The organism is Kitasatospora sp. NPDC059160, assembly GCF_042755465.1.
Lineage (GTDB): Bacteria > Actinomycetota > Actinomycetes > Streptomycetales > Streptomycetaceae > Kitasatospora.
In genome coordinates, this window is sequence record NZ_JBHZCN010000049.1 from 1 (window position 1) to 55,011 (window position 55,011).

General features: G+C 74.0%; 49 protein-coding genes. 22 read left to right on the top strand and 27 right to left on the bottom strand.

Annotated elements, in window-relative coordinates:
- Positions 1–127: 127 nt before the first annotated feature.
- On the top strand, positions 128–1,942 hold the full coding sequence (locus ACFXOZ_RS21595) for an NHL domain-containing thioredoxin family protein (RefSeq protein WP_380592094.1): 1,815 nt from the start codon (positions 128–130) through the stop codon (positions 1,940–1,942).
- Positions 1,943–2,001: 59 nt separating this feature from the next.
- On the opposite strand, the gene ACFXOZ_RS21600 is transcribed toward ACFXOZ_RS21595, so the two are convergent.
- Positions 2,002–3,315 carry a M18 family aminopeptidase gene (locus ACFXOZ_RS21600; RefSeq protein WP_375896757.1) on the bottom strand — a complete coding sequence of 438 codons (1,314 nt, stop codon included), beginning with the start codon at positions 3,313–3,315 and terminating at the stop codon, positions 2,002–2,004.
- A gap of 310 nt (positions 3,316–3,625) precedes the next feature.
- On the opposite strand from ACFXOZ_RS21600, the gene ACFXOZ_RS21605 reads away from it, so the two are divergent.
- The 3 genes from ACFXOZ_RS21605 to ACFXOZ_RS21615 all read left to right on the top strand — a co-directional run bounded on the left by ACFXOZ_RS21605 (position 3,626) and on the right by ACFXOZ_RS21615 (position 7,130).
- A complete protein-coding gene (locus tag ACFXOZ_RS21605) occupies positions 3,626–4,633 on the top strand; it encodes a peptidoglycan-binding protein (RefSeq protein WP_380592096.1) in 1,008 nt (335 codons plus the stop codon).
- Between the two features lie 538 nt (positions 4,634–5,171).
- Positions 5,172–5,882: an ABC transporter ATP-binding protein gene (locus ACFXOZ_RS21610; protein WP_380592098.1), complete on the top strand. Its 711-nt coding sequence runs from the start codon at positions 5,172–5,174 to the stop codon at positions 5,880–5,882.
- A complete protein-coding gene (locus ACFXOZ_RS21615; protein ID WP_380592100.1) occupies positions 5,883–7,130 on the top strand; it encodes an ABC transporter permease in 1,248 nt (415 codons plus the stop codon).
- Between the two features lie 116 nt (positions 7,131–7,246).
- Here the strand turns inward: ACFXOZ_RS21615 and ACFXOZ_RS21620 are convergent, their stop codons facing one another.
- On the bottom strand, positions 7,247–9,076 hold the full coding sequence (locus tag ACFXOZ_RS21620; protein WP_380530894.1) for an acyl-CoA dehydrogenase: 1,830 nt from the start codon (positions 9,074–9,076) through the stop codon (positions 7,247–7,249).
- Positions 9,077–9,291: 215 nt separating this feature from the next.
- Between ACFXOZ_RS21620 and ACFXOZ_RS21625 the strand changes: the two genes are divergently transcribed.
- The 3 genes from ACFXOZ_RS21625 to ACFXOZ_RS21635 all read left to right on the top strand — a co-directional run bounded on the left by ACFXOZ_RS21625 (position 9,292) and on the right by ACFXOZ_RS21635 (position 11,478).
- Positions 9,292–9,795, top strand: a complete 504-nt coding sequence (locus ACFXOZ_RS21625; protein ID WP_375896745.1) for an SseB family protein — start codon at positions 9,292–9,294, stop codon at positions 9,793–9,795.
- 134 nt (positions 9,796–9,929) lie between these two features.
- Positions 9,930–10,889, top strand: coding sequence for a pirin family protein (locus ACFXOZ_RS21630; RefSeq protein ID WP_375896743.1), 960 nt, complete (start codon positions 9,930–9,932; stop codon positions 10,887–10,889).
- A 211-nt stretch (positions 10,890–11,100) separates the two neighbouring features.
- Positions 11,101–11,478, top strand: a complete 378-nt coding sequence (locus ACFXOZ_RS21635; RefSeq protein ID WP_375896740.1) for a hypothetical protein — start codon at positions 11,101–11,103, stop codon at positions 11,476–11,478.
- An 86-nt stretch (positions 11,479–11,564) separates the two neighbouring features.
- Here the strand turns inward: ACFXOZ_RS21635 and ACFXOZ_RS21640 are convergent, their stop codons facing one another.
- From ACFXOZ_RS21640 to ACFXOZ_RS21650, 3 genes are all read right to left on the bottom strand, one after another.
- Positions 11,565–12,386 carry an integrase gene (locus ACFXOZ_RS21640; protein WP_375896737.1) on the bottom strand — a complete coding sequence of 274 codons (822 nt, stop codon included), beginning with the start codon at positions 12,384–12,386 and terminating at the stop codon, positions 11,565–11,567.
- Positions 12,387–12,724: 338 nt separating this feature from the next.
- Positions 12,725–13,333, bottom strand: coding sequence for a TIGR03086 family metal-binding protein (locus ACFXOZ_RS21645; protein ID WP_380592102.1), 609 nt, complete (start codon positions 13,331–13,333; stop codon positions 12,725–12,727).
- Positions 13,330–14,196 (bottom strand): alpha/beta hydrolase, encoded by an 867-nt coding sequence (locus ACFXOZ_RS21650; RefSeq protein WP_380530903.1) that lies wholly within the window; start codon positions 14,194–14,196, stop codon positions 13,330–13,332. Before ACFXOZ_RS21650 ends, ACFXOZ_RS21645 begins: the two co-directional genes overlap by 4 nt.
- Positions 14,197–14,369: 173 nt before the next feature.
- Between ACFXOZ_RS21650 and ACFXOZ_RS21655 the strand changes: the two genes are divergently transcribed.
- Entirely contained in the window at positions 14,370–15,011 is a 642-nt protein-coding gene (locus tag ACFXOZ_RS21655) for a TetR/AcrR family transcriptional regulator (protein ID WP_380530905.1), read from the top strand.
- A 38-nt stretch (positions 15,012–15,049) separates the two neighbouring features.
- Here ACFXOZ_RS21655 and ACFXOZ_RS21660 read toward each other — a convergent pair whose 3' ends face one another.
- On the bottom strand, positions 15,050–16,369 hold the full coding sequence (locus ACFXOZ_RS21660) for an amidase (RefSeq protein ID WP_380592104.1): 1,320 nt from the start codon (positions 16,367–16,369) through the stop codon (positions 15,050–15,052).
- A gap of 25 nt (positions 16,370–16,394) precedes the next feature.
- On the bottom strand, positions 16,395–16,625 hold the full coding sequence (locus tag ACFXOZ_RS21665; RefSeq protein ID WP_375896724.1) for a hypothetical protein: 231 nt from the start codon (positions 16,623–16,625) through the stop codon (positions 16,395–16,397).
- A gap of 182 nt (positions 16,626–16,807) precedes the next feature.
- Here ACFXOZ_RS21665 and ACFXOZ_RS21670 point away from each other — a divergent pair, with 182 nt between their 5' ends.
- Together ACFXOZ_RS21670 and ACFXOZ_RS21675 are read left to right on the top strand one after the other, a co-directional pair.
- Positions 16,808–17,752, top strand: coding sequence for an LAETG motif-containing sortase-dependent surface protein (locus ACFXOZ_RS21670; RefSeq protein ID WP_380530911.1), 945 nt, complete (start codon positions 16,808–16,810; stop codon positions 17,750–17,752).
- Between the two features lie 97 nt (positions 17,753–17,849).
- On the top strand, positions 17,850–18,602 hold the full coding sequence (locus tag ACFXOZ_RS21675) for a hypothetical protein (protein WP_380592106.1): 753 nt from the start codon (positions 17,850–17,852) through the stop codon (positions 18,600–18,602).
- 21 nt (positions 18,603–18,623) lie between these two features.
- Here the strand turns inward: ACFXOZ_RS21675 and ACFXOZ_RS21680 are convergent, their stop codons facing one another.
- Complete coding sequence (locus ACFXOZ_RS21680) at positions 18,624–19,247, bottom strand: ATP-binding protein (RefSeq protein WP_380592108.1); 624 nt, start codon at positions 19,245–19,247, stop codon at positions 18,624–18,626.
- Positions 19,248–19,476: 229 nt separating this feature from the next.
- Here ACFXOZ_RS21680 and ACFXOZ_RS21685 point away from each other — a divergent pair, with 229 nt between their 5' ends.
- The 11 genes from ACFXOZ_RS21685 to ACFXOZ_RS21735 all read left to right on the top strand — a co-directional run bounded on the left by ACFXOZ_RS21685 (position 19,477) and on the right by ACFXOZ_RS21735 (position 31,805).
- On the top strand, positions 19,477–20,295 hold the full coding sequence (locus tag ACFXOZ_RS21685) for a hypothetical protein (RefSeq protein ID WP_380528380.1): 819 nt from the start codon (positions 19,477–19,479) through the stop codon (positions 20,293–20,295).
- A 181-nt stretch (positions 20,296–20,476) separates the two neighbouring features.
- Positions 20,477–21,232, top strand: a complete 756-nt coding sequence (locus tag ACFXOZ_RS21690) for a YcnI family protein (protein WP_375895249.1) — start codon at positions 20,477–20,479, stop codon at positions 21,230–21,232.
- Between the two features lie 73 nt (positions 21,233–21,305).
- A complete protein-coding gene (locus ACFXOZ_RS21695) occupies positions 21,306–21,977 on the top strand; it encodes an SCO family protein (RefSeq protein WP_380528382.1) in 672 nt (223 codons plus the stop codon).
- Positions 21,977–22,474, top strand: coding sequence for a copper chaperone PCu(A)C (locus ACFXOZ_RS21700; protein ID WP_380592110.1), 498 nt, complete (start codon positions 21,977–21,979; stop codon positions 22,472–22,474). The genes ACFXOZ_RS21695 and ACFXOZ_RS21700 overlap by 1 nt, the downstream gene beginning before the upstream one ends.
- Before the next feature lie 13 nt (positions 22,475–22,487).
- Complete coding sequence (locus tag ACFXOZ_RS21705; RefSeq protein ID WP_380592112.1) at positions 22,488–24,548, top strand: FixH family protein; 2,061 nt, start codon at positions 22,488–22,490, stop codon at positions 24,546–24,548.
- The gene (gene efeB, locus ACFXOZ_RS21710; protein WP_380528386.1) at positions 24,545–25,825 is read left to right on the top strand and encodes an iron uptake transporter deferrochelatase/peroxidase subunit; all 1,281 of its coding nucleotides are present in this window, start codon (positions 24,545–24,547) and stop codon (positions 25,823–25,825) included. The genes ACFXOZ_RS21705 and efeB overlap by 4 nt, the downstream gene beginning before the upstream one ends.
- Before the next feature lie 139 nt (positions 25,826–25,964).
- A complete protein-coding gene (pheA, locus tag ACFXOZ_RS21715; protein WP_375895263.1) occupies positions 25,965–26,900 on the top strand; it encodes a prephenate dehydratase in 936 nt (311 codons plus the stop codon).
- A gap of 550 nt (positions 26,901–27,450) precedes the next feature.
- Positions 27,451–28,725: a serine--tRNA ligase gene (gene serS / locus ACFXOZ_RS21720; RefSeq protein WP_375895266.1), complete on the top strand. Its 1,275-nt coding sequence runs from the start codon at positions 27,451–27,453 to the stop codon at positions 28,723–28,725.
- The gene (locus ACFXOZ_RS21725; protein ID WP_375895269.1) at positions 28,722–29,555 is read left to right on the top strand and encodes an HAD family hydrolase; all 834 of its coding nucleotides are present in this window, start codon (positions 28,722–28,724) and stop codon (positions 29,553–29,555) included. Before serS ends, ACFXOZ_RS21725 begins: the two co-directional genes overlap by 4 nt.
- A gap of 112 nt (positions 29,556–29,667) precedes the next feature.
- Positions 29,668–30,399 (top strand): FadR/GntR family transcriptional regulator, encoded by a 732-nt coding sequence (locus ACFXOZ_RS21730; protein WP_375895271.1) that lies wholly within the window; start codon positions 29,668–29,670, stop codon positions 30,397–30,399.
- A gap of 140 nt (positions 30,400–30,539) precedes the next feature.
- Entirely contained in the window at positions 30,540–31,805 is a 1,266-nt protein-coding gene (locus ACFXOZ_RS21735) for a CynX/NimT family MFS transporter (RefSeq protein WP_380592115.1), read from the top strand.
- A 68-nt stretch (positions 31,806–31,873) separates the two neighbouring features.
- Here ACFXOZ_RS21735 and ACFXOZ_RS21740 read toward each other — a convergent pair whose 3' ends face one another.
- The 7 genes from ACFXOZ_RS21740 to ACFXOZ_RS21770 all read right to left on the bottom strand — a co-directional run bounded on the left by ACFXOZ_RS21740 (position 31,874) and on the right by ACFXOZ_RS21770 (position 37,477).
- Entirely contained in the window at positions 31,874–32,590 is a 717-nt protein-coding gene (locus ACFXOZ_RS21740) for an ABC transporter permease (RefSeq protein WP_375895275.1), read from the bottom strand.
- A gap of 52 nt (positions 32,591–32,642) precedes the next feature.
- Entirely contained in the window at positions 32,643–33,560 is a 918-nt protein-coding gene (locus ACFXOZ_RS21745) for an ABC transporter ATP-binding protein (RefSeq protein WP_375895278.1), read from the bottom strand.
- A 9-nt stretch (positions 33,561–33,569) separates the two neighbouring features.
- Positions 33,570–34,469 carry an ABC transporter permease gene (locus tag ACFXOZ_RS21750; RefSeq protein WP_375895281.1) on the bottom strand — a complete coding sequence of 300 codons (900 nt, stop codon included), beginning with the start codon at positions 34,467–34,469 and terminating at the stop codon, positions 33,570–33,572.
- Positions 34,453–35,502, bottom strand: coding sequence for an ABC transporter ATP-binding protein (locus tag ACFXOZ_RS21755; RefSeq protein WP_375895284.1), 1,050 nt, complete (start codon positions 35,500–35,502; stop codon positions 34,453–34,455). Before ACFXOZ_RS21755 ends, ACFXOZ_RS21750 begins: the two co-directional genes overlap by 17 nt.
- 152 nt (positions 35,503–35,654) lie before the next feature.
- A complete protein-coding gene (locus ACFXOZ_RS21760) occupies positions 35,655–36,236 on the bottom strand; it encodes a hypothetical protein (protein ID WP_380528396.1) in 582 nt (193 codons plus the stop codon).
- Positions 36,237–36,345: 109 nt separating this feature from the next.
- Positions 36,346–37,233 carry an LLM class flavin-dependent oxidoreductase gene (locus tag ACFXOZ_RS21765; protein WP_380592117.1) on the bottom strand — a complete coding sequence of 296 codons (888 nt, stop codon included), beginning with the start codon at positions 37,231–37,233 and terminating at the stop codon, positions 36,346–36,348.
- 55 nt (positions 37,234–37,288) lie between these two features.
- Positions 37,289–37,477, bottom strand: a complete 189-nt coding sequence (locus tag ACFXOZ_RS21770; protein ID WP_375895290.1) for a hypothetical protein — start codon at positions 37,475–37,477, stop codon at positions 37,289–37,291.
- A gap of 198 nt (positions 37,478–37,675) precedes the next feature.
- Here ACFXOZ_RS21770 and ACFXOZ_RS21775 point away from each other — a divergent pair, with 198 nt between their 5' ends.
- Positions 37,676–38,530, top strand: a complete 855-nt coding sequence (locus ACFXOZ_RS21775) for an HAD family hydrolase (RefSeq protein WP_375895292.1) — start codon at positions 37,676–37,678, stop codon at positions 38,528–38,530.
- A 5-nt stretch (positions 38,531–38,535) separates the two neighbouring features.
- Here the strand turns inward: ACFXOZ_RS21775 and ACFXOZ_RS21780 are convergent, their stop codons facing one another.
- From ACFXOZ_RS21780 to ACFXOZ_RS21835, 12 genes are all read right to left on the bottom strand, one after another.
- Positions 38,536–39,312 (bottom strand): phosphate ABC transporter ATP-binding protein, encoded by a 777-nt coding sequence (locus ACFXOZ_RS21780; protein WP_380592133.1) that lies wholly within the window; start codon positions 39,310–39,312, stop codon positions 38,536–38,538.
- Positions 39,313–39,466: 154 nt separating this feature from the next.
- Positions 39,467–40,363 (bottom strand): sortase, encoded by an 897-nt coding sequence (locus tag ACFXOZ_RS21785; RefSeq protein ID WP_375895294.1) that lies wholly within the window; start codon positions 40,361–40,363, stop codon positions 39,467–39,469.
- Complete coding sequence (locus ACFXOZ_RS21790) at positions 40,360–42,132, bottom strand: substrate-binding domain-containing protein (protein ID WP_380528401.1); 1,773 nt, start codon at positions 42,130–42,132, stop codon at positions 40,360–40,362. The genes ACFXOZ_RS21785 and ACFXOZ_RS21790 overlap by 4 nt, the downstream gene beginning before the upstream one ends.
- Positions 42,133–42,197: 65 nt before the next feature.
- A complete protein-coding gene (pstA, locus tag ACFXOZ_RS21795; RefSeq protein WP_375895298.1) occupies positions 42,198–43,472 on the bottom strand; it encodes a phosphate ABC transporter permease PstA in 1,275 nt (424 codons plus the stop codon).
- Between the two features lie 127 nt (positions 43,473–43,599).
- Positions 43,600–44,643 (bottom strand): phosphate ABC transporter permease subunit PstC, encoded by a 1,044-nt coding sequence (pstC, locus tag ACFXOZ_RS21800; RefSeq protein ID WP_380592119.1) that lies wholly within the window; start codon positions 44,641–44,643, stop codon positions 43,600–43,602.
- A 403-nt stretch (positions 44,644–45,046) separates the two neighbouring features.
- Positions 45,047–47,554, bottom strand: coding sequence for a hypothetical protein (locus ACFXOZ_RS21805; RefSeq protein ID WP_380592121.1), 2,508 nt, complete (start codon positions 47,552–47,554; stop codon positions 45,047–45,049).
- A 330-nt stretch (positions 47,555–47,884) separates the two neighbouring features.
- The gene (locus tag ACFXOZ_RS21810) at positions 47,885–48,481 is read right to left on the bottom strand and encodes a hypothetical protein (protein ID WP_380528411.1); all 597 of its coding nucleotides are present in this window, start codon (positions 48,479–48,481) and stop codon (positions 47,885–47,887) included.
- A gap of 46 nt (positions 48,482–48,527) precedes the next feature.
- Complete coding sequence (locus ACFXOZ_RS21815) at positions 48,528–49,574, bottom strand: substrate-binding domain-containing protein (protein WP_380592122.1); 1,047 nt, start codon at positions 49,572–49,574, stop codon at positions 48,528–48,530.
- An 85-nt stretch (positions 49,575–49,659) separates the two neighbouring features.
- On the bottom strand, positions 49,660–50,694 hold the full coding sequence (locus ACFXOZ_RS21820; RefSeq protein ID WP_375895311.1) for a PstS family phosphate ABC transporter substrate-binding protein: 1,035 nt from the start codon (positions 50,692–50,694) through the stop codon (positions 49,660–49,662).
- A gap of 383 nt (positions 50,695–51,077) precedes the next feature.
- Positions 51,078–51,482, bottom strand: coding sequence for a hypothetical protein (locus ACFXOZ_RS21825; RefSeq protein ID WP_375895314.1), 405 nt, complete (start codon positions 51,480–51,482; stop codon positions 51,078–51,080).
- Positions 51,472–52,059: a DUF1508 domain-containing protein gene (locus ACFXOZ_RS21830; RefSeq protein WP_380528415.1), complete on the bottom strand. Its 588-nt coding sequence runs from the start codon at positions 52,057–52,059 to the stop codon at positions 51,472–51,474. Before ACFXOZ_RS21830 ends, ACFXOZ_RS21825 begins: the two co-directional genes overlap by 11 nt.
- A 91-nt stretch (positions 52,060–52,150) precedes the next feature.
- Positions 52,151–54,004, bottom strand: coding sequence for a GAF domain-containing protein (locus ACFXOZ_RS21835; protein ID WP_380592124.1), 1,854 nt, complete (start codon positions 54,002–54,004; stop codon positions 52,151–52,153).
- Between the last annotated feature and the right edge of the window lie 1,007 nt (positions 54,005–55,011).

Sequence of the window (55,011 nt, forward strand, 5' to 3'; positions counted from 1 at the left end):
CACCCACCCCCGGAACCGCCCCCGGACCCACCCACCCTCCCGAAAGCCCACCCCCACACCCCAGCCCCGCGCAGCGGCCCCCTCACCCCCGGAATGCCCCCCACCCCTCATGGGGTTGGATACACCCATGGCATCTCGTGCACGCGTACGCGCCCCCGAACTGGTCGGAGCAGGCGGCTGGCTGAACACCGGCGGCAAGGACCTCACCCTCGCCGACTTCCGGGGCAAGATCACCGTCCTGGACTTCTGGACCTTCTGCTGCATCAACTGTCTGCACGTCCTGGACGAGCTCCGCGAGCTGGAGGAGCGGCACCGCGACACCGTGGTGATCGTCGGGGTGCACTCGCCCAAGTTCGTGCACGAGGCCGACCACCAGGCCGTGGTGGACGCCGTCGCCCGGTACGAGGTGCACCACCCGGTGCTGGACGACCCGGAGCTGGCGACCTGGAAGCAGTACGCCGTCCGCGCCTGGCCGACGCTCGTGGTGATCGACCCCGAGGGCTACGTGGTGGCCCAGCACGCCGGTGAGGGCCACGCGCACGCGATCGCCCGGCTGGTGGCCGAGCTGGAGGCGGAGCACGGGGCCAAGGGCACGCTGCGCCGCGGCGACGGCCCGTACGTGCCGCCGGAGCCGAGCAGCGAGGACCTCAAGTTCCCCGGCAAGGCGGTGCGGCTGCCGAACGGCCACTTCCTGGTGGCCGACTCCGGCCACCACTCGCTGGTCGAGCTGGCCGAGGACGGCGAGACGGTGGTGCGCCGGATCGGTGACGGGCAGCGCGGCCTGGTGGACGGCGCCGACCCCCGGTTCAGCGAACCGCAGGGCCTGGCGCTGCTGCCGGAGGGCCACGACTACGACGTGGTCGTCGCGGACACCGTGAACCACGCGCTGCGCGGGGTGCGGCTGGCCGACGGCAGCGTGACCACCCTGGCGGGCACCGGCCGCCAGTGGTGGCAGGGCACGCCGACCGAGGGCCCGGCCCGCGAGGTGGACCTCTCCTCGCCGTGGGACGTCGCCTGGTTCGACGGCAAGGTGTGGATCGCGATGGCGGGCGTGCACCAGCTGTGGGCGTACGACCTGGCGGCCGGCACGGTCGCCGTGGCGGCCGGCACCACCAACGAGGGCCTGGTGGACGGCCCGGTCGCGGAGGCCTGGTTCGCCCAGCCGTCCGGCCTCGCGGTCTCCGCGGACGGCGAGCGGCTCTGGGTCGCCGACTCGGAGACCTCCGCGCTGCGCTTCGTTTCACGTGAAACGGGGACGGTCGAAACGGCCGTCGGGACCGGGCTGTTCGACTTCGGCCACCGGGACGGCGCCGCCGACCAGGCCCTGTTCCAGCACCCGCTGGGCGTCACCGTGCTGCCGGACGGCTCGGTGGCCGTCAGCGACACCTACAACCACGCGCTGCGCCGCTTCGACCCGGCGAGCGGCGAGGTCACCACGCTGGCCACCGACCTGCGCGAGCCCTCCGGGGCGGTGCTGGTCGACGGCGACATCGTGGTCATCGAGTCGGCCCGGCACCGGCTGACCCGGCTGCGGCTGCCGGAGGAGGCGGTGCGGGTGGAGTCGGTGGCGCACCGCACCCAGCGCGCGGCCACCGAGGTCGCCCCGGGCGCCCTGCGGCTGGACGTGGTGTTCGAGGCCCCGAGCGGCCAGAAGCTGGACGAGCGCTACGGCCCGTCCACCCGGCTGCTGGTCAGCTCGACCCCGCCCGAGCTGCTGGTCTCCGGTGCGGGCGCGGACTCCGCCCTCTCCCGCGAGCTGGTGCTCTCCGCCGAGGTGACCGAGGGCGTGCTGCACGTCTCGGCGATGGCCGCCTCCTGCGACGACGACCCGGAGATCGAGTACCCGGCCTGCCACGTGCACCAGCAGGACTGGGGCGTGCCGGTGAAGCTGGTCGCCGACGGCGTGCGCCGCCTCCCGCTGGTCCTGGCGGGCATGGAGTAACCGGGCAAGCTGCGAAGGGGCCCGCCGGCGGACCGGCGGGCCCCTTCGCGGCTACGTGCTCAGCCCTCCAGGAAGGCCTTGATCGCGCTGGCCAGCAGGTACGGGTCCTCGGCCCCGCACAGCTCGCGCGCGGAGTGCATGGACAGCGCCGCGATGCCGCAGTCCACCGTCTTGATGCCCAGCCGCGCCGCGGTGATCGGACCGATCGTCGTCCCGCAGGGCATCGCGTTGTTGGACACGAAGCTCTGCCACGGCACGCCGGCCTTCTCGCAGGCGGCCGCGAACACCGCCCGGCCGACCCCGTCGGTCGCGTAGCGGTTGTTGACGTTGACCTTGAGGATCGGCCCGTTGTTCGGCAGCGGGTGGTGGCCCGGCTCGTGCCGCTCGGAGTAGTTCGGGTGGACGGCGTGGCCCATGTCCGAGGACAGGCAGACGGTGCCGGCCAGCGCCCGGGCGCGGTCCTCCGGGGAGCCGCCGCGGGCGTACACCGTCCGGTCCAGCACGTTGCCGAGCAGCGGGCTCTGCGCGCCGGTGTCCGACTCGCTGCCGGTCTCCTCGTGGTCGAAGGCGGCCAGCACCGGGATGTACGGCAGCTCCACCTCGCCCCCGGCGGCGGCGACGGCCACGGCGGCCAGCGCGGCGGTGGCCGCGTGCACCGAGAGCAGGTTGTCCAGCCGCGGGCCGGCCAGCAGCTCGCGGTCACGGCCCAGGTACGAGGCGGGCTGGACGTCGTGGGTCATCAGGTCCCAGCCGGCCACCTCCTCGGCGGCCAGTCCGGCCCGCTCGGCGACGTAGCCGATCAGCGAGCCCTCGTCGACCGGGCCGAGGCCCCAGATCGGGGTGACGTGCCGCTGCCGGTCCAGCTTCATGCCGTCGTTGACCTGGCGGTCCAGGTGGATGGCGAGCTGGGGCACGCGCAGCAGCGGCTCGTCCAGCTGGACGAGCCGCGCGCTGCCGTCCTTCAACGCGAGTCTGCCGGACAGGCCGAGGTCACGGTCCAGCCAGGTGTTCAGCGGCACCCCGCCGTAGATCTCCACCGCGACCTGCCGCCACCCGGCGGAGCCGGTGTCGGGGACCGGCTTCACGCGCAGGTTGGGCGAGTCGGTGTGGGTGCCGACGATCCGGAACGGCGTCTCCGGCCCCGCCCCCTCCGGCAGGTACCAGGCGATCAGCGCACCACCGCGGATCAGGTAGCGCCCGCCGGCCGCCGCGTCCCAGGCGTCCGCTTCCGCGACCTGACGGAACCCCGCCTTCTCCAGGCGCTCGGCGGCGCTCGCGACCGCGTGGTACGGGGACGGCGAGGTGCCGAGGAACGCGATCAGATCGTCGGTGTGCGTCCGGTCGAAGAAGGCCCGGCGGGCGGCGGTCGACATACTGCTCCAGGGTCGAGGGAGGGCCGAAGCCGGATGGGGGATCGGCTTCGCACCTTGAGCATATGCCCGTACACGGACATGGCATTCGGGACCGGGCAACGGTTTCGGAACACCGGCGCGATCCCGAACCCGCCTCCCACCGGCCCTTCTTCACGCCCTGGTCCGACCCGGTCGCACACCGTCAGCGGAGCCCCGGCCGCGGCCGCGCCGCACGGGCCCGCCGCGCACCGAAAAGCCGGGAACCCCCACCCGCGCCCGACCGCCGGGTGATAACACTCGTCCCAGTGAAGTCCTCGGGGAGAGGGATGAGTTGACCACGACGACGAAGACCGCCGACGGCACCGCCGACCCGCCGCCTCCCCCGCCCGCCCCGTCGCGGGCCGCGCGGCGGCGGCGGGCGCTGCTGGGGGTGGCGCTGGCCGCCGCGCTGGTGGCGGTGGGCGGGGTGGGGGCGGCGGCGCTGGTGAAGTCCCCGGCGGAGCGGGCCGCGCGGACCGCTCCGCCGCCGAACAGCCTGCTGACCGCGCCGGTGGTCAGCCGGGTGCTGACGCCCTCGACGGTCGCCCGCGCGGTGGTGTACCCGCCCGCGCAGTTCGACGTGGTCCCGACCGCGGCCTCGGCCGAGGTGACCGGCCTGTTCGTCTCGAAGCTGGGCGTGCGGCAGGGGGACCTGGCGGTGGCCGGGAGGCTGCTCGCCGAGGTGTCCGGGCAGCCGCTGTTCGCCCTGCCCGGACCGGTGCCCGCGTACCGCGACCTCAAGCCGGGCAGCACCGGCCCCGACGTGGCCGAACTCCAGTCCGCACTGGCCGGGTTGGGGCACGGGAGCGGCGAGGACGACCAGGGCTCGTACGGGCCCGGCACCGCCGCCGCGGTGACGGAGTTCTACCGCGCGCTCGGCTACCCGGTGCCGACCACCGGCGCCACCACCCAGCAGGCCGTGGACACCGCGCGGAAGGCGGTCGACGCCGACCGGCGGACGGTGGACGGCCTCACCGCACAGAAGGAGGCGGGCGCCACCGCACCGCCCCCGCCCCCGACCCCGGCCCCGACCCAGCAGCCCCAGCAGCCCCGGCAGCCCCGGCCCCCACCGGCGACCTCGACCGGCAACTCGCCGACGCCAGGAAGCAGTTGGCGGACGACCGGGCCGCCCTCGGCAAGGCCGAGGCCGTCAACGGCCCGATGGTCCCGGCCGCCCACGTGCTGTTCCTGCCCGCCTTCCCGGCCACCGTCACCGCCGTCAACGGCGCGGTCGGCTCGCCGGTCTCCGGCGCCCTGCTGTCGCTCACCAGCGGCGGCCTGGCCGTCACCGGCCAGCTGACCCCGGCCCAGGCGGCCGGCGTCCGGCCGGGCATGGCCGTCGAGCTGCTCGCCGAGGACTCCGGCACCACCGCCCCCGGCACCGTCGCCCAGGTCGGCGCCCCGACCACCGCTGCCCCGGCCGGCAAGGTGATCACCCTGGGCGGCTCGGGCGCGCCGGCGGGCTCCGGCCCCGCCCGGCCCGGCGCAGTACCCCCCGGCGCCGCGGGCCCGGCCGCCGGAGCGCCCGACAACCAGCCGGGCGGCCAGAGTTACGTACCGGTCACGATCACCCCGGACGCCCCGCTGCCCGCCGCCCTGAACGGCAGGAACGTCCGCCTCACCGTCCTGAGGGCCAAGGCCGGCGCCCCCGTCACGGCCGTCCCGGTCGCCGCGGTCTCCACCGACGCGGCGGGCCGGACCTCCGTCACCCGGGTGGATCCCGCCGGGAACCGCAGCACCGTCCCGGTCGCCACCGGCGTCACCGCGGACGGCCTGGTGGCCGTCACCCCGGCCGAGGGCGCCCGGCTGGGCGACGGCGACCAGGTGGTGGTCGGCAAGTGACCCCGCCGGCGACGGACTCCCCCGCCGCACCGCCCGTCATCGCCCTGCACGGCGTCGGCCGCACCCACCCCGGCCGCCCGCCCGTCGTCGCCCTGCACCCCACCGACCTGACCGTCCACCGCGGCGAGTACCTGGCCGTCACCGGCCCGTCCGGCTCCGGCAAGTCCACCCTGCTGCACCTGCTCGGCCTGCTCGACACCCCCACCGGCGGCCGCTACGAGCTGGACGGCATCGACACCGCCGGCCTGCGCGACCGGGACCGCTCGGCCCTGCGCGGGCACCGGATCGGCTTCGTCTTCCAGTCCTTCCACCTGCTCCCGCACCGCACCGCCGAGGAGAACGTCCTCCTCGCCCAGGTCTACAACCGCACCCCGCGCCGCGCCCGCCGCGCCGCCGCGCTGGCGGCGCTGCGCCTGGTCGGCCTCGGCCACCGCACGGACGCGCTGCCCGGCACCCTGTCCGGCGGCGAGCGCCAGCGGGTGGCGATCGCCCGCGCCCTGGTGAACCGGCCCAGCCTGCTGCTGTGCGACGAGCCGACCGGCAACCTGGACCCGGCCAACGCCGCGGCGGTGCTGGACCGGTTCGACGCCCTGCAGGCCGAGGGCTTCACCCTGCTGGTGATCACCCACGACCCCGCCGTGGCCGCCCGCGCCGACCGCCGGGCCCTGCTCCGCGACGGCCGCCTGACCGTGCCCGAGGTGGTCTGAGTGGCCCGCCCCACGCCCCCCGGACCGTCCTCCCGCCTCAGCCCCCGCGACCTGCTCTCCGAGGCGCTCTCCGGCCTCCTGCAGCGCCCCGGCCGCTCGGCGCTGACCCTGCTCGGCACCGTGCTGGGCATCGGCGCCTTCGTCGCCGTCCTGGGCCTGACCGCGACCGCCACCGGCCGGATCGACGAGCGGTTCAGCCTGACCAGGGCCACCACCGTCACCGTCACCGACCAGCCGCGCACCGACGGCGTCGCCCCCGGCACCAACCCGCCGAGCGACTTCCCCGCCGACGCCGACCACCGGATCGCCGCGATCGACGGCGTACGGGCCGGCGGCGTCTGGTGGCCGGTGCCCGGCACCCCGACGCTCTCCCGCCGCCCGGACGGCCCCGACGAGGGCGCCGGACTGTCCGTCCTGGCCGCCACCCCGGGCGCGGTCGCCGCGATGGAGCCGACCCTGACCGCCGGGGTCACCCTGGACCCGTTCGTCCAGGACACCGCACAGCCGGTGGTGCTGCTCAGCGAGGCCGCCGCCGCACGCCTCGGGGTGAGCCGCCTGGACGCCCAGCCGGCGGTCTTCATCGACCGCCTCCCGTACACCGTCGTCGGCGTCTACGCGGACGTCCGGCGCGGGCCGGGTGCCCTGCTGAGCCTGATCGTCCCGGCCGGCACGGCCTTGGAGCACTTCGGCAACCCGGCCCCGCAGCCGGACCGCGGCGCCCAGGGCCTGGTCGCCACCCGGATCGGCGCGGCGCCCGTGGTGGCGGCCCAACTCCCGCTCGCCCTGCGGCCGGACGCCCCGACCGCGTTCACCGCCGTCCCGCCGCCGGACCCGCACGGCCTCCAGGACACGGTGGCCTCCGACCTGACCGGCCTGTTCCTGGCCCTGGCCGGGATCTGCCTGCTGGTGGGCGCCGTCGGCATCGCCAACACCACACTGGTCGCCGTCCTGGAACGGACCGCGGAGATCGGCCTGCGCCGCTCGCTGGGCGCCCGCACCGGCCACATCGCGGCCCAGTTCCTCACCGAGTCGACGGCCCTGGGCACCCTCGGCGGCCTGATCGGCACCGGCCTGGGCGTGGTCACGGTGGTCGGCGTGGCCGCCGCCCGGGACTGGACCGCCGTCCTCCAGCCCGCCACCACCCTGCCCGCCCCCCTGATCGGCACCGCCGTCGGCCTCCTCGCCGGCCTCTACCCGGCCCTGCGCGCGGCCCGCACCGACCCCCTCCAGGCCCTGCACGGCACCTAGGACGGCACCTGGAGCGGCACCTGGGGCGGCACGGGAAACGCCGAAGGGCCCGGTGGCAGCCGGGCCCTTCGGCGTGAGGGTGTCGTCAGGCGGTTCAGAAGAGGAGGGCGCAGGCCTTAGAAGGCCTCCTCCGCCAGCTCCATGATCTCGTTGTCGATGCCCTCGGCGATCGCCCGCTGGGGGGCGATGGTCGGGAGGACGTTCTTGGCGAAGAAGCGGGCGGCCGCGACCTTGCCCTGGTAGAACGGCACGTCCTTCTCGGAGGCGCCGGCCTCCAGCTTGGCCAGGGCCACCGCGGCCTGGCGCAGCAGCAGCCAGCCGACCACGACGTCGCCGGAGACCATCAGCAGGCGGGTGGTGTTGAGGCCCACCTTGTACATGTTCTTGACGTCCTGCTCGACCGAGGTCAGGTCGGCGATGAGCTTGCCGACGATGGCCTCCAGGTCGCCGGCGGCCTTGGCGAGCAGCTCGCGCTCGGCGGCCAGGGCGTCGCCGCCCTCGGCGGAGCCGAGGAACTTCTGGATCTGCTCGTTGAGGGCGGTGAGCGCCTGGCCACCGTCCTTGACGATCTTGCGGAAGAAGAAGTCCTGGCCCTGGATGGCGGTGGTGCCCTCGTACAGGGTGTCGATCTTGGCGTCGCGGATGTACTGCTCGATCGGGTACTCCTGCAGGTAGCCGGAGCCACCGAAGGTCTGCAGGGACTGGGCGAGCTGCTCGTAGGACTTCTCCGAGCCGTAGCCCTTGACGATCGGGAGCAGGAAGTCGTTGAGGCGCTCGGCGGCCTCGTCCTTCTCGCCGCGCAGCTTGGCGGCCATCATGTCGTCCTGGACGGACGCGGTGTACAGGACCAGCGCGCGCATGCCCTCGGCGTAGGCCTTCTGGGTCAGCAGCGAGCGGCGCACGTCCGGGTGGTGGGTGATGGTGACGCGCGGGGCGGTCTTGTCCAGGAACTGGGAGATGTCGGCACCCTGCACGCGCTCCTTGGCGTACTCCAGGGCGTTCAGGTAGCCGGTGGAGAGGGTGGCGATGGCCTTCGTGCCGACCATCATCCGGGCGAACTCGATGATCTTGAACATCTGGCGGATGCCGTCGACCTTCTCGCCCAGCAGCCAGCCCTTGGCCGGGTGCTTGGCACCGAAGGTCATCTCGCAGGTGTTCGAGGCCTTGAGGCCCATCTTGTGCTCGACGTTGGTGGCGTAGACGCCGTTGCGCTCGCCCAGCTCGCCGGTCTCCCAGTCGAAGTCGAACTTGGGGACGATGAACAGACCGAGGCCCTTGGTGCCCGGCTTGCCGCCCTCGGGGCGGGCCAGCACCATGTGGATGATGTTCTCGGACATGTCGTGCTCGCCCGAGGTGATGAAGCGCTTGACGCCCTCGATGTGCCAGGAGCCGTCCTCCTGCTGGATCGCCTTGGTGCGGCCGGCGCCCACGTCGGAGCCCGCGTCGGGCTCGGTGAGGACCATGGTGGAGCCCCACAGGCGGTCGGTCATCCGCTTGGCGACCTCGAGCTGCTCCTCGGTGCCCTCCTCGGCGATGACGCCGGCGAAGGCCGGGCCGGAGGAGTACATCCAGATGGCGGGGTTGGAGCCCAGGATCTGCTCGGCGAAGGCCCAGATCAGCGAGTTCGGGGTGACCTGGCCACCGATGGACTCCGGGATGCCCAGGCGCCACCACTCGGCGTCCATGAAGGTCTGGTAGCTCTTCTTGAACGTGGCCGGGACCGGGGCGGTGTTGGTCTCCGGGTCGAAGACCGGCGGGTTGCGGTCGGCGTCGACGAAGGACGCGGCGAGGTCGTTCTCGGCGAGGCGGGTGATCTCGCTGAGGATGTTCTTCGCGGTCTCGACGTCCATGTCCGCGAACGGCCCGGTGCCGTACACCTGGTCGCGACCGAACACCTCGAAGAGGTTGAACTCCACGTCCCGCAGGTTGGACTTGTAGTGACCCATGGCCGTTTTCTCCGGTTCGTCGCTTCCGGGAGACCGCCGCGTTTCGGGCGCCCCGTACCCACCAGTAGGCATCATGATGCTACCCAGCGGTAACTTGGGCAAGCCCCCGGCGGTGAATCCGGTATGAACGTGGTCACGTCCCACAAGCCGGGGCGACCACTCCTTGTCAGGATCGACGCCAGCGCGGGCGGGTGCGCTCCCGCTAGCCTGTCCGTGTGTACGGATATGACCAGAACGCATACCCGGGTGACCCCTACCAGCAGCAGGCGGGTCCGCAGCCGGGCATGAACGGCATGCCCGGACCGGACGCGTACGGCACCCAGGGGCAGGCACCCCAGCAGTCGCTGTACCCCGAGCCCTCCCCGCCGTCCCTGGCGGACGCGGTGCGCGCCTTCACCACGGGCTCGATGGCGGTCGAGGACTTCCAGGCCATCTTCATCACCTCGAAGGTGCACTGCCCGCGCGGCGAGCGCCCCGGCTTCCTGGCACTGCACAACACCCCGACGCCGGTGATCCCGATGTTCAGCTCGCTCAAGGAGCTGCGCCGCTACGCGGGCAAGGACTCCAAGCACTTCACCGTCACCGGCGCCGAGGTGCTGGACCTGCTGCCGACCGGCTACGGCTTCGCGCTGGACATGGAGGGCGAGCACCGGATGGTGTTCGACGCCAAGGCCGTGGAGCAGATGGTCGACTTCACCATGCGCCGGATGTACGGCTGACGGACGGCCCACCCCGGGAGAGGAGCCCCGCGCTCCTTCGTCACCACATAGTTCAAGTTTCAACTTGCTTGTTGTTGAGGATTGAACTATTCTCGTGGACGTAGGCCAGAGAACCCCCCTCGAAGGAGGCCGACATGCCCGCCGTGACCGTCGACAACCCGCTGACCCTCCCGCGCGTCACCACGCCGGACCAGACCGTCGCCACCCCGCGGCCGGTGCTCACCGTCGCCACCGCCCCCGAGGGCTTCGAGGGCGAGGGCTTCCCGGTCCGCCGCGCCTTCGCCAAGATCAACCAGAAGTACCTCGACCCGTTCATCATGATGGACCAGATGGGCGAGGTGGACTACGCGGCCGGCGAGCCGAAGGGCACCCCCTGGCACCCGCACCGCGGCTTCGAGACCGTCACCTACATCATTGACGGAACGTTCATCCACCGGGACTCGCACGGCGGTGGCGGCACGATCACCGACGGCGACACCCAGTGGATGACCGCCGGCTCCGGCCTCCTGCACATCGAGACCCCGCCGGAGTCCCTGGTGCGGTCCGGCGGCCTCTTCCACGGCCTCCAGCTGTGGGTGAACCTGCCCGCCTCGGACAAGATGATCACCCCGAAGTACCAGGACATCCGCGGCGGCAGCGTCAAGCTGCTCGGCTCCGAGGACGGCGGCGCGCTGCTCCGGGTGATCGCCGGCGAGCTGGACGGCCACCAGGGCCCGGGCACCACCTTCACCCCGATCACCATGATCCACGCGTCGGTCAACCCCGGCGCCCAGGTCACCCTGCCCTGGCGCGCCGACTTCAACGCCCTCGCCTACGGCCTCGCGGGCAACGGTTCGGCCGGCGCCGAGCGCCGTCCCTTCCACCGGGGCCAGGCCGTCGTCTTCGGCGACGGCGACTCGATCACCATCCGCGCCGACGAGAAGCAGGACTCCCGCGACAACAACTTCGAGGTGGTCCTCCTCGGCGGCCTCCCGATCCGCGAGCCCGTCGCCCACTACGGCCCGTTCGTGATGAACAGCCACCGCGAACTCCAGCAGGCCATGGAGGACTTCCAGGCCGGCCGCCTCGGCACCATCCCCACCGACGCCCACTGACGCCCGCGGACACCCACGGACGTCGGCACACCCGAAGGGCCCGGACCGCTACGGTCCGGGCCCTTCGCCATGTTCGTACCGGAAGCCTCCGGAGTCCCATCCTCCCCTTGTCGCACGGGTGTTGACACCTGCTCCGAGCGTCTCCCCATAATGTCGATTGGTCTGAACCATTGGCCAAATTGGTCGAGACCACCACGGGAGGAAACCCACCATGCGCCGTACCGTCCGGCGGCTCGCCGTACTCGCCGTACTCGCCTCGACACCGCTGATCGCCCTGACCGGTGCCACCGCGGCCGAGGCCCGGCCGACCATCGACACCAGCTCGTACTCCGTCTACGACGGGACGGGCACCTGCTCGATCAACGTGCACTTCTACTACAGCTCGCACTGGTACGTGCAGTACGACCTGATCAACCACGGCAACGGGACCCAGGGCTGCGAAGCCGGCGCGTACACCAGCGACCAGGGCTGGGTCGGCCACATCACCGGCGGCAGCTTCTCCACCAGCGACGACCCCTCCCGCTACGTGCAGCCGTGGGTGCAGAAGGTCGGCGACTCGTCCAGCTTCCGCTGGGGCCAGAACCGCTGACCCGCACCACCCACCCCGCACCACCCGGGCAGCACCGCCTGAGCAACACCGCCCGGGCAGCACCGCCTGAGCAGCGCCTCCGCCGGCTACAGCAACGCGTAGACGGCGGAGGCGTCGTCATGGGTCTTGCCGCGCGGCCAGCGCTCGCAGCCCGCGTCCGCCCGCTCCACCTCGCGGACCTGGGCGATCAGCTCACCCGGACCGGACTCGGCGAGCAGCTGCAGCACGTCCCCCCAACTGCCCAGCCCGAAGCGCTCGGTGTAGCGCGAGGCGCCGTCGGTGAGGGCGGCCAGCGCGTGCAGCCGGTCCAGCCGGACGAAGCCGGTCTCGGCGTGCTCGGCGGCCCGCGGACTGGCGGCGGCGATCCACGGCCCGGTGCCCCGGTTCCGGGCGGCGCGCACCGCCAGCGCGTACTCCAGGTGCAGCGCGGCCCGCTCGGCCGACCCCGGGACGGTCGCCCAGACCTGGCGGCGCAGCCCCTCCCCGCCGGGGAAGCGCTGGTTGTCGCCGATCACCTTGGGCGGGCCGTCCTTGAACTCCAGCACCAGCAGCGAGTCCCCGAGCACCAGGTACTCCAGCGACTCGCCGTGCCGCCGGGCCGCGACCACCATCGCCGCGGGCGTGTTGGCGTGGCCGAGGTCGCAGCGGCCGCCGTGCAGCGCGGCCGTCTCCACGATGGCGTCGGCCAGGCACTCGGCGATCGAGCGGTCCACCCGGTCGGTCAGCCGGGCGAGCAGGTGCACCCCCAACCGGCGGACGTACCAGGCGGTTCCGTGCCGGCACCCGGACTCCAGACCGGCCGGCGAACTGGCGCCGTCCAGCAGGACCAGCGCCTCCGGCGAGGCCGCCGCGAAGTCCTCGCTCTCGCGGTCGGGCCGCCGTGCTTCCCCTGCGAGCTGTAGCTGCATCCCGACAGTGTGGCCGCCACCCCCGGCCCGCGCCCAGACCCCTGCGCCGGTGTGGCGCGGGCCGGGGCCGGTTTCCGGTGGCAGCCGGGGCGATTCGGCCATACCGTCGGATAACGACTGGACAATTCGGCCAATCAGGGCCGTCCAGGTTTGGCACCACCTTCGGGTGCCCGGGCGGCCCGGGACTGACGAGGAGCGGAAGATGTTCTGGCAGTTCATCGTGTTGCTCGCCGCCGCGCTCGGCTTTCCGACCGCCGCACTGTTCTTCCTGATCGGCGGACCGCGCTTCCCCGACGAGCGGCGCGGCCCCGACGCGTAACCCCCGGGCCGGACAAGGCCTACGCGCGCCAGGCCGGGTCGCGGCCGAGCAGCGCCAGCGCCCGCTCGAACCGCCCCGCACCGCCGCCGGGCGCCCGCCCCGGTCCGAACGGCCGGCCGGGCCCCCGGAACTCCGGGGTGTCCGGGACGGCCCCGGTCACCGCCAGCAGCGCGCCCGCCAGCTCCTCGTCGCCGTCCACCGCCGCGACCAGCCGCCCGGTGCCGCCGAGCGCCGCGGCGACGTCCCAGCCGTGCACCAGGGTGTCCAGCAGGTGGAAGCCGACGGCCAGGTCGAGCGGGAACGGCTCGTCGGCACGGAGTTCGGGCAGCCAGAGCGCCCGCCCGGCGGCGGCCGCCTCCCGGAAGGCGGCGATGAGGTCGGCGCCGCTGCGGCGGAAGTCCTCCGCCGGGTCGGCACCCGGTGGGGCGTCCGCGAACAGCGACAGGTCCGGACCGGCGCCCCGGGCGGCCGCGGCGAAGCCCCGGTGCTGGCCGACGCAGTGCGCCAGCAGCGCACCCAGGGTCCACCCCTCGCACGGGGTGGGCCGGCCCAGCTGCTCCGGCCGGACGGCGGCCACCACCTCGACGGCCGACGCCACGGCCCGCGCGTGCAGTTCGACGATCCTCATGCGGCCGCGACCCCCGTTCCGGCGGCGACGAATCCGATCACCTGGTCCACCACGGCCGGTTCCGCGACGATCCGGCGGTGGCCGAGCCCCCGGGTGACCACCAGGTCGAGCCGCTCCCCGTACGCCCGCTTCAAGCGGTGCGCCTGGCCGAGCGGCACCACGTCGTCGCCCTCGTCGTGCAGCACCAGGACCGGCAGCCCGATCTCCGCCGCCCGGCGCGCGGCGTCGTACCGCTCCCAGACCCCGGCGTCCCCGGCGAACAGGTCCTGTTCGATGCGGCGGCGCAGCGCCCGCTCGACGGTGGCGTCCAGGCCCAGTCCGGCGCAGAAGGCGGCCGGGAAGAAGCCCACCTCGGACACCCCGGACACGGCCGCCAGCCGGCCCGCCCGCAGGCCGTCGCCGAGCGCGCCGAAGGCCGCGCAGACGCCCAGCGAGTGCGCCACCACGGCCTCGAACGGCCCGTACCGGTCCTGGAGCCGCAGCGCCAGTTCGCGGTACTCCAGCACGCTGGTGGCGCGTCCGCCGGAGTCGCCGTGGCCCGGCGCGTCGAAGGCCAGGACGCTCAGGCCGAGGGCGCGCAGCCGGGGGACGAAGGGCGCGAAGCGGGACGCCCGGGAGCGCCAGCCGTGCAGCAGCAGGACGGGCCGTTCGCCACTGCCCCAGCGGTAGCCGACCACGGGTCCGCCGTCGACGGCGAGCGGTTCGCGGGCCGCCCCGTGGTGGACCTCCCGCTCGGCGGGCCGGACCGGGCTGCGCCGCAGCGGGCGCCGGAAGAGTTCGAAGGCCGCCCGGCCGGCCAGGCCGGGGGCGATCCGGGCGGTGGGGTTGAGGGCGGTGCGGATCAGTGCCTGGGCCGGGTCCATCGGGTCTCCCCTGCTCTCTGCGTGCTGCGCTCCCTGGGCCTTGCTCCTTGCTCGGGGCGAGATATTAGCACGACCGTTCGTGCAGTTTTCAGACCACCGCCGGACCGCCGCCCCCACGAACCGACCCACTACCCTGGGCGACACCCCACCGCGACGAGGAACGAGGGCGCACCATGGCCGCACCGACCACGGACGGACGGGTCCTGCGCGGGGAGGAGACCCGCCGGGCCGTCCTGCGCCGCGCCGTCGGGATCGCCTCCGTCGAAGGCCTGGACGCGCTGTCCATCGGCCGCCTCGCCACCGACCTCGGACTCAGCAAGAGCGGCGTCTTCGCCGGCTTCGGCTCCAAGGAGGAGCTCCAGCTCGCCACCGTCCGCGCCGCCCGCCGGATCTTCGCCGACGCCGTCCTCACCCCGGTCGCCGAGATCCCGCCCGGCCTCGCCCGGGCCCGCGCGCTCTGCGAGAGCTGGCTCGCCTACTCCCGCACCCGGGTCTTCCCCGGCGGCTGCTTCTTCTACCAGGTCACCGCCGAGTTCGACGCCCGCCCCGGCGCCGTCCGGGACGCCCTGGCCGGCTGCGCCCGGGAATGGCACGGCACCGTCGTCGAAGCCCTCGCCGGGGCCCGCGGCACCGGCGCCCTGCGCCCCGACGCCGACCTCGACGACCTCGCCTTCGCGCTGATCGCCGTCCTGGAGGCGGCCAACGCCCAGGCCGTCCTGCACCAGGACGACGCCCCCTACCAGCGGGCCGGCCGCCTCCTGCCGGGCCTGCTCCGCACCGCCGCCACCGACCCGGCCGACCCCGCGCTCGCCTGAGCCGCCACCCCGTACCCCCCGCTACCCCGTACCCGCCGCTACCCCAACGCCCGCTGCCCCAACGCCCGCTCCAGCACGGCGGCCCCGGCGAGCAGCCGCTCGTCCGCCCCCGCCGCGCCGACCAGTTGGAGACCGAGCGGCAGCCCGTCCGCCGTCCGGCCGGCCGGCAGGCTCACCGCGGGCAGACCGAGGAAGCTCCACGGCAGCGACATCACCCCGTTCCCGGTGTCGTGCAGGCCCTCCGGCGCCCCGCCGGTCGCCGAGGGCGCCAGCCACAGGTCCACCCCGGCGGCGGCCGCCGCCCCGGCCACCCGCTCCCGCAGCCCCTCCCGGAACCGCAGCGCGGCCGCCCGGTCCACCGCCGCGACCCCCTGCCCGACCCGGATGCTCGCCACCGTCTCCGGCCGGTACAGCCCGCCGAAGCGGGCGAACCAGTCGGCGTGGCTGCGGGCCAGCTCGAACCGGTTGACGACCTGCAACTGCCGCACCACCTCGGCGAAGTCGGGGAACAGCGGCACCCTGCGCACCGTCACCCCGGCCCGGACCAGCCGTGCCACCTGCTCCTCGAAGGCCCGCCGCGCGGCCGGCTCCGCCCGCTCCAGGTACGGCCCGTCCGGCACCCCGCACACCGGGGCCGCCGCCTCCCCCTCCCCGGGCCGCCAGTCCTCGCACAGCAGCGGGGCCACCAGTGCCGCGCCCGCCGGATCGGCGGTGAACACGCCCAGGGTGTCGAAGCTCGGCGCGTTCGGGACCACGCCCGCGAACGGGATCCGCCCGTACGTCGGCCGGAACCCCACCACCCCGCAGTACGCGGCCGGCCGGATCACCGAACCCACCGTCTGGGTGCCGATCGCCAACGCCACCAGCCCGGCCGCCACCGCCGCCGCCGACCCGCTGCTCGAACCGCCCGGGGTGTGCCCCGGCCGGTGCGGATTGCGGGTCGGGCCCGGGGCGGTCGCGGCGAACTCGGCGGTCACCGTCTTGCCCGCGACCATCGCCCCCGCCGCCAGCAACCGGTCCACCACCACGGCCTGCGGCCCGGCCAGCACACCCGGCGGCAGCGCGGACCCCGCGTGCGTGGGCAGGCCGTCCACGTGCACGATGTCCTTGATCCCCACCGCCACCCCGTACAGCGGCGGCCGCCCGGCCGGTTCCGGGTAGCGCGCGGCCAACTCCCTTGCCCGCGCCCGCAGTCGGTCGTGCCGACCGGGCTCCGCCACGAACGCGTGGAGCAGCGGGTCCACCCGCTCGACCCGCGCGCAGAACCGGTCGACGTACTCGGACAACCCGGGCGTGCCGGAGCGCAGCCCCGCGGCCTCGACGGTCAGCGACCGGGGCCGGACCAGCGATTCCTCCATACCGAGCACCGTAGCGCCCGGCCGCTCACTGGTGCTCGGCCGACAGGTACGGCGTCTCGCGCAGGAAGTACGCCCCGCAGGTGTGGCAGCACAGCTCCGGGGTCCGCCCCCAGTCCACCGCCTCCCGCACCGGCGCCCCGGGATCGAGTTCCCGGCCGCACATCGCCACGCTCTGCGACCCCCGGACCACGTGCCACAGCCGCACCCCTCCGGCCTCCCCCTCGGGGCCGAACTCGGCTCGCATCTGGTGCATCATGCCCCCATCGTCCGGCGGCCCCCACGCCCCGGCAACCGGAGCACCCTGCCTCCCGCCCCCGCCCGGGAGCACCGGCACCCCACCCCGGTAGGGTACGCGGGCGAACCAGTGCCGACGGCCCGCGCCGAAGCCTCAAATCGCCCAAAACCACCTGTATTTCGCCCAAAGATGGAGCTAGTCGCGTGCGCTCTTCCCGCCTTCTCGCCGCCTCCGCGCTGACGGCACTCGCCCTCTGCGCCACGGCCGGCGCCGCCACCGCGAGCGCCGTCGGGATCACCTCCCCGACCCCGGCCCCGACCGGCACCACGACCGCGACCACCGCCCCGAGCACCCCGGCCCCCGGCACCCCGGCGCCGAGCACCCCCGCGACCGGCACGCCGAGCGCCCCGGTCACCCCCACCGTCAAGCCGGTACCGAAGCCGACCGTCGACAACCGGTGCCACGGCGGCGTCTACCAGAGCGCCCTGCTCAAGGCCACCGGCACCGGCCTGTACGGGACCACCCTGGTCAAGGGCGGACCGGCCGCCGAGGTCACCGTGACCTGGGAGAACAAGAGCGGCGTCGACCTGCCCGTGGTCCACAACTCCCTGTACGTCACGGACGAGTTCGACGGCAACGTCCCGGTCCAGTGGAGCACCGCGTTCTTCGACGTCCAGCTGAACACCGGCGACGGCTGGAAGCCCGCGCAGCTCAACGACCGGAGCCTCATCACGCCCGAGTTCAAGCTGGCCAAGGGCGAGAAGCTCACCTACAAGGTCCGGATCGCCGCCACCGCCAAGGCCCCGGTCGGCCGCTACGGCGCCAACTACGAGGCCGGCTCGGACGCCTTCGACAACGACAAGGTCCCCACCCCGGCCAACAACAAGCCCCAGGCCTGCACCCAGTTCCTCGACGACTACCTGGGCGAGTTCCACGTCGCCGAGGCCGGTGGCGCCACCACCGCGGCCACCGTGCCCGCCGCCGTGTCCGCCACGGCCTCCGCCTCCCCGTCGGCCGGCCCGCACCTGGCCGAGACCGGCAGCTCCTCCAACACCCTGCCGATAGCCCTCGGCGGCGCCGCCGTCCTGGCCGCGGGCGCCGGTACCCTGTTCGTCCTGCGCCGTCGCAAGGCGGGCGCGCACAGCTGATCCCGCGTGAAATGAACCGAGGGGCGCGGACAACCGTTCGGGCCCCTCGGTGGTCTTCCGGGAGAGCGACACCCGACCCCACCGCTGGAGCCCGCCGATGCGTCCCGCCCGCCTTCCCGCCGCCTGCACCCTGCTCGTGCTCACCGCCGGTCCGGCCGCCCTCGCCACGGTCCCCGCGTTCGCCTCCGACACCCCGACCACCGCCCCCGCGACGCCCACCGGGGCACCCACCGGGACGCCTTCCGAGACCGCGACGCCGACCCCGGTGCCGACCGCCCCCGCCGACTGCCCGGAAGGCACCACCGCCGACCCGATACCGGCCACCGGCGGCACCGGCACCCCGGGCGAACTCGCCGTCACCTTCACCAACACCAGCACCGCCACGGTGAAGCAGCTCGCCACCACCGTGGCCCTCGCCGACGGCAGCGGCAGCCTCCCGCTGGAACTGCGCGCGGGCGCCGGAGCCTGGAAGCCCCTCGCCGTCACCGGCACCCCGGTCGACACCGGCGCCTACCAGGTCCCCCAGGGCCAGCGGCTCACCCTCCAGGTCCGGCTCGCCGCCGGCACCCCGCGCGGCGACCACCGCCTCACCTTCACCGCCAGGTCCGAGGTCCTCCCGAGCGGCTCCGCCCCGGCGAAGAAGTACACCTGCCCCCAGCTCACCGCCGCCTACACCGGCACCCTCACCCCCGCCGACCACGCCCAGCCCGCCACCGGCACCACCCCCACCCACCTCGCCGACACCGGCGCCGGCACCGCCACCCGCCCCCTCGCCATCGCCGGCACCACCGCCCTCCTCCTCGGCACCACCCTCCGCCTCCTCACCCGCCGCCGCCCCACCACCGACTGACGGGCACCCGCCCGGACACGCTCAGGACGCAGCGCGCAGCAGCGCGCCGTCCTGCCACTTGAGGATCTTGTCGAAGCTCACGATGGCCCCGCGGAGCGGGTGGTTGCGGAGTTGGACGTGGTCGGTGAGGGCGTGGATGAGGAAAAGGCCGCGGCCGGATTCGGCGGTGAGGTCGGGGAGGGTGTCGAGGTCGACCGGGCGGAGGGTGGGGGCCGCGGGGCGGTGGGGGAGGACGTGGGTGTCGTAGGGGTGGCCGTCGCGGCGGGGGCGGTGGGCGGTGAGGACGCGGGCCGGGACGGTGGCGCGGCCGCGGCGGGGGCGGCGGGGCGCGTGGCCGGCCGGGGCGGGGGCGGCCGGGCGGCGGGCGGGCGGGGCGCTGGGCGCGGGCAGGCCGGGGCCGGAGTCGGTGACCTCGATCCGCAGCCGGTCGCCGTTGATGGCGGCGGTGACCTGGAAGCCGTCGTCGGGCCGGCCGGTGGCGCCGTGTTCGACGGCGTTGGCGCAGGCCTCGGTGAGGGCGACGCCGAGGTCGTCGGCGATCTGGGGGTCGACGCCCGCGGTCGCCATGGCACCGAGCAGGATGCGCCGGGCCAGCGGAACGCTGGCCGGGTCGCGCTTGAGGTGCAGAGTCCACCAGATGTCCACGGGAGGTCCCTCCTGGCTGCGGCTCCACATACAACTAGGTATCTCCGGGCGATTCGGCGGTGAACCGTGCCCGGGGGCGGCTACCGCCCGTTCGGCGGATGGACTGGGGACGGGGTCTGTGCCGAAGGGCGCATGCGGTGGGGTGCACGCCGCGGCCGAACGGGGCATTCGTAGGGATTTCCCACCCTGCCCGTGTCGGCGGTGTACGCGATGAGATGATGGCCCGGCCATGACTGCCCTCCCCGCCGCCCCGTTCCAGGGCACCCCTGTCTTCGAGCGAGCGCAGCCGGCTCGGCCGGTGGGGGCCGCCTGGGACCTGCGGCTTGCCCGGGCGGTCCCGTTCGCGCTGGTGTGCACGCTGATAGCGGCCGCCGGGCACGCGCTGGCGGGTGGCGGGAACGTGCCGCCGGTCGCGCTGGCGACGGGCTTCGCCGCGGTGCTGGTGCTCGCGGTGGCGTGCGGCGGGCGGGAGCGTTCGCTGGTGGCCATCTCCGGTGCGCTGGGCGCGGGTCAGCTGGGGCTGCACTGCCTCTTCCACGGCCTGGGCGGCCACGGGATGCACGACGGCGTGCCGATGAGCGTGCCGCAGGCGGCCGGGCGGCTGATCTGCAACGAGGCCCGGCCGGGCACCCTGGTGGGCCTGCCCGCCGGCACCTCGCCGGAGCAGCTGGTCTCCTCGGCGGGTCTGGACCCGCACGCGTACGCCGCCGTGCCCTGGTGGCAGCAGGGCGGAGTGCTGGGGATGACGCCGTCGATGCTGGCCGGGCACCTGGCCGCCGCGCTGGTGGCGGGCTGGTGGCTGCGGCGCGGCGAGGCGGCGCTGTGGCGGCTGCTGCGGGTGGCGGCGTCGGCGGCCCGGGAGCACTGGGCGGAGCCGCTGCGCTCGGCGCTGGTGCTGGTGGCCGCGTTGCTGGGCGGTCTGTTCGGCGTGGCCGGTCCGGTCCGCCGGTTCGGTGCGGGGGGCGGCGGGAGCCGGCTGCCCGCGGGCGCGGTGCTGCGGCACAGCGTGGTGCGGCGCGGGCCGCCGTGCGGGGCCTTCGCGTACTGATCCGGCGTTGGCGCGCACCCCGAGGAGGGGTGTCGGCCGACCGGGTGCGGTGCGCGGTGTCCGGGCCGTTCCGTCCGTCCACGGCGACGGCGGCCCCTGGTCCTGCCCCCCACGTCCGCGCGTGCAGCCCGCCGCCGAGAGCGGCGGTCACGTGCCGAGCTCCGATCGGAGACCCCCCATCATGCGTTCCCTTCCCACCCGCCGTCTCGCCGCCGTCGCCCTGACCGCCGCCGCCTCGGTGGTGGCGCTGGCCGGCCCCGCCTTCGCGCACGTCACCGTGAACCCGGGTTCGGCCGCGCAGGGCGGCTACACGGCCGTCGACTTCCGGGTGCCGAACGAGAGCGACACGGCGAGCACGGTGAAGCTGGAGGTCAACCTGCCGCTGGACCACCCGCTGGCCTCGGTCCGGACCCTGCCGCTGCCGGGCTGGACGGCCGCCGTCGAGAAGGCCAAGCTCGACAAGCCGATCAAGGTGCACGGCAGCGACGTCAACGAGGCCGTCTCCAAGATCACCTGGACCGCCGACCCGGGCACCAAGATCGCCCCCGGCCAGTTCCAGGAGTTCCGGGTCTCGCTCGGCCCGCTGCCGACCGACGCCGACAGCATGGTCTTCAAGGCCCTGCAGACCTACGACAACGGCGACGTGGTCCGCTGGATCGACGAGGCCGCGGCCGGCCAGCCCGAGCCGGCCCACCCGGCCCCGGCCCTCAAGCTCACCAAGGCCGCCGGTGACGACCACCACGGCGCCTCCGCCACCGCCTCCCCGGCCGCCGGCGCCCACGGCGACAGCTCCGACCACGCCGCCTCCGCCGGCGACGCCAAGTCCAGCGACGGCACCGCCCGCACCCTCGGCGTGGTCGGCATCGTCGTCGGCGTGATCGGCACCGCCGTCGGCGTGCTCGGCCTGCGCCGCAGGAACAGCGGCTCCGCCTCCTGACCCCTCGCCGGCGGGGCCGTACCCCTCCCGGTACGGCCCCGCCGGCGGTCCACCGCGTCCGATCGGAACCACCATGCCCCGCACCGCCCGCTCCACCCGACTGGCCGGCGCCGCCGCCCTCGCCCTGGCCGCCGCGCTGACCCTGTCCGCCTGCGGCTCCTCCGGCGGCGGCGGTTCGACCGCCGCCAAGGTGACCCAGCAGAAGGAGGACACCCCGTACCAGGGCACCAAGCTGGCCAGGAACTTCGAGAAGCCGGACCTCCAGCTGACCGACACCTCCGGCCAGCCGTACGACCTGCGGCAGCAGACCAACGGCAGGGCCACCCTGCTGTTCTTCGGCTACACCAGCTGCCCGGACGTCTGCCCGACCACCATGGGCGACATCGGGGTCGCGATGAAGGCCCTCCCGGCGGAGGACCGGAAGAAGGTCAACGTCGTCTTCGTCTCCACCGACCCCCAGCGCGACACCCCCAAGGTGCTGCGCACCTGGCTGGACTCGATGGGCACCGACTTCATAGGCCTCACCGGCGACCTGGCGAAGGTGAAGACCGCGGCCAAGTCGCTCGGCATCATGATCGAGGACCCGGTGGTCAACGCGGACGGCACCGTCACCTCCACCCACGGCGCGCAGGTGCTGGCCTTCCTCCCCTCGGACGACAAGGCGCACGTGCTCTACATGAGCGGCACCGAGGAGAAGACCTACGAGCACGACCTGCCGCTGCTCGCCAAGGGGGTCGCGGCGTGATGGCGGCGAACCGACGGTTCCGCCGCTCGGCCCTGGCCGGGGCGGTGCTGGCGACGGTCCTCGGCGGCGGCGCGATACTCGCCGCCTGCGGGACGGGCGGCCCGGGCGGCGGCCCGTCGGACGCCGGTCCGGCGAAGCTGAGCGTGGCCGACTCCTACATCCCGCTGCCCCCGGCGGGCGGGATGGGCGCCGGCTACCTGACCGTCCGCAACGACGGCGGGCCGGACCAGCTGCTCAAGGTCACCAGCCCCGCCGCCGGGTCGGTCACCATGCACCGCTCGACCGCCTCGACCATGGAGCAGGTCAACAGCCTGGACGTGCCCGCGCACGGCGCGCTGCAGCTCGCCCGCGGCGGCACCCACCTGATGATCATGGACTGGCAGAAGGCCCCCGCCCTGGGTGACGAGCTGGAGCTCGACCTGACCTTCGCCAAGTCCGGCACCATCTCCGTCAAGGTGCCGGTCAAGGAGCTCACCTACCGCCCCGGCCAGAGTTAGGGGACCCGCCAGCATGGAGAAGGCCGCCCACCCCCGCAGCGCGTCACGGCCGCCGGCCGCGCGCCGCCGGAGCGTCCCGCCGCGCATCGCCGCGGCGCTGGGAACGCTCGGCACGCTGCTCGCGCTGATGCTCGCCGGCGCCGCCCCGGCGTCCGCGCACGCCACCCTGGACTCCACCGACCCGTCGCAGAACTCGGTGGTCGCCACCGCCCCGCCGGCGGTGACCCTGACCTTCAGCGAGGCGGTGTCGCTGTCGAGCGACTCCGTCCGGGTGCTCGACCCGGCCGGCAAGGCCGTGGACACCGGCAACCCGGCGCACGCCGACGGCAAGGGCAACACCGCCCGGGTCGGCCTCAGCAGCGGCCTAGCCAACGGCACGTACACCGTCGCCTGGCGGGCCGTCTCGGAGGACTCCCACCCGGTCGGCGGGGCGTTCACCTTCTCCATCGGCGCACCCTCGGACACCTCGGTGTCCACCACCGCGCTGCAGGGCGCCAAGGCCGACGGCCTGGTCGCCGCCCTGTACGGCACGGGCCGCACCGTCGCGTACGCCGCCTTCGCGCTGCTCGCCGGGGTCGCCGCCTTCGTCCTGGTCTGCTGGCCGGCCGGCGCCGCCCGGCGCCCGGTGCAGCGGCTGCTGATGACCGGCTGGACGGCGCTGCTGGCCTCGACCGTCGCGGTGCTGATGCTGCGCGGCCCGTACGAGCGCGGCTCCGGCGTCGGCCAGGCCCTCGACCTGTCGCTGGTGCGCGCCACCCTGGACGAGCGGATCGGCACCGCACTGGCGGCCCGGCTGCTGCTGCTCGCCGCGGCCGGGATCTTCCTGTCGCTGCTGGTCGGGCAGTTGGGGCAGCCGCCCAAGCCGGTCGCGACCGCGGGCCCGGGCTCGGCCTCAGACACGGACGCGGACGCGGAACCGCACGACGACGACACCGAGGCCGCCGAGCTGCACGAGCTGGAGCAGCGGGCCGCCGCACGGCCGCAGCGCGAGGCCCGGATCGGCCTGGGCGTGGCCGGACTGGTGCTCGCGGTGGCGCTCTCCGCGACCTGGGTCGGCGCCGACCACGCCTCGGTGGGCATCCAGGTCTGGCTGGCCCTGCCGTTCGGAATCCTGCACCTGATCGCAATGGCGCTCTGGCTGGGCGGGCTGGCCTCGCTGCTGGTCGCGCTGCGCGAGGGCGTCGGCGCCGAGGTGGTGGACCGCTTCTCCCGGATCGCCTTCGGCTCGGTGGCCGTGCTGGCCGTCACCGGGGTCTACCAGTCCTGGCGGGGCCTGGGCAGTTGGAGCGCCCTGACCGGCACCGAGTACGGGAAGCTGCTGCTGGTGAAGACCGGCTGCGTGGTCGTGATGCTGGGCGTCGCCTGGATCTCCCGCAGCTGGCTGGCCCGGCTGCGCTCGGCCCCGGCCGAGGCGGCGGAGGTCGAACGGGCCGAGGTGCCCGAGCCGGTCGGCGCCGTCGCGCACGGCGAAGACCCGGTCCGGCGGGCCCAGTTGGAACGGCAGCGGGCCGCCGCGCGCACCGCCGGCCGCGAGCGCGGGCTGACCCCGACCAGGGCCGGGCTGCGCCGCTCGGTGCTGGTGGAGGCGCTGGTCGCGGTGGCGGTGCTGGTGGTCACCACGATGCTCACCAACTCCCCGCCCGGGCGGGTCGCGGGCGAGGTCAAGGCGGCCGGCAACGCCGCCCCGGCGGCGGCCGGATCGGCGCCCGCCCCGCAGACCGAGCCCGGCCGCACGGTGGAGCTCAAGCTGCCGTACGACACCAAGGGCCGGACGCCGAACGCCAAGGGCACCGCGACCGTCACCCTCAACCCGGCCCGGACCGGCCCGAACGAGGTCAAGCTCGCGCTGGACGGCGCGGACGGCAAGCCGGTGGACGTCCCCGAGGTGCAGCTGGCCTTCACCCTGCCGGACCGCGACCTCGGCCCGCTGCCGGTCGCGCTCACCGCGGAGGGCACCGGGCGCTGGAGCGGCACCACCCAGCTCCCGCTGGCCGGCACCTGGGTGGTCTCGGTGCAGATCCGCTCCTCGGACATCGACCAGACCACCCCCACCCAGCAGTTCAAGATCGGATGAGCGCGGTGGAGCACGACGAGACGACGAGCCCGGCGGGCTTCACCCGCCGCGCCCTGCTCGGCACGGCCGGCGCCGGACTGCTGGTCGGCGCCGGGGCGGGCGCGGCCGGGGCGGTCGCCTACGACGACCGGCCGGGCGCCGGGGCGGGGGCGTCCGGCGGCGGGGCCGGCGCGCTCGGCGCAGGCCGGGTGCCGTTCCGCGCCGAGCACCAGGCCGGCATCCTCGAACCCGCCCAGGCCCGCGTCCAGTTGGCCGCCTTCGACCTGGTCGACGGGGCCGGCCGGGACGGGCTGCGCGCCCTGCTGCGGCGCTGGACCGGGGCGGTCGAGCGGCTGACCGCCGGGGAGCCGGCCGCGGAGTTCGACAACCAGGTCGCCCTGGACGCCGGGCCCTGCTCGCTCACCGTCACGCTCGGCTTCGGCGCCGCGCTGTTCGACAAGGCCGGGCTGGCCGACCGCCGCCCGGCCGCCCTCGAACCGCTGCCCGCCTTCACCGGCGACGCGCTGGACCCGGCGCGCGGCGACGGCGACCTGTTCGTCCAGATCGGCGCCGACGACGCGCTGGTGACGCTGCACGCCCTGCGGACCCTGCAGAAGCTGGCGGCCGGCACGGCGGCCCCGCGCTGGCAGTCGGCCGGCTTCGCCCGCACCCCCGGCGCCGCCGCCCGCCCGGTGACCGGGCGCAACCTGATGGGCCAGATCGACGGCACCAACAACCCCAGGCCCGGCGAGGACGGCTTCGCCGCCAAGGTGTTCTGCGCCCCGGGCGGGGACCAGCCGGCCTGGCTGGCCGGGGGCTCGTACCTGGTGTTCCGGCGGATCCGGATGCTGCTGGACCACTGGGAGGAGCTGCCGGTGGACCGCCAGGAGCGGGTGATCGGCCGGCGCAAGTCGGACGGTTCGCCGCTGAGCGCGCCGGCCGGCTCGGGCGAGGGCACCCCGGTGGACCTCGCCGCCCAGGGCCCAGACGGCGCTCTCGCCGTCCCCGCCGACGCCCACGTCCGGGTCGCCGCCCCGGCGGGCAACGGCGGGGCGGCGATGCTGCGGCGCGGCTTCTCGTACCACGACGGGGCGCTGCCGGACGGCTCGCCGGACGCCGGCCTGCTCTTCCTCGCCTTCCAGGCCGACCCGCGCAGGGGCTTCACCCCGGTGCAGCGCAAGCTCTCCCGGGGCGACGGGCTGTCCCGCTTCCTCCGGCACGAGGCGAGCGGGCTGTACGCCGTCCCCCCGGGGGTGCCGGCCGGGGGCTACCTGGGGCAGCAACTCCTGGACGGGTAGCGCCCGCGCGCGAGGAGCGGTCCCGGCCACCGGAACGCGGTCATGCCGGAGCCGCGGACTCGTTATGGTGACTGCTTCGGCACCACCCCGCTCGGGCAGCACCCGGCTCGGGCACCACCCCCCTGGCAACGGAGGCGTCATGTCGGCCACCCGCTACACCTACCTCGGCCCGGCCGGCACCTTCACCGAGGCGGCGCTGCACACCCTGCCCGAGGCGGCGACCCGGGAGCTGGTGCCGCTGTCCTCGGTGGCGCTGGCGCTGGAGGCGGTGCGCGCCGGGGAGGCCGCCGGGGCGTTCGTGCCGATCGAGAACTCGGTGGAGGGCGCGGTCACCGCGACCAACGACGAACTGGCCGCCGGCGCACCGCTGATGATCTACCGCGAGGTGCTGCTGCCGATCACCTTCGCGCTGCTGGTGCGGCCGGGCACCGAGCTGTCCGGGGTCAAGACGGTGACCAGCCACCCGGTGGCCCAGCCGCAGGTGCGCAAGTGGCTGGCGGCCAACCTGCCGGACGCGGTCTGGGAGTCGGCCGCCTCCAACGCGGACGGCGCCCGGCTGGTCGCCGAGGGCCGGTACGACGGGGCGTTCGCGGGCGAGTTCGCGGCGCCGATCTACGGGCTGGACCCGCTGGTCAAGGAGATCGCGGACGCCCAGAGCGCGACCACCCGGTTCGTGCTGGTCGGCCGTCCGGGGCGGGTCTCCTCGCCGACCGGGGCGGACAAGACCTCGATGGTGGTCTGGCTGCCGGACGACCACCCGGGTGCGCTGCTGGAGCTGCTGCAGGAGTTCGCGGTGCGCGGGGTGAACCTGATGCGGATCGAGTCCCGGCCGACCGGCGAGGGGCTGGGCAGCTACTGCTTCCTGATCGACTGCGAGGGGCACCTGTCGGAGCGGCGGGTGGCCGAGGCGATGATGGGGCTCAAGCGGATCAGCCCGCAGGTCCGGTTCCTCGGCTCCTATCCGCGCGCGGACCGGCAGGTGTCCAAGCACCGGCGGCCGGGCACGTCGGACGAGGATTTCACCGCGGCGGCGGACTGGCTCTCCCGGGCACTCGACGGGCGCGGGGACATCTGATTCCCCGAGGTGGGCCGGCTCCGGACAGCCGAGCGTCATCTCGTGTCTTTCCGACCTTTTCCGACCGTTATCGACCGGCCCGACCGAACGCGGCGGGTGACCGTACCGTCATCCACAGGAACGCCGCGCTCCGGGGGCCACTGTCCACAGGCGTCCCCGCTGTCCACAGCCGGAAGTTATCCACAGGCCTGGGGATGAGTCGACAAACCGGTATAGCCATTGCCCAGAACTGGTCGGACCATCGGTTTGCGTCGCAGAGATGACTTATCGGACCAGAGTCACCCGCTTGCCTGCAAATCACCCGTGCGAGTGCTTCAATTCCCTCACCCGAGAAGGTTCATTGAGGTTTGAAACCTCAATTCCCTGGTTTCGATCAGCGGATCCCGATCCCCGCCCCCCATCCACAGGCCCGGGGCCGGGCCTGTGGATAACCCGCCCCCGGCCTGGGGGCGGACGGTTCTCCACCGGAGTTATCCACAGGAACCGGTGGGTTATCCCCAGGGGAAAACCGGTACCGGTGGAGGAACGGCCGCCCGGTACGCTTGGGCCTGTGATTGACCTTCGCCTGCTTCGTGAGGACCCTGACCGAGTGCGCGCCTCGCAGCGCGTCCGTGGCGAGGACGTCGACATCGTCGACGCCCTCCTCTCCGCCGACGAACGGCGCCGGTCCTCGGGCAGCCGCTTCGACGAACTGCGCAACGAGCAGCGGGTGCTCGGCAAGCAGGTCGCCCAGGCCAAGGGCGACGAGAAGACCGCCCTGCTGCAGCGCACCAAGGAACTGGCCACCGAGGTCAAGGCCGCGGACGCCGAGCAGAGCGCGGCCAAGGAGGAGGCGGACCGCCTGCTCCGCTCCCTGGCGAACCTCATCGACCCGGCCGCCCCGGTCGGCGGCGAGGAGGACTTCGTCACCCTGGAGGAGATCGGCACCCCGCGCGACTTCGCCGCCGAGGGCTTCGAGCCCCGCGACCACGTCGAGCTGGGCCAGCTGCTGGGCGCGATCGACACCGAGCGCGGCGCCAAGGTCGCCGGTGCCCGCTCCTACTACCTGACCGGTCCCGGTGCGCTGCTGGAGCTCGCCCTGGTCAACATGGCGATCGCCCAGGCCACCGCGGCCGGCTTCATCCCGATGATCACCCCGGCCCTGGTCCGCCCGGCCGCCATGGACGGCACCGGCTTCCTCGGCCAGGCCGCCGAGAACGTGTACCACCTCCCCGAGGAGGACAAGTACCTGGTCGGCACCAGCGAGGTCCCGCTGGCGGCGTACCACATGGACGAGATCATCGAGGCCGACAAGCTGCCGCTGCGCTACGCCGGCTACTCGTCCTGCTTCCGCCGCGAGGCCGGCACCTACGGCAAGGACACCCGCGGCATCATCCGGGTCCACCAGTTCGAGAAGGTGGAGATGTTCGTCTTCACCACGCCCGAGGACGCGGAGAACGAGCACCGCCGCCTGCTCCAGTGGGAGAAGGACTTCCTCAACGCGCTGGAGCTGCCGTACCGGGTGATCGACGTCGCCTCCGGCGACCTCGGCTCCTCGGCCGTGCGCAAGTTCGACATCGAGGCCTGGATCCCGACCCAGGGCAAGTACCGCGAGGTCACCTCGACCTCCAACACCACCGAGTACCAGGCCCGCCGGCTGTCGATCCGGATGCGCGAGGACGGCAAGACCCGCCCGCTCGCCACCCTGAACGGCACCCTGGTCGCCGTGCCGCGCACCATCGTGGCGATCCTGGAGAACCACCAGCAGGCCGACGGCTCGGTCGTCGTGCCCGAGGCGCTGCGTCCGTACCTCGGCGGGCGGACCGTCCTCGAGCCGGTCAAGTGACCTCCTCCACCCACCTGATCGGTGGCGACCTGCCCTACCGGCTGGTCGCCACCGACCTCGACGGCACCCTGCTCACCAGCGCGGAAACCGTCTCCGAGCGCACCCGCGCCGCGCTGGCCGCGGCCACCGGCGCGGGCGCGCTGCACATCGTGGTGACCGGCCGCTCGGCCGTCTGGGCCCGTCCGGTCTTCGACGAGATCGGCTACACCGGGATAGCGGTCTGCGGCCAGGGCGCCCAGGTCTACGACGCCGGCGCCCACAAGCTGCTCACCTCGCTCACCCTGGACCGCCGGCTCGCCGCGGTCGCGATCGAGAAGATCGAGGCCGAGACCGGCCCGCTGGCCGTCGCCGCCAACCAGGACGGCCTGGACGGCCAGGTGCTGGCCGGCCCCGGCTACGAGCTGCTGATCGGCTCCGACCTCCCGGTCGTCCGGGCCGAGCGCGGCGAACTCTTCGCCTCCCCGCTCAGCAAGCTCTACATCCAGCACCCCGGGCTGACCGACGACGGCCTCGCCGAGGCCGCCCGGCGCGCCGCCGGCGACCTGGTCGGCGTGGTGATGGCCGGCCCCGGCGTGGTCGAACTGCTGCCGCTGGGCCTGTCCAAGGCCACCGGCCTGGCCGTCGCCGCCCGCCGCCTGGGCGTGCGCGCCGCCGACACCATCGCCTTCGGCGACATGCCCAACGACGTGCCGATGTTCGGCTGGGCGGCGCACGGCGTGGCCATGGCCAACGCCCACGAGGAACTGCTCGCCGTCGCCGACGAGGTCACCGCGGGCAACGACGAGGACGGCGTCGCGGTCGTCCTGGAGCGCCTCTACCCGACGCGCTGAGCGCCCCCCCGGGACACGTTCACGGACGGTTCACCCCCAGTTGTAGGATGACCGGGCAAGCGGTTGTAGGATGACCTATGATCGATGAGCGGTGTGCGAAGGGAGGCCCGGCATGAGCGGCGACGGCAACGGCCTGCAGGCGGCCGGGCGGCGTTCCCTGGTGGACACCGCGATCGACCGGCTGCGCGAGCAGCTGGCCGGCGGAGCCTGGCCGGTGGGGTCGCAGATCCCCACCGAGCACGAGCTGGCCGAGCAGCTGCAGGTCGGCCGCAACACCGTGCGGGAGGCCCTCCGGGTGCTGGTGCACGCCGGGATGCTGGTCTCCCGGCAGGGCGAGGGCACCTTCGTACGGTCCACCAGCGACCCGGCGGCGGTGCTCCGCGGCGTCCAGCGCTCGGGCATCCGGGACGTCCTGGAGGTCCGCGCCGCGCTGGAGACCGAGGCCGCCCGACTGGCCGCGCTGCGGCACACCCCCGAAGACGTCCGGCGGATGCGGGCCGCGCTGGCCCGTGAGGCCGAGGTCTTCGCCCAGCACTCCGAGCGGGCCGGCCGCCAGGCCACCGTCGAGCACGACCTGGAGTTCCACACCGCCATCGTCGAGGCCGCGCACAACCCGGCGCTGGCCGAGGTGTACCGCTACTTCGGCGCCTCCGTGCGCGAGGCGATGACCTCCGCCTTCGGCGACCACGAGATGCCCGAGGCGGTCGTGGCCACCCACGAGGCGCTGGTGGACGCCATCGAGAGCGGCGACCCGGACCGCGCCGAGGCGGCGTGTCGGGCGCTGCTCGCCGAGCCCACCGCGGCCGTCGAGCAGCTCCTCGCGGCCATCGCGGCCCGGAAGTAGGACGGCGCAAGCCCCGCTTCCGCACGCAGCCCCGCTGCCTGCTCCCTCCCGTCCTGCCCTCCCGTCCTGCCCGCGGCCGGTGGAGGCCTCCTCCCGCCGTGCCCGCGCCACCCCCGAGCCCCGGAAAGAACAGCACACCCATGGCCGTCACCCGCGCCCCGCAGCCGGTTGTCACCACTGCCGCCCCGCTCCCCGTCCGCAGCCGGCTGGCCCACCCCGCGCTGCTGCTGACCGGCATCCTGCTGGTCGCGCTGAACATGCGCGCCTGTCTGGCCGCGATCTCCCCGATGGTCGGCGAGATCCAGCGCACCTTCGGGCTGTCCGCCACCGCGGGCGGGCTGATCACCACCATCCCGGTGCTGTTCCAGGGCGTCGGCGCCCCGCTCACCCCCCGGCTGACCCGCCGGTTCGGCACCGAGCGGGTGGTGCTCGGCGCGGTGCTGGTGCTCGGCGCCGGCGTGCTGCTGCGGGTGCTGCCCTCGGTGTTCGCGCTGTACGCGGGCTGCGTGGTGATCGGCGTGGCCATCGCGGTGCTGAACGTGTCGATGCCGGGCCTGGTCAAGCGGGAGTTCCCGGACCGCGCGGCCACCATGACCGGCGTCTACTCGACCACCATGCTGGTCGGCGCCACCCTCGCGGCCGGCACCTCCGTCCCGCTGGAGCACGCGCTCGGCGGCGGCTGGCGGGCCTCGCTCGGCGCCTGGTCGCTGCTCGCGCTGATCGCCGCGGTGGCCTGGCTGCCGCAGGTGCTGCGCTCCCGGCAGGCGAAGGCCGGGGCGGCCGCCCCCGCCCGGGACGACCGGCCCGGAGGGGCCGCCAGGGCCGGCAAGCCGATCGAGGGCATCTGGAAGTCCCCGCTGGCCTGGCAGATCAGCCTGTTCATGGGCATCTCCTCGCTGCTGGTCTACACCCTGGTCGCGTGGATGCCGACCATCCTGGCCGACCACGGCATGGACCGCGGCCAGGCCAGCCTGGTCTTCGCCTACTCCAACCTGGTGCAGGTGGCCGGCGCCTTCCTGGTGCCGCTGATGGCCGGCCGGATGACGAGCCAGCGCGCCCTCGCCGTCACCATGGCCGTCCTGAACGGGCTCGGCATCGCCCTGCTGCTGGTCGCCCCGGTCTCCGGCGCCTGGGTGTCGGCGACCATCCTCGGCCTGGCCCAGGGCGGCTCGCTCGGCCTCGGCCTGGCCTTCATCGTGCTGCGCACCGGCACCGCGGCCGGCGCCGCCCAGCTGGGCGGCATGTCCCAGGCGATCGGCTACCTGGTCGCGGCGGCCGGCCCGGTCGGCGCCGGGGCGCTGCACCAGCTCACCGGCGGCTGGGACGCCACCCTGGTGCTGATGCTGGTGCTGGTCCTGGTGGTCGGCGCGGCCGGTCTCGGCGCCGGACGGAACCGGACCCTGTAGGACGCCCCCGCAACGCCGACCGGGCCCGGACTCCGTGGGAGTCCGGGCCCGGTCGCGCGAGGCGCGGCCTACTCCTCGGCGGCCAGGGTCAGCCCGGCCAGCTTCACCGAGGCCAGCACGGTCGCCCCGACGGCGACCACCAGCAGCAGCGGGACGGCCGCCCCGAGCGACACGTCGGCGCCGATCGCGTTGTCCCCCGCGACCGCCTCGGCGACCGCCCGGCCCCACTGCTGGACGCTCAGCGTGCGGGCGCCCTCGACGAAGTTGCCGATCAGCGACTCCCAGATCAGCGCGTACGCCAGCCCGGCCACCACCGCGTGCCGGGTGACCACGCCGAGCAGCAGGAACAGCGCGCTGTACACGGCCCCGGCGACCAGCACCGCGACGGTGTAGCCGAGCGCCACGCCGTCCTTCGTCCCGTACAGCAGCAGCCCGGCGAGCAGCGTCGGGACGGCGGCGAACACCCAGGTGGTGCCGATCGCGACGGCCAGCTTGGTGGTGATGATCTGCCAGCGCGGCAGCGGCTTGGCCAGCAGGTAGACGATCGAGCCGTCGTCGATCTCGGTGGCGATCACCCCGGTGCCGATCACCAGGCCGAGGATCGGCAGCAGGGTGCCGAGGTCCAGCTGGCCGAGGATCTTGACGGTCAGGCTGTGCGCGTCGCCGCTCGACCCGGCGGCGATCGCCGCGACGATCAGCAGCAGGGCCGGGGCCACCAGCAGCAGCGCGCCGCGGCGGCGGCCGAGCAGGCCGCGCAGGGTCAGCCTGGCGACGGTCGGGTTCATGGTCGGTCGACCCCTTCCTGGGTCCGGTGGGTGGCGCGGGTGGGGCCGGGGGTCATGCCGAGACCAGGTAGGAGAAGACGCTCTCCAGCGACTCGTCCGCCGGGGACACGGTGTACAGCCGGATGCCGGCCTCCCGGGCGACCCTGGGCAGCAGGGTGGTGAAGCCCTGGAAGTTCACCGCCTCGATCCGCAGTGCCCGTTCCCGCTCGTCCACCTCGATGCCGGTGGTCGAGCCGTCGGCGATCAGTGCGGCGGCGAGCCGGCGGTCGTCGCTGGAGCGGACCAGGTAGCGGTGCGGCCGGTCGGTCATCAGCCGCCGGATCCGCCGGAAGTCGCCCGAGGCGGCGTGCCGTCCGGCCACCACCACCTCGATGTGCCGGGCCAGTTGCTCGACCTCCTCCAGGATGTGGGAGGAGAACAGCACCGTCCGGCCGTCCGCGCCGAAGCGGCGCAGCAGCTCCATCAGCTGGAGCCGCTGGCGCGGGTCCATGCCGTTGAAGGGCTCGTCCAGCAGCAGCACGGCCGGGTCGTGGACCAGCGCCGAGGCCATCTTGACCCGCTGCTTCATGCCCTTGGAGTACGTCCCGGTGCGGCGGTCCTTGGCGGGCGCCATCTCGACCAGGTCGAGGGCGCGCCGGGCGGCGGCGCCGGGCTGCGGCAGGCCGTGCAGTTCGGCGTTGGCGAGGACGAACTCCCAGCCGGTCAGGTAGTCGTACATCGACTCCCGCTCGGGCACCAGGCCGATCTGCCGGTACACCTGCTGGTTGCGCCAGATCTGCGCGCCGTCCAGGGTGACCGCGCCGCTGGAGGGGGCGAGGAAGCCGCTCATCATGTGGATGAGGGTGGACTTGCCCGCGCCGTTCGGCCCGAGCAGCCCGGTGATGCCGGGGCCGATCGACATGGAGATGTCGTTGACCGCGACCACGTTCCCGAACCAGCGGGAGACCTTGTCGATGGTGATGGTGGCCATGCCGCCCTCTCAGACCTTCTCGTAGCGGCGCAGCAGGAGGCGGTAGGAGCCCGCCACCATCGCCGCGGCGACGAGTGCGAACACCAGCGTGCCGAGCGCCCCCGGGGCGTGCCGGCGGTCGATCCCGGACCCGAGGTCGAAGACCTGGTTGACCAGCGCCTCCACCAGGCCGTTCGGCGAGATCAGCGACGTCCACTGGGCCGCGTCCGAGCCGCCCGGGCCGGGGCTGCTGATGCCGACCACGACCGCGGCGAGGGTCGAACTCACCACCAGGTAGCCCATGATGGCGGCCACCCCGAAGCCCCGGCGCGGGGTGCTCGCGGCGATCACCAGGGCCACCGAGGTGGGCACCAGGGCGTAGAGCACGGCCGCCACCAGGCCGTAGAGGAACTGGCCGGTGTTGTGCCCGAAGTCCATCCCGGCGAGCAGCGCGCCCGCGTACAGCACCAGCAACGGGGCTGCCATCAGCAGGAACTGGGCGCAGGCCATGGCGCCGAACTTGGCCCGGACGTAGTCGGCGCGGGTGATCGGACGGGAGAAGTACAGCGGGACGGTGTGGTAGCGGAGGTCCCGGGAGAGCAGCACCGGCGCCTGGGCGGCGAGGAAGATCGACACCACCAGGCCGAGGCTGGAGAGGTAGCCGGCGTACTCGACCGGGAGTTCGTCCCGCTTGAGGTAGACCGCGCCCGCGACGAAGATCATCGCCGGGACGGTGACCACGCCCAGCAGCAGCATCGGCAGCACCTTGGACTTGCCGGAGCGGCCCAGGCCGTAGGCGGCGCGCAGGCTCTGGGTGAAGAGCGAGCGGGTGGCGTAGGCGCGGCCGAGGCGCGGACCGGTGTAGCCGCGGTAGCCGATGTCGTGGATGACACCGGTGTCGGCGGCCCTGGTGTCAGGAGGCTGCGGCATCGTCCGTCCCTCCCCTGCTGCTCCGGTCGTCGCCGTGGGGCGCGTCGTACGCCATGGCATCGGCTTCCTCGTGGTCGGTGAAGAGTTCCGCGACCCGGTGCCGGCGCTGCTCCAACCGGACCAGGCCGAGGCCGAGTTCGGCGACCGTGTCGCGGATGGTGTCGTAGGTGTCCTCGCCGTCCAGCCGGACCAGCAGCAGGTGCGAGCCCTCCGCCCGGACGTCCAGCCCGGTGGCGGCGAGGCGCTCCCGGACGGTGGCGCCGGGCTCGGCGGCGGTGTCCTGCGGGAAGTCGGTGACCTCCACCGCGAGGACGGCGGTCGCCTCGGTGAAGGAGGCCGTGGAGGAGGAGCGCAGCAGCTTGCCGCCGTCGATCACCACCAGGTGGTCGCAGGTCCGCTCCAGCTCGCCGAGCAGGTGGGTGGTGACCAGCACCGAGATGCCGAAGTCGGTGTGCACCCGGCGGATCAGGGCGAGCATCTCGTCCCGGCCGGCCGGGTCCAGGCCGTTGGTCGGCTCGTCCAGCAGCACCAGCTTCGGGTCGTGCACCAGCGCCTGGGCCAGCTTCACCCGCTGCTTCATGCCGGTCGAGTAGCCGCCCATCGGGCGGTACCGCTCCTCGTACAGGCCCACGTGCCGCAGCGTGTCCGCGGTGCGCTCCCGCGCGGCGGTCGCGGGCAGCCCCGCCATCCGCGCCATGTGCACCACGAACTCCGTCGCCGAGACGTCCGGTGGCAGGCAGTCGTGTTCGGGCATGTAGCCGACCTGTTCGCGGATCTCCGAGCCCCGGGTGGCGATGTCCAGGCCGAGCACCTCGCCGCGGCCGGACGTCGCCGGGGCGAGCCCGAGCAGGATCTTGATCAGGGTGGACTTGCCCGCCCCGTTGGCCCCGACCAGCCCGACGACCCCGGGCTGGACCTCGACGGTCAGCTGGTCGAGCGCGGTGACCCGGGGGAAGCTCTTGGTGAGGCCCTCGGTCTTGATGACAGCAGTGGACACGCCCTCAACGTAACGGTCCCGCGCCGCAGGGGCCATGAGCTGGAATGACGAGGCTTCCCGGGGGCGTCTGCTGCTGCGGTATGACGTGGGGACCGATCTCCCCTAAGGGTCGCGGAGCCGGGGTGTGCCCGGGGCGCCGGGGCGCCCACCGTTGAGGCGGGCGGCCCGGCGCCGGGCCCGGCGTCGGCTCAGGAGCTGGGGCGCTCCCACATCTCGACGACCTTGCCGGAGGCGTCGAGGGCGACCTTGTAGGTGCCGCTGTTGCAGGGGTACGAGCCCTTCTGGTTGCCGGGCGTGGCGATGCACTCGTTGATGTGCTTCACCAGCTCGGCGACGACGACGTCCTTCGGGGCGGCCACGACCGACTTGAGGTGGCCCTTGGCGCCGGGGGCGAAGGTCGCGCTCTTGTCGGCGCCCGTCGGTTCGAGGGCGACGTCGTTGACGCCGCAGGCGTCCTTGGTCTCCTTGTAGACCAGCGTCGTCGCGCTGGTGCCCTTCACCGGCTCGATCCACTTCTGCCCGGCGGGCAGCGGCTCGTGGGTGCAGAAGCCCTCCGGGCCGCCGTCGGTGGGCTTGCCGGCCGGGGCGGGCTTGCCCGTCCCGGTGGCCGGGGCCGCGGTGGGCGAGGCCGCCCCGCCGGTGGCCGGGGCGGCGGTCGCGGTGGAGGCGCCGGCCCCCTGGGTCGACGGGTCGTCCGGGCCGCAGGCGGCGAGGCCGAGCGCGGCGGTGGCGACCAGAGTGGCGACGAGCAGTCTCCTGGATGCGGACATGATGAATGAACCCCCGTTTAACGCATGATCAGATAAAGGTGCGGCGGACAGATTAGCGCCTCCCCCCGACCGCACCCGTCCTGACGGCGTCCGCGACCGGCCGTACCGCTCAACCCAGCTGGGCCAGGCCCTCGGTGGCGATCCGCTCGAACACGGAGAGGTCGTTGGCGAAGATCGAGTCCGGCACCGGCCAGTGGATCACCAACTCGGTGATGCCCAGCTCCCGGTAGGTGCCGGCGAAGTCCACGAAGGCGTCCAGCGACTGGAGCGGCTTCTCCGCCGTGGAGCCCTGGAGCAGCATCTTCTCCAGCGTCGCCACGTCCCGGCCCTGCGCCTCGCAGGCCGCCGTGAGCTTCCCGATCTGCGCGGCGATCACGCCGGGCGCCTGCTCGACCGGCACGTCCGCCGGGCCCTTCGGGTCCCCGTAGGTCACCCAGCCCTGCCCGTACTCGGCCGCCAGCCGCATCCCCCGCGGACCGGCGGCGGCCACGTAGAACGGCACCCGCGGGGTCTGCACGCAGCCCGGGATGTTCCGCGCCTCGACCGCCGAGTAGTACGTGCCCTCGCGGGTGGTGGCGTCGGTGGTCAGCAGCTCGTCCAGCAGCGGCAGGAACTCGCCGAACCGGGCCGCCCGCTCCTTGGGCGACCACGCCTCCTGGCCCATCGCCGTCGCGTCGAAGCCCGTCCCGCCCGCACCGATGCCCAGCGTGAGCCGCCCGCCGGACACGTCGTCCAGCGTGATCAGCTCCTTCGCCAGCGTCACCGGGTGGCGGAAGTTCGGCGAGGTCACCAGCGTCCCCAGCCGGAGGCGCTCGGTCGCCGTGGCGGCGGCCGTCAGCGTCGGGACAGACCCGAACCAGGGCTCGTCGCGGAAGGACCGCCAGGACAGGTGGTCGTAGGTGTACGCGGCGTGGAATCCGAGGTCCTCGGCCCGTCGCCAGATCTTCTGTCCCTCGCTCCACCGGTGGATGGGGAGGATCACGGTGCTCAGACGCATGCCACCGACCCTAGCCGGACGGGCTGCCCCTGCGCTGGTGGCCGGTAGGAGGCCGTCAGGGGTGCGGGCGGGTGCGTTGGGCCGGGAAGGCCGGGGCCGGGGCCTGGTCCGGGGTGCGGCGGGCGAGCTCGGCGAGGGTGTGGAACAGCACCTCGCCGAGCAGCACCGGCTCGCGGGAGGCGGCGGGGGGATCCGGGGAAGGGAGGGTCGGGGGCGGCTCGTCACGGAGCTGGCGAGTGGGCATGGCTCTTCCTGCCGACGGGGTGACCAGGGGGTTCCTGCCCGTCGGCCCGCCGCGACACCCCGGACGGGGGCGGATCGGCCGGAAAGCGGCGCAGGAAGGGCCGGAACCCGTCCTCACGGTCGGTCGGCCGCGGGCACCGCCACCGGGCCCGCCGCAGGCCCGCCGCGGGCCGCCCGCGGCGGTGACCGGGCGGCGGCGATGGGCGAAGATGGACCGGTGACCGAACCCCGCACCGCTCCCCGCCTCATCGCCACCGACCTGGACGGCACCCTGCTGTGCCCCGGCGGCACCGTCAGCGATCGCACCGCCGCGGCCCTGGCGGCGGCCGAGGCGGCCGGGGTGCAGGTGGTGTTCGTGACCGGCCGGCCGCCGCGCTGGATGCAGCAGGTGAGCCCGCACATCGGCGGTCACGGGGTGGCGATCTGCTCCAACGGCGGCGCGATCGTGGACGTGCGGCGCGGCGGCGAGCTGATCGAGTACTTCCCGATGCCGGCACCGACCTCGCTGGCCGTGGTCGAGGCGCTGCGGGCCGAGCTGCCCGGCACCTCCTTCGCCTTCGAGTACGCGGACGGCTGGGCCCGGGAGCCCGGGTACGAGGTGCTGATGTGGGGCGACACCGAGGTGCGGGCGGTCGGCCCGGCCGAGGAGCTGCTGGCGGACGGCGGCCCGGTGCGGGGCCTGTTCAAGCTGCTGGCCAAGCACCCGGACCTCGACCCGGACACCTTCCTCGCCGAGGCCCGGACGGCCGCCGGACACCTGGCGGAGATCACCCGCTCCTCGCCGATCGCCCTGCTGGAGATCAGCGCGCCCGGCGTCACCAAGGCCAGCACGCTGGCCCGTTGGTGCGCCGAGCACGGGATCGACCGGGCCGAGGTGGTGGCCTTCGGCGACATGCCGAACGACCTGGAGATGCTGGCCTGGGCCGGCACCGCGTACGCCGTCGCCAACGCGCACCCGCAGGTGCTGGCGGCGGTGCCGCTGCACACGGTGAGCAACGAGGAGGACGGCGTCGCGGCGGTGCTGGAGCGGCTGATCACCGACTCCGGCCGGTAACGCCCCTATCCGAAGCGGCCGTTGACGTAGTCGGAGGTCCGCTGGTCGCGCGGGCTGCCGAAGAGCCGCTCGGTCGGCCCGGCCTCGACGATCCGGCCCGGGGTGTCGTGGGTGGCGAGGAAGAACGCGCAGCGCTGGGAGACCCGCTGGGCCTGCTGCATGTTGTGGGTGACGATCACGATGGTGAGCCGCCCGCGCAGTTCGGCGATGGTCTCCTCGACCCGGCGGGTGGAGGTCGGGTCGAGCGCGGAGCACGGCTCGTCCATCAGCAGGATGTCCGGTGAGACGGCCAACGACCGTGCGATGCACAGGCGTTGCTGCTGCCCGCCGGAGAGGGAGCCGCCGGGGGCGTGCAGCCGGGCGGCCACCTCGTCCCACAGCCCGGCGCGGCGCAGGCTGGTCTCCACCAGGTGCTGGCGCTCCTCCTTGGAGACCTTGATCCCGGCCAGCTTGAGCCCGCTGGAGACGTTGTCCTGGATGGACATCGCCGGGAACGGGTTGGGCCGCTGGAACACCATGCCGATCCGGCGCCGCACCTCGGCGGGGCGCCGGCCGGGCCGGTAGACGTCGTCCCCGTCCAGCAGCACCTCGCCGGCCAGGGCGGCGCCGCGCACCATCTCGTGCATCCGGTTGAGGATCCGCAGGTAGGTGGACTTCCCGCAGCCGGACGGGCCGATCAGCGCGGTGACCTCGCCGGCCGGCATCGCCAGGGAGACCCGCTCCAGCACCTTGCGGCTGCCGAACCAGGCGGAGACGTCCCGGGTCTCCAGCCCGGCGAGCACCCCGTCGGGGCCCTGGGCCGGGACGACCGGCGGGGCGGGGGCCGGCGGGACCGGCGGGAGGGTGAGGGTGTCGGCGGCCGGGTCGACCGCCGCGTCGTGCGGCTGGTGCGTGGTGTCGGCGGTGTCGGTCATCGGTACGTCCTCCGGGCGCGCGTCAGTAGAGGTTGGGCAGCAGGGCGGCGGCGTTCTCGTAGACCGCCCAGAGCAGGGCGCCGACCACCGGCGCGGCGCTCAGGTAGGCGGGCGAGCGGCGCCAGTACCGGGCCAGCAGCAGCGCCCCGGCCACCGCGCAGAGCAGGGCGAGCGACCAGAGCTGGAGCGTGGCCAGCGCACCCTTGTCGGCGGCCAGCGCCTTGTCGTAGGGGACGGTGGCGGGGCGGCCGCCGGGGTTCTGCTGCGGGTCGCCCTCCAGCCGGGCGCCGATCAGCACGGTGGAGCCGGGGATCCAGTCGGAGTCCCCGGTGACCAGGACCAGCCGGTTGCGGGCCGGGTCGGTGATCGGGTGGTCGCCGTCGCCGTACACGTTGACCACGTAGGTGAACGTGCCCTGCCCGGTGGTGGTCTCGATCCGGTCGCCGACCCGCAGCCCGGACAGCCGGGCGAACGGCGCGCCGAAGGTCGCGCCGCGGCCGAACAGCACCGCCACCCCGCTCTGTCCGGGCAGTGCGGTGTCCCGGCGGTGGCCGGGGCCGCGCATCAGGTCCCGGCCGGTGGTGCCCTCGACCACCACGGCCTGGTGCAGGCCGATCGCCGGGATGTCCACCAGCGCCACCGGGTCGCCGTCGGCGGCCGCGCCGGTCGGGGCGACGGCCCGGGCCAGCTGGTCCCGGAAGGTCTTGTACGCCGTCGACTGGTAGTGCCGCTCCTGGACGTGCGAGAGCGTGAACAGGAAGCCGACGAAGCCCAGCACCAGCGCGGCCGCCAGGCTGGCCGCCCAGGCGCCCTGGAGGAAGCGGCGCCGGGCGGGGGTGACGGCGGCGGGCCGGGCCGGGGGCGCCTCGGCCGCGGGCGCCGGCCGGACCGGCGGCTTCTCCAGGACCGGTGCCGTCACGAGGCACCGCCCGAGCCCTTGCGCCGGCGCAGCAGCCGGCGGCCGAGCAGCGGCGGGACGAGGACGACGGCGAGCAGCTCGACGGCGGTCAGCGTGGACAGCGTCCAGTCCTCGGGCCTGCCGCTCACCTCGACCACGTTGGCCGCGACCTCGGTGGCGCCGCCCCGGCCGCGCGCGACCACCTGGCCGGTCTGCGGGTCGACCACGTCGCCGGAGCCGTCGCCCGCGGCGGGGTCGCCGGCCGCGGCGGCGTTCGGGTCACCGCCGCCGGCCGCGGCGCCGCCGGTGCCGGCCGCGTCGGCGCCGGTGCCGCTGCCGCCGGAGCCGCCCGAACCGCCGTTGCCGTGGCCGGTGCCGCCCGTTCCGCCGGAGCCGGCGGCCGCGCCGCCGGTGCCACCGGAACCGCCGGAGCCGCCCGAACCGGTCTTGACCGCCTGGCCGTTCTGGACGGTGCAGTCCAGCGGGGCGCCCTGCTTGTCGCAGGGGCTCGGCTGCGGGGCGTTCTTGAGGACGGTCAGCTCACCGGCGGAGTTGAAGGTCGGGTTGGCGCAGTTGGCCAGGGTGTCCGGGTTGACCGGGCTGGCGTTGCCGGGGATCGACTTGGTCTGCAGCAGCCCGCCCTTGACCAGGCCGCGCGGGATCGGCGAGTAGCCCAGGCCGTCGGCCTCGCCCTGGCCCTCGCACAGCACGTAGGCGAGGAAGCGGCTGAGCGCGGCGCCCTTGTCGTTGTTGAACCGGCCCGGCGGGGGCAGCGCGGCGCCGGCCCTCGGCACGATCACGTAGCTGTAGCTGGAGATCGGGTACGAGCGCGGGTCGTCCATGGTGTAGACGCCGTCGAGGTTCTGCTGGAGGTAGTTCGGGTCGGACGCCGGGGTGTCGTCGTCCACGCCGCGGATCTTGGCGGCGGTGAGCGCGATGGCCACGTTGGAGGCGGTCGGCAGCGAGTAGTAGCCGGCCTGGTTGAGCACCTTCACGACCGGCCAGTTGCTGCGCTTGGCGAAGGCGTACTCGTCGTAGCCGATGGTGCCCAGGCCGGCCGCGGCCTTGATGTAGCCGGCGACGACGTCGGAGCCGTTCTGGGCGACCATCCGGCCGGACGGCGGGAAGAACTCGGTGTAGTCACCGCAGGTGGTGCCGTTGACCGAGGAGCAGTAGGCGTCCCACTGGTCCTTGTGGGTGTGCTCCATCCAGCGGGTGAACTGCGCGGTGGCGCCGGAGCCGTCCGAGCGGACCACCGGGGTGATCGGCAGGTTGGGCAGCTGCTTGCCGTAGTCGGCGGTGATCTTCTGGTCGTTCCAGTTGGTGATCTTGTTGGTGAAGATGTCCACGACGGTCTGCGGGGACAGCCGCAGGTCGCGGACCTGCTTGCCGCCGACCACCAGGTTGTACATGAAGGTCGTGCCGCCCGCGGTGATCGGCACGTAGGAGAAGCCGTAGACCGGGTTCTCCCTGGTGCCCTGACCGCTGGTGCGGGCACCGGAGTTGAGGCCGGTGTCCTCGGCGCTGCGGAACGGCACGTCCGAGGCGGTGAAGTCGTCCTGCCCGTTGCTCCAGGCGGTCCGGCCGGCCGCCGACCCCACCGGGTTGAAGCTGATCTGGATGCCCTGCGGCCCGACGTCCTGGCGCCACTGGTCGATGGCCGGGCCGGCCCAGCTGGAGCCGTCGGCGCTGAGCGCGACCGAGGCGGCGAAGGCCGGAGCGGCCTGCCCGAACAGCAGGGTGCCCGCGGCGAGCAGCAACGCGGACAGGCACGCCAGGACACGGGCCACGGAGCGCCTTGCGGCCTCCCATGACATGAGAACTCCTCTGGTACGGAGGGTGGTTGGACGGTTCATCAGCTGTTCCCGGGCAGTGCGACGGGCGGGTGGGCGACGGGCGGATGGGCGACGGGCGCGTGGGCACCGGCCCGGGCGGCCCGGGCGGCGCTCTCGGCCCGCCGCGCCTCCCGGTCGATCCGGCGCCGCTGACCGCGCGTCAGCTCACCCGGACGGCGGCCGCCGAGCACCCGCGCGGTGACGAAGAGGACCAGCACCAGCGCCATCAGGGTCAGCCCCGCCGCGAAGGCCCGGGCGACCATCTCGGGGTAGGGCTGCTTGACGTAGTTCCAGACGTACAGGGGCAGCGACACCTGGTGCTCGTGGAACGGGTCGGCGTTGAACTGCGGGGTGAAGCCCGAGGTCAGCAGCACCGGCGAGGTCTCCCCGATGCCGCGCGCCACCCCGAGCACGACCGCCGTGACGAGGCCGGGCCGGGCGGTCGGCAGGACGACGTTCCACACCGTCCGCCACTGGCTGCCGCCCAGCGCGTACGAGGCCTCGCGCAGGGTGCCGGGCACCAGGCGGATGACCACCTCGGAGGCCCGGGTGACGATCGGCATCATCATCACCGTGAGGGCGAGCGAGGCCGCGAAGCCGCTCTTGTCGAAGCCGAGCGTCAGGATCACGATGCCGAGCACGAACAGCCCGGCGACGATCGACGGCAGTGCCGTCATCGCCTCCACCAGGGTCCGCACCGGCTTGGCCATCCGGCCGCCGACCTCGGACATGAAGATCGCCGCGGCGATGCCCAGCGGCACGGCGAACAGGGTGGCCAGGCCGACCTGTTCGAGCGAGCCGACGATCGCGTTCAGCGCGCCGCCGGAGGTGATCGGGGAGAGCGCGGCGGTGCGCTCCATCGACTCGGTGAAGAAGTTGAGGTGCTGGGCGGCCTCGTAGCCGCGCACCGCCAGGTAGCCGACCTGGTCGACGATGAGCGCCAGCACCAGCAGGCCGGCGCTCCACGCCACGACGGAGACCAGGCGCTCGCGCACCAGCAGCGGGCCCCACTGGAGCCGGCCGAGCGTGAAGTAGGCGGCCAGGAACAGCAGGTACCAGCAGACCAGGAAGCCGAAGGCGCCGCTGAACGGCAGCACCCGCTCGTACAGCGTCCAGTTCAGGGCCAGCGAGCCGATCGACGAGCCGGCCACGGTGAACACGTCCTCGCGGGTGACGCCGCCGAGCTTCACCCGCTTCTCCGGGCGCGGCTCCGCCGGGCCGGCCGGGGGCGCGGCGGGCCCCTGGGCGGCGGGCCCCGGGACGGCGGCGGCCGGAGGCAGGTCGAGCGTGGTCATCGGGTCGTTCCCTTCGACAGGGTCTCGGCCGGGGGCCCGGCGGGGGTGGCCGGCGGGAGTGCGGCCGACGGGGCCGCCGGGGGTGCGGCGGGGGTCTCAGCGGGACCGGTCATGTCCGTGCGCCGCCTCAGTCGGCGGTCGAGGCCCCGGAGCGGGACCGGTTGATCACGAAGCCGGCCGCCACGTTGACCAGCAGGGTCAGCGCGAACAGCACCAGGCCGGCCGCCATCAGCGCGGAGAGCGAGAGCGCGTCCGACTCGCCGAAGCGCAGCGCGATGAGCGCCGAGATCGAGTTGGCGCCGTTCTCCAGGATGTGGCTGATGGCCTTGAAGTTCGGGGAGATGATCAGCGCGACCGCGATCGTCTCGCCCATCGCCCGGCCGAAGCCCAGCATGACCGCGCCGATCACACCGCCGCGGCCGAACGGCAGCACCACCGTGCGCACCATCCCCCACCGGGTCGAGCCGAGCGCGTAGGCGCCCTCCCGCTCGCCCTGCGGGGCCTGGGAGAAGACCTCCCGGCTGAGCGAGGTGACGATCGGGATGATCATCAGCGCGACGACGACGCCCGCGATGAACGTGGAGGAGGTGTAGGAGGTCCCGATGTCGCCGGTGCGCACCTTGAGGAAGGGGACCGTGTCCCCGAGGTGGTTGGAGAGCCAGCGGCTGAAACCGATGATCCTCGGCTGGAGGAAGAACAGCCCCCACAGGCCGTAGATGATGCTCGGGATCGCCGCCATCAGGTCGACCAGCGAGACCAGCGAGGCGCGCAGCCGGACCGGCGCGTACTCGGAGATGAAGACCGCCGTGGAGAGCGCCACCGGGACGGCGATGACCAGCGCGATCACGGCGATCAGCAGACCGTTCGGCAGGACGGCGGCGATGCCGAAGGTGTGCGCGGCGGTCTGCCACTTCTGCTCGGTCAGGAAGGACCAGCCCACGGCGCGCAGCGCGTCCGAGCCGCGCAGCAGCAGGAAGAACGCGATCAGGCCCATGATCGCGAACACCGAGAGCCCGGCCACCCGCAGCACCCCGCGGAACACCCGGTCGCCGGGGGTCGCGGGGGAGGTGATGACGCGCGGGACGTCGGTGCCGGCTCCGCGGTCGGCTCCGCGGTCGGGTCTGCCCGGGGCCCCGGCGGACGAGGCCGCGGGCTCGGCGGCGGCTGTCATGCTCTGCTCTCCGTGCTCGGGTGCGGATGGCCGGGCTGCGCCCGGACCGGACGGTGGCGCGACGTGGCGCCGGTCGCGCTCGGCGGCTCCGGTGGGGGCTCGGCGGCGCGAAATCGTTGTGGGGGCGGCCGGTTGGCACGGGGCCGCGGTTCCGGTGCGTACCCATTCGGCCATCCGGAGGTGTCCGCCCTGGGTCGCACGCGTGTACGGGGCCCCAACGAGCCAGTTCGGTGCTGGAGTTGACCGCCACCGGTGGCCGGATCATTTCCGGCCACCGGTGCGGCGACGGTCAACTCGGCCTTCCTGCCGGAGGGTTGGGCCATGGGCCCGACGGCTCGGCGGGCCGGGACGGCGGCCTCGCCGAGCCGTCAGCCGTCAGCCGTCAGCCGTCAGCCGTCAGCCGTCAGGGGCGACGGCGCAACCGCGCCCAGCCGTTGCGCAGCCCCGCCAGCGTCCGCTCCCCGGCCGGTGTCCCGCCCAGGACCAGCGCCGCCGGCCCGCCGACCAGCAGCACCAGGCCGCCGATCAGCGCGATCGGGAGCAGCAGGCGCGCGGCGCCGGAGCGGTCCGCGGCCGGTGTCCCGGCCGCGACGGGCGCGGCGCTCAGCGACTTGCCGGGCGTGCTCGGCGAGGCGCCCGGGGTCTTGCCCCCGGCGGTGGCCGCGGCCGCGGCGGCGCCCCCGGTGGTCGCGGCGCCCTCCCCGAGGCCGCCGGTCGAGGCCCCACCGAGGCCGCCACCGCTCGTGCCGTTGTCGGTCCCGGCGCTGACCGGCGTGGTGCCGCCCGCCGAGCCCGAGCCCTCCGCCGGGGTCCCCCCACCGGTGCCCCCGTCGCCGGGGGTGACGGCCGGCGGGTTCGGCGGCGCGGCCTGGTTGCCGGGCAGCTTGGCGTCCTGGGCCGCCACGTGGGTGGCGGCGTCGGCCGCCTGGGCCCGCTGGGCGCTGGTGAGCGCCAGGAAGCCCGGCGCCAGGTGGCCCGGCTCGTTGCCGTAGACCTGGCCGCTGCTCGTGGTGGTCCGCAGGAACGTGGTGATCGCGGCGGCCTTGTCGGCCGGGACGCCCTGGGTGGGCACCATCGCGTACTGCACGGTGGTCAGCGGGTAGGCCCGCTGGTCGCGCGAGTACGCCGTGTCGGCGGTCCCGTACGGCAGCGACTGCACGCCCGTCGAGGCGTCGACGGTCATGTCGGCGACGGAGGCCTGGAAGCCGGTGGTCCCCGGGGAGACGAAGGCGCCGGCCGGGTTGAGCAGCTGGGCCTCGGGGAGGGAGTAGGCCTTGGCCTGGCCGGTGTCCATGATCGCGATCAGCATCCGCTGTCCGACGTCCACCGGCGCGCACTGGTCGTGCCCGCCGGTTCCGTTGAGCCCGGGGTTGACGCAGGTCGCCTTGTTCTGCAGGAACCCGCGCGCGACCTGGCCCAGTCCGCTCGTGACCGGGTTCCACTCGTACTGCATCAGGTGCTGGTAGGCGTCGACCTTGCTGCCGACGATCCCGGAGGAGTCCTGCCGGGAGAAGGAGTCGACCGGGTAGCCGGAGAACGCGGGCCGGAGGTAGTAGGTGTTCACGTGCATGCCCCACGGGTCGGACTCGCCGTCCAGGAAGCGGGCGGCGTCCGGGTCCGAGGCGATCCACGAGGTCAACTGGTACGTCAGGTCGGTCGTCCCGCCCACCACGGTCGGGCTGAAGTCGAACATGTCGCAGAACCTGGGCCACTTGAGCCCCGAGGTCGCCGGCAGCTGGTTCAGCTGGAGGAACTCGGGATCCGCGAAGAGGCAGGTCGGATTGCCCTTCACCGAGGTGACCACGCCGCCGCGGGGCGCGTAGGACTGGGTGAGCAGCTTGGCCATCAGCCGCGCGTTGAGCTTCATGTCGCGGATCTGCCGACCGGTGTCCTGGTCGTCCACCGAGAACACGACCGAGATGCCCGAGGTCGCCAGCGGCGCGTAGACGTAGGGCCGGGCCGGTGGTGAACCGTCCGCCCGCGCGGTCAGCGCCACGTCCGTGGATCCGCCGAGGAAGCGCGAACGGGCCTGCGGCTCACCGCCGGCCGACACGTACCGGACGGCCATCGGCGAATCGCTCAGGCACAGGCCCGCGCGCCACTGCTGCATGGCCCGGTTGAACATCTCCAGGCCCTCCGCGTCGAACGAACCGTTCTGCGACGCACAGGCCTGGGCCACCGGCGCGAAGGACAGCGGGATCACGATGCCGTTCTCCCACGCGCACTGCTCGCCGCTCGACATGCCGTTGGCCGCGTAGCTGAACAGCACCGCGTCGCTCGCGAGCGAGCTCGAACTGTCGAGCGAATGGTTCAGGCAGTCGACCGAGGCCGTCGGGGTGGTCCGGCCGAGGCTGTCGCCACCGTAGTTGGCCTCCACCACGAGGGAGCACGGGTGGGTGTCGTCACAGCCCAGCGTCGGGGCCTGGGCCTGGGTGTAGAGCTCGATGTTCGCGGCGCCGGTGCCGTCCGCACCGGTCGGGGCGATCGCCATGTTGCTCGGGAAGTCGGGCGCGGTGCTCGACCCGGGCGGCAGGGTCTGCTGGAAGCCCGCGTTCGCGTCACCGCCGAACAGCGAGCTGTTGTAGCAGTCGGTCACCTTCGGAGTGGCGCCGCGGCACTCGTAGATCCGCACGGGGTAGAGGTACTTGGCCTCGCCGACCCGCGCCAGGGTGACCTGTTGGCCGCTGGTGGTCTTGGTGGGCGTGAAGCCGCTCCAGGAGACCTGCACCACCTGGTTGACCAGGTTCTTCGTCTGGGAGACCGTGATCTTGCCGGCCCGGCCGCGCGTCCCGGTCGCCGGGTCGAGCACCTTGGGCCCCGCCACGGTCACGCTGGAGGACTCCGCCACCGCCTGCGGCCCGGCCCCCAGGCCGATCGGCACCACACCGAGCGCCACCACCACCGACCACACCAGCGCGATCGCCGGAAGTCGGCGGCGCCATCTCCCCGGATCCCTCCGGTCGGGCAATCGGACTCTCATGGTGGGCACCTCCGTGCGGATCCGCGCCGCCCAGCACGCGGCGCAAGGTGGGATCGGGCATGCCGACGGCCGGGCACCCCCAGTACCCACCATTCGGCCAGCCGGACGTGTCCGGATCCGGTCGACAGGATGTACGAGAACACAACGCGGCGCCCCTGGAACGGAGTTGAGTGCTCCCATTGGCACACGAGCGGGCCCGCGCCGAGGCGCGGGCCCGCGGGGCACCCGGGGTCGTCCGGGACCTTCCGACGAGGAGCCGGATCAGCTGCCGGGGGTGTAGGTCAGCGCGAAGGAGCCGAGCGACTGACCGCCCGTGAAGTACGTGGTGCCCAGCGCGCTGTCGAGGTACTGCGCGCCGGCCGGGTCCAGCTGCAGGCTGGAGGCCGAGAGCGACTGGGTGGTGCCCGTGCGGCCGATCTGGGTGTCGCCCAGCGGGTCCAGCAGGGCCACCGGCGCGGTGCCGCCGTTCGGGACCGCCGAGACGTTCCAGTCACGGACCTTGAAGCCGAGCTGCTTGAACGTGACGGTCTTGCCGTTGTTCAGGTTGACGAAGAGCAGTCCGCCACCGAGCTGCACCTGCCCGGAGAACGACGGGATGTTGGCGACGCCGCCCGTCACCGGGAAGGTGCTGGTCACGACGTTGTTGGTGACGTCCGCCGTGGCCGGCGTCAACGGGACGACGGCGATGCCGCCGAGCAGGGTCTTGGCCAGGAACTGCTGGTCGACCGTGACCACGGCACTGCCGGTGGGCGCGGTGGTGGTGGCCGTGGTGTCGGCCGCGGCCACACCGCTGAATCCGGTGATCGCGAGGACCACGGCGATCCCGGTGGCGGCGAGACGGACGCCGGTTCTTGCCATGTCGTACTCCCTGGGAGAGGTGGGATGGTGCGGTGGTGACAGTTGGTCAAGGGATGAGCACGCCGCCGCAGGCGCCGGACGGGAGCGGCAGGAAGCCGTAGGTCCTGATGTCGGCGGCTGCCGTGGAACTGGTGCAGATCCAGCCGTCAGGCCCGAAGACGCCGCGCAGCGCGGCTCCGTGTGCGTCGGTCGCCGCCCAGTCCGCGTCGCGGACCACGACGTAGACCGTTTGCCCGTGGAGGGTGAGGAAGTCGGTGTTGATCGCGCGGCCCGTCGCGTCGACCGGGACCGTTCCGTCGATGCCGCGGATGGTCAGGAGCCCCTGGGTGTCGGCCCCGCTGCCCCGGCCGTAGTACGCCTGGCCGATGTAGTGCCCCACGGAGTAGGGAACCAGCACGTCCGGGTCGTTGAGCTTCGGGTCGCTGCCCTGGCCTTCGGTCACCGTCCGGTCGTCGATGCAGCTGTTGACCGTGTGGATGCCCAGCGCGGCGAGGAAGGACGCCCGGGTTCCGGAGCCCGCCTTCGGGAGGAAGGGCTTGATGGTGCTGCCGGGAAGGGCGGGGTCGATCTGCTTCCACGTGGTGACGTCGCAGTCGTAGATGTCCTTGAGGTTCTGCGTCGTCAGGTTCGCCGGCGCGTTGCCGTTGCCCGGCGCGGCCCAGGACAGCGCGTCGTCCGCGTAGTTCACGAAGTCGAAGTACCGGGGGTCGGTCGGCAGCGGGCCGCGCGAGGAGCGGGCGAAGTCGACGGTCGCGCCGGTGCTGTTCTTGAGGGCCGAGATGCCGACCTCCGCGCCGTTCGGGCGCGCGATCGTGGTGGCACCGGTCTTGGTGGTGATCGTCGGCGCCCCGGTCGCGTCCCAGCTGTACAGCCGGGGTGTCGTGGTGTCCGAGCCCGGGATCGTGGCGTTGTAGTCGGCCGAGAACTGGTTCAGCACGGCCTGGCTGTCGGCGTCCCCCACCCCCACGAGGTCCTGTGCGGCCGGCAGCGCCGGTCCTGCCGGGTCCGCCACGGCCGGGCCGCCGCCGGGGGCCACCGCGACCGAGGCCGCCAGGACGGCCGTGACGAGCGGCTTCCGCCACGTCCTGTGCATCGTTCTCCGGTTCCCTTCGGTCGGCTCCCGACGGCCGACGGCCACGGGCGGCGGGCCCGTGGCCGTCGGATCGTGCGGGATGTGATCAGGAGTGGATGGTGCTGCCGCAGGCGCCGGCGTTCAGCGGAAGGAAGCCGAAGCTCTTGAGGTCGGCCTTCGCGGTGGCGTTGGTGCAGACCCAGCCGGTGGTACCGAAGATGCTGCGCAGCGCGGTGCCGTGGGCGTCGGTCGCCTTCCAGTCCGCGTCACGGACCACGTTGTAGACCGTGCGGGCGTAGGAGGTGGCGGCGAAGTCGCCGTTGATCACCTTGTTGGTGGTGTCGACCGGCGCGGTGTTGTCGATGCTGCGGATGGTCAGCGGGCCCTGGACGTCGGAGCCGCTGCCCTTGCCGTAGTACACCTGGCCGATGTAGTGGGCGACGGAGTACGGGACCAGCGCGTCGGGGTCGGACAGGTTGGTGTCGCTGCCCTCGTTCTCCTGGACGCCCTCGGTGACGCACGGCTTGATGGTGGAGATGCCGAGCACGGAGAGGAAGAACGACCGGGTGCCGGAGTTGGCCTGCGGCAGGTACGGCTTGATGGTGTTGCTGGGCAGGCTGGGGTCGATCTGGTCCCAGGTGGTGATGTTGCAGTTGTAGATGTCCTTGAGGTTCTGCGTCGTCAGGTTGGCCGGCGCGTCACCGTTGTTCGGCGCGGCCCAGGCCACCGCGTCCGTCGCGTAGGCGACGAAGTCGAAGGTGTTCGGGTCGGTCGACTGCGGGCCGCGCGAGGAGCGGGCGAAGTCGACGGTCGCGCTGGTGTTGTTCTTGAGGGCCGAGATGCCGGCGCCGGAGCCGTTCGGGCGGGCGATCGAGGTCGCACCGGTCTTGGTGGTGATCGGCGAGGAACCGGTCGCGTCCCAGCTGTACAGGTGCGGCAGGGTGGAGCCGGCGCCCAGGTACGCGTTGTAGTCGGTGGAGAACTGGTTCAGCACGGCCTGGGTGGTGTCCGAGCCGACGCCGACGATGTCCTGGGCGGCCGGGGTGCCGGTCGGGTCGGCCAGGGCGGAGCCACTGGCGACGGTGACCAGGGAGGTCGCCAGGGCGGCGACGGTGAGCAGCTTGGCAGCGGTCTTACGCATGTTCCTCTTCCTCCGAGGGAGAGACGTCCATCGCGTGAACCCGTGCTCCGGGGGGAGTCCGGGGCCGGGGGCCGTGTCTGCTGCGGCCGCTCCGGCAGTGCCGATCCTGTCCGGCCGGGAGGTTCCGTCGGAAGGGCCGTCGGGGCCGGGCGGCGAATGTCGACTCATCGGTTCGACGAGGTTTAGGCACTGGTCAACGCGGATGTGACAGGGGCGGGACAGGGGTGACGAACCCGGTCGACGTTCTTCTCCAGGAGGCGGCTCGGGGTGTTGCCGGAAACCTGCGCTTCACCGGAACAGCACGAAGCGGAACGGCCCGGAGCAGAACCGTACGGAGCTGTACGGAGTAGGACGGAGCCGGACGGTACGAAGCGGAGCCGGCGCTACAGCGGCCAGCGGCCGTCGCGGCCGGACCGCCGCAACTCCTGCCCGACCCACTGGAGTCCGGCCAGGAAGCCCTCGACGCCGGCCTGGCACTGGTCGCGCCGCAGGTAGCCGCGGGCGCTGCGGGCGACCGGGACGGCGGGGGTCGCGCCCGGCCGGGTGGTGCGCACCGGCAGGTGGGCGGACCAGACCCACTGGCGGCCCTCGGCCTGGACGGTCGAGCAGCGCAGGGCGGCCCGTTCGATGATCAGTTCGCGCACCGCGTCGGCGAGTTCCTCCTCGCTGCGGTACGTCCGCACGCCGACGCCGAGCGGCCGCCCGTTGGCGGCGCGCAGCGCCCAGCCCACGCAGCGGTCGGCCGCGGGCACGATCAGCAGCCGCGGTCCGCGCCGCTCAGCTGCCATCGGGGCGTCTCAACGACACTGCTCTCCTCGGGAGTTCACGTGCGGGCGCGTCGCGGAAGGGCACATCGCGCACGGACCGCTCGCGCACCGCCCCCTCGCGGCCGGGAGCCTCGCGGACCGACCCCTCCCGGACGGGTGGCTCGTGGACCGCCGGCTCGCGCGGCGGCTGTTTGGCGAGCAGCACGACGAAGCGGCGGAAGGCGTTCTGGCACGTCGCGTACCGTTCGTACGCGCGACTGGAGCGCACCTCGGGCAGGCTGCGCGATCCGGGGACGACCCAGATCCAGCCGAGCCCGTCGCGGACATGGGTGATCCGCGCGGTCAGTCCGTCGGCGCCGGCGCGCAGTCCGTCGAAGCCCCGCTCGGCCTCGCCCGCCGTCTCGAACAGCGCGGAGGTGATCGCCACCACCCGGCCGTTGGGTGCCTTCAGCTGCCAGCGGTAGCGCCCGTCCGGTGCACGCTCGGTCCGGAACCCCCCTCGGCTCGCCCCTGCTGCGGTGTGACCGCGGCCGGAACCGTCCACTGCCCCCTCCGTCCGGTTTCCCCTCCGGGACGGAGCCAAGCTATGTGTGCACACGGAACCGCCGAAAGCCCAGAACGTTCACAACTTGCGCCGTTGGTCGGGAAGTTCTCCCTCGTTCAGCTTTCATCTGTCGGTACCGGAACGGTCACAGCCGGGCCGTCCAGCGGACCACGGCGCCCTTCCGGTAGGGCCCGCGCTCGTGCCACGCGGCGCCGCCGAGGGCCTCGGCGCGCCGGGTGAGGTTGAGCAGTCCGCTGCGCCGGCCGCCCTGGGGGATGCCGACGCCGTCGTCGGTGACGGTCAGCAGCACGCCGGGCCGCCCGCCCCGGTCCAGCGACTCCGGGTCGCCGCCGACGGGCCGTCCGGCGTCGTCCAGGTGGACGGTCGCGTCGATCTCGACCCCGACCCGGGAGGCGCGGGCATGCCGGGCCGTGTTGGAGAGCATCTCGCGCAGGGCCGCGAGGAGTTGGCGGCCGGTGTTCTCGCCGACCAGGCTCTCGACCGGGCCGACGAAGCTCACCGAGGGCTTGAAGCCGAGGGCGGCGGCGGCCTGGCTGGCCTCGCGCAGCACGCGGGTGCGCAGGGTGTCGGGGGCGTCGCCGTGGTTGTCGTGCTGGAGCGCGTAGATGGTGGTGCGGACCTCCTGGATGGTGGCGTCCAGTTCGTCGACCGCCTTGCCGATGCCCACCTTGACCTCGGGGACGACGGACCGGCGGGCGGCGCTCTCCAGCATCATCCCGGTGGCGAACAGCCGTTGGATGACGAGGTCGTGGAGGTCGCGGGCGATCCGGTCGCGGTCCTGGAAGACGGCCAGCCGCTGCTGGTCGCGCTGGCCCTCGGCGAGCCGCAGGGCCAGCGCGGCCTGGGAGGCGAAGGTCTCGGCGAGCTGCTTCTCGGAGTCGGTGAAGGGCAGGGCGCCGCGCGAGCGCCAGACGCAGAGGCCGCCGAGCACCCGCCCGGCGGCGACCATGGGCACGGCCAGGGACGGGCCGAAGCTGCGGGCGAGCCGCATCACCACGGTGGGGTCGCTGGACATGTCGTCGAGGTGGACGCTGTCGCCCTCCAGCAGCTGGGCGGCGAAGCTGTCCTTGGGCAGCAGTTCGCCGCGGACGAACTCGGCGGCCTCGCCGGAGGCGTGGGCGACCCGCATCTGCCCGTCATCCTCCGCCGAGGAGCCCGAGGAGCCCGCCGAGCCCGCCGCTCCGGGCGGGCCGGCCGGACCGGTGGGCAGCAGGATCATGCCGAGCGCGGCGCCCGCCAGCTCCCGGACCTGCTCGGCGGCGACGGTGAGCGCGCCCTCGGCCTGCTCGGTGGAGAGCAGCGCGGTGGTGACGGCCGCGGCACCGGCGATCCAGCGTTCCCGGCGGCGGCCCTCCTCGTACAGCCGGGAGTTCTCGATGGCGACGCCGGCGGCCGCGGCGAGCGCGTGCACGACCTGTTCGTCCTCGGGGGTGAAGGCGCCGCCGCCCTTCTTCTCGGTGAGGTAGAGGTTGCCGAAGACCTCCTCGCGGACCCGGATCGGCACGCCCAGGAAGGTCTTCATCTGCGGGTGGTGCGGCGGGAAGCCGGAGGAGCGCGGGTCGGCGCCGAGGTCGGCGAGCCGCAGCGGTTCGGGGCGGTCGATGAGCGCGCCGAGGATGCCGCGGCCGGCGGGCAGTTCGCCGATCTCGGCGGCGGTGCCGTCGTCGATGCCGACGTGGATGAAGTCGGCCAGGCCGTGCCCGCCGGGGGCGATCACGCCGAGGGCCGCGTACCGGGCGTCGACGAGTTCGGCGGCGCCGGTGGCGATCCGCTGCAGGGTGGCGTGCAGGTCGAGTCCGGCCCCGATGGAGACCACCGCCTCCAGCAGGCGCTGCATCCGGTCGGTGACGGCGGCGGCGGACTGCAGCCGCTCCGCGACCTCGGTGACCAGGGTGTCCAGCCCGAGCGAGGCGATCTCGGGCACCCGGTGGGGGGTGGGCTCGGGGGCGGTCTCGGGGAGGTCCGGCGTGGGGTCCATGGAGAAAGCCTACTTTTGTACGGTTTTCAGCCGAGGGACGATGCGGCCATCAGTGCCCCACCGCCGCCAACGGTGCCTCCGCCGCCAGCAGACCGTCCGCCTCCCGCTCCCGGCGCCACAGCGCGTGCAGCCGCCCGTCCGGATCGGCGACCAGCGCGGACCAGCGGCCGCGCTCGGCCACCCGGCCGGCGTCCAGCACCAGCACCTCGTCCACGGTGGTGTCGTCCAGTCCGGCCAGCCGGTGGGTGATCAGCACGGTGGTGCGGCCCGCGGTGGCGGCCAGCAGGTCGGCGGTGAGGGCGTCGGCGGTGGGCAGGTCGAGGTGCTCGGCGGGCTCGTCCAGGACCAGCACGGGGAAGTCGGCGAGCAGCGCCCGGGCGAGCGCGAGGCGCTGGCGCTGGCCGCCGGAGAGGCGGGCGCCGTGCTCGCCGACCATGGTGTCCAGGCCGTCCGGCAGGCCCTCGGTCCAGTCCAGCAGCCGGGCGGCGGCGAGGGCGGCGCGCAGCTCGTCCTCGTCCGCGTCGGGGCGGGCGAGCCGCAGGTTCTCGCGCAGCGAGCTGTCGAAGACGTGGGCGTCCTGGGCGCAGAGGCCGATCACCCGGCGGACGTCCTCGCCCGCGAGCGCGCGGCTGTCCACAGCCTGTGGACGACCGGCGGCGAAGGTGACGGACCCGGCGCCGGGCTCCAGGAAGCGCAGCAGCGCCTGGGCGAGGGTGGTCTTGCCGGAGCCGGAGGGGCCGACCACGGCGATCCGGCGGCCGGGCGCGAGATCGAGGTCGACGCCGGTGAGCGCGTCCACGGCCTGCCCGGGGTGCCGTACGGTCAGCCCGCGCACCGCGACGGGCAGCGGCCGCTCGGGCAGTGCGGCCGGTGACCAGGACCCGTCGACAAACTCCCGTCGTCCGCCCGGCAGGCGGGGGGTTGTGGGCCGGTGCTGAGGGTGGGCCCCCACCCCCGGGGCGGTCCGCACCACGTCCACCCGGGCCCCGGCGGCGCGGCGGCGCCGG

What these genes read in the sequence shown, in the direction of transcription:
- ACFXOZ_RS21595 (WP_380592094.1), top strand. Translation starts at nt 128, where the DNA reads ATGGCATCTCGTGCACGCGTACGCGCCCCCGAACTGGTCGGAGCAGGC.
- ACFXOZ_RS21600 (WP_375896757.1), bottom strand. Translation starts at nt 3,315, where the DNA reads ATGTCGACCGCCGCCCGCCGGGCCTTCTTCGACCGGACGCACACCGAC.
- ACFXOZ_RS21620 (WP_380530894.1), bottom strand. Translation starts at nt 9,076, where the DNA reads ATGGGTCACTACAAGTCCAACCTGCGGGACGTGGAGTTCAACCTCTTC.
- ACFXOZ_RS21630 (WP_375896743.1), top strand. Translation starts at nt 9,930, where the DNA reads ATGCCCGCCGTGACCGTCGACAACCCGCTGACCCTCCCGCGCGTCACC.
- ACFXOZ_RS21635 (WP_375896740.1), top strand. Translation starts at nt 11,101, where the DNA reads ATGCGCCGTACCGTCCGGCGGCTCGCCGTACTCGCCGTACTCGCCTCG.
- ACFXOZ_RS21640 (WP_375896737.1), bottom strand. Translation starts at nt 12,386, where the DNA reads ATGCAGCTACAGCTCGCAGGGGAAGCACGGCGGCCCGACCGCGAGAGC.
- ACFXOZ_RS21645 (WP_380592102.1), bottom strand. Translation starts at nt 13,333, where the DNA reads ATGAGGATCGTCGAACTGCACGCGCGGGCCGTGGCGTCGGCCGTCGAG.
- ACFXOZ_RS21650 (WP_380530903.1), bottom strand. Translation starts at nt 14,196, where the DNA reads ATGGACCCGGCCCAGGCACTGATCCGCACCGCCCTCAACCCCACCGCC.
- ACFXOZ_RS21655 (WP_380530905.1), top strand. Translation starts at nt 14,370, where the DNA reads ATGGCCGCACCGACCACGGACGGACGGGTCCTGCGCGGGGAGGAGACC.
- ACFXOZ_RS21660 (WP_380592104.1), bottom strand. Translation starts at nt 16,369, where the DNA reads ATGGAGGAATCGCTGGTCCGGCCCCGGTCGCTGACCGTCGAGGCCGCG.
- ACFXOZ_RS21665 (WP_375896724.1), bottom strand. Translation starts at nt 16,625, where the DNA reads ATGATGCACCAGATGCGAGCCGAGTTCGGCCCCGAGGGGGAGGCCGGA.
- ACFXOZ_RS21675 (WP_380592106.1), top strand. Translation starts at nt 17,850, where the DNA reads ATGCGTCCCGCCCGCCTTCCCGCCGCCTGCACCCTGCTCGTGCTCACC.
- ACFXOZ_RS21685 (WP_380528380.1), top strand. Translation starts at nt 19,477, where the DNA reads ATGACTGCCCTCCCCGCCGCCCCGTTCCAGGGCACCCCTGTCTTCGAG.
- ACFXOZ_RS21690 (WP_375895249.1), top strand. Translation starts at nt 20,477, where the DNA reads ATGCGTTCCCTTCCCACCCGCCGTCTCGCCGCCGTCGCCCTGACCGCC.
- ACFXOZ_RS21695 (WP_380528382.1), top strand. Translation starts at nt 21,306, where the DNA reads ATGCCCCGCACCGCCCGCTCCACCCGACTGGCCGGCGCCGCCGCCCTC.
- ACFXOZ_RS21700 (WP_380592110.1), top strand. Translation starts at nt 21,977, where the DNA reads ATGGCGGCGAACCGACGGTTCCGCCGCTCGGCCCTGGCCGGGGCGGTG.
- ACFXOZ_RS21705 (WP_380592112.1), top strand. Translation starts at nt 22,488, where the DNA reads ATGGAGAAGGCCGCCCACCCCCGCAGCGCGTCACGGCCGCCGGCCGCG.
- efeB (WP_380528386.1), top strand. Translation starts at nt 24,545, where the DNA reads ATGAGCGCGGTGGAGCACGACGAGACGACGAGCCCGGCGGGCTTCACC.
- pheA (WP_375895263.1), top strand. Translation starts at nt 25,965, where the DNA reads ATGTCGGCCACCCGCTACACCTACCTCGGCCCGGCCGGCACCTTCACC.
- ACFXOZ_RS21730 (WP_375895271.1), top strand. Translation starts at nt 29,668, where the DNA reads ATGAGCGGCGACGGCAACGGCCTGCAGGCGGCCGGGCGGCGTTCCCTG.
- ACFXOZ_RS21735 (WP_380592115.1), top strand. Translation starts at nt 30,540, where the DNA reads ATGGCCGTCACCCGCGCCCCGCAGCCGGTTGTCACCACTGCCGCCCCG.
- ACFXOZ_RS21740 (WP_375895275.1), bottom strand. Translation starts at nt 32,590, where the DNA reads ATGAACCCGACCGTCGCCAGGCTGACCCTGCGCGGCCTGCTCGGCCGC.
- ACFXOZ_RS21745 (WP_375895278.1), bottom strand. Translation starts at nt 33,560, where the DNA reads ATGGCCACCATCACCATCGACAAGGTCTCCCGCTGGTTCGGGAACGTG.
- ACFXOZ_RS21750 (WP_375895281.1), bottom strand. Translation starts at nt 34,469, where the DNA reads ATGCCGCAGCCTCCTGACACCAGGGCCGCCGACACCGGTGTCATCCAC.
- ACFXOZ_RS21755 (WP_375895284.1), bottom strand. Translation starts at nt 35,502, where the DNA reads ATGGCCCCTGCGGCGCGGGACCGTTACGTTGAGGGCGTGTCCACTGCT.
- ACFXOZ_RS21760 (WP_380528396.1), bottom strand. Translation starts at nt 36,236, where the DNA reads ATGTCCGCATCCAGGAGACTGCTCGTCGCCACTCTGGTCGCCACCGCC.
- ACFXOZ_RS21765 (WP_380592117.1), bottom strand. Translation starts at nt 37,233, where the DNA reads ATGCGTCTGAGCACCGTGATCCTCCCCATCCACCGGTGGAGCGAGGGA.
- ACFXOZ_RS21770 (WP_375895290.1), bottom strand. Translation starts at nt 37,477, where the DNA reads ATGCCCACTCGCCAGCTCCGTGACGAGCCGCCCCCGACCCTCCCTTCC.
- ACFXOZ_RS21775 (WP_375895292.1), top strand. Translation starts at nt 37,676, where the DNA reads ATGGGCGAAGATGGACCGGTGACCGAACCCCGCACCGCTCCCCGCCTC.
- pstA (WP_375895298.1), bottom strand. Translation starts at nt 43,472, where the DNA reads ATGACCACGCTCGACCTGCCTCCGGCCGCCGCCGTCCCGGGGCCCGCC.
- pstC (WP_380592119.1), bottom strand. Translation starts at nt 44,643, where the DNA reads ATGACAGCCGCCGCCGAGCCCGCGGCCTCGTCCGCCGGGGCCCCGGGC.
- ACFXOZ_RS21810 (WP_380528411.1), bottom strand. Translation starts at nt 48,481, where the DNA reads ATGGCAAGAACCGGCGTCCGTCTCGCCGCCACCGGGATCGCCGTGGTC.
- ACFXOZ_RS21815 (WP_380592122.1), bottom strand. Translation starts at nt 49,574, where the DNA reads ATGCACAGGACGTGGCGGAAGCCGCTCGTCACGGCCGTCCTGGCGGCC.
- ACFXOZ_RS21820 (WP_375895311.1), bottom strand. Translation starts at nt 50,694, where the DNA reads ATGCGTAAGACCGCTGCCAAGCTGCTCACCGTCGCCGCCCTGGCGACC.
- ACFXOZ_RS21825 (WP_375895314.1), bottom strand. Translation starts at nt 51,482, where the DNA reads ATGGCAGCTGAGCGGCGCGGACCGCGGCTGCTGATCGTGCCCGCGGCC.
- ACFXOZ_RS21835 (WP_380592124.1), bottom strand. Translation starts at nt 54,004, where the DNA reads ATGGACCCCACGCCGGACCTCCCCGAGACCGCCCCCGAGCCCACCCCC.